The sequence below is a fragment of the uncultured Chitinibacter sp. genome, from assembly GCF_945957625.1.
GTDB lineage: Bacteria > Pseudomonadota > Gammaproteobacteria > Burkholderiales > Chitinibacteraceae > Chitinibacter > Chitinibacter tainanensis.
The window spans coordinates 280383-322087 of the sequence record NZ_CAMFLP010000002.1; the positions used below are offsets into that span (position 1 = coordinate 280383).

The 41705-nt window shown below is 56.2% G+C and carries 44 protein-coding genes, 1 other RNA gene and 1 pseudogene (1 of these 46 only partly in view); 32 read left to right on the forward strand and 14 right to left on the reverse strand.

Annotated elements, in window-relative coordinates; genetic code table 11:
* The 4 genes from QV747_RS05185 to QV747_RS05200 form a co-directional block, all read right to left on the reverse strand.
* A protein-coding gene (locus tag QV747_RS05185; RefSeq protein ID WP_273429268.1) for a hypothetical protein crosses the window boundary here: on the reverse strand, positions 1 to 275 show its 5' portion. The gene continues 160 nt to the left of window position 1, outside the view; the window shows 275 of its 435 coding nt (coding positions 1-275); it begins with the start codon at positions 273 to 275; its stop codon lies beyond the left edge, outside the window.
* A gap of 195 nt (positions 276 to 470) precedes the next feature.
* Positions 471 to 950 (reverse strand): DUF3291 domain-containing protein, encoded by a 480-nt coding sequence (locus tag QV747_RS05190; protein ID WP_273429266.1) that lies wholly within the window; start codon positions 948 to 950, stop codon positions 471 to 473.
* Complete coding sequence (locus QV747_RS05195) at positions 950 to 1627, reverse strand: glutathione S-transferase family protein (protein ID WP_273429265.1); 678 nt, start codon at positions 1625 to 1627, stop codon at positions 950 to 952. Before QV747_RS05195 ends, QV747_RS05190 begins: the two co-directional genes overlap by 1 nt.
* A 10-nt stretch (positions 1628 to 1637) precedes the next feature.
* The gene (locus QV747_RS05200) at positions 1638 to 1892 is read right to left on the reverse strand and encodes a DUF2917 domain-containing protein (protein WP_273429263.1); all 255 of its coding nucleotides are present in this window, start codon (positions 1890 to 1892) and stop codon (positions 1638 to 1640) included.
* A gap of 95 nt (positions 1893 to 1987) precedes the next feature.
* On the opposite strand from QV747_RS05200, the gene QV747_RS05205 reads away from it, so the two are divergent.
* The 4 genes from QV747_RS05205 to QV747_RS05220 all read left to right on the forward strand — a co-directional run bounded on the left by QV747_RS05205 (position 1988) and on the right by QV747_RS05220 (position 5465).
* Entirely contained in the window at positions 1988 to 2902 is a 915-nt protein-coding gene (locus QV747_RS05205; protein ID WP_273429262.1) for a LysR substrate-binding domain-containing protein, read from the forward strand.
* A 139-nt stretch (positions 2903 to 3041) separates the two neighbouring features.
* Positions 3042 to 3962 (forward strand): HDOD domain-containing protein, encoded by a 921-nt coding sequence (locus tag QV747_RS05210; RefSeq protein ID WP_273429260.1) that lies wholly within the window; start codon positions 3042 to 3044, stop codon positions 3960 to 3962.
* 75 nt (positions 3963 to 4037) lie between these two features.
* On the forward strand, positions 4038 to 4454 hold the full coding sequence (locus QV747_RS05215) for an NfeD family protein (RefSeq protein ID WP_047396944.1): 417 nt from the start codon (positions 4038 to 4040) through the stop codon (positions 4452 to 4454).
* Positions 4455 to 4526: 72 nt separating this feature from the next.
* Positions 4527 to 5465: an SPFH domain-containing protein gene (locus QV747_RS05220; protein WP_047396945.1), complete on the forward strand. Its 939-nt coding sequence runs from the start codon at positions 4527 to 4529 to the stop codon at positions 5463 to 5465.
* 62 nt (positions 5466 to 5527) lie between these two features.
* Here QV747_RS05220 and QV747_RS16600 read toward each other — a convergent pair whose 3' ends face one another.
* Both QV747_RS16600 and QV747_RS16605 read right to left on the reverse strand, forming a co-directional pair.
* Positions 5528 to 5950, reverse strand: coding sequence for a CZB domain-containing protein (locus QV747_RS16600; RefSeq protein WP_373277575.1), 423 nt, complete (start codon positions 5948 to 5950; stop codon positions 5528 to 5530).
* Positions 5942 to 6217: pseudogene (locus QV747_RS16605) on the reverse strand (methyl-accepting chemotaxis protein); the annotation flags it as partial. The pseudogene QV747_RS16605 and the gene QV747_RS16600, both read right to left, overlap by 9 nt.
* A gap of 478 nt (positions 6218 to 6695) precedes the next feature.
* Here QV747_RS16605 and QV747_RS05230 point away from each other — a divergent pair.
* The 9 genes from QV747_RS05230 (at position 6696) to pncB (ending at position 17020) form a co-directional block, all read left to right on the forward strand.
* The gene (locus tag QV747_RS05230; protein ID WP_273429258.1) at positions 6696 to 7199 is read left to right on the forward strand and encodes a nucleoside 2-deoxyribosyltransferase; all 504 of its coding nucleotides are present in this window, start codon (positions 6696 to 6698) and stop codon (positions 7197 to 7199) included.
* A gap of 58 nt (positions 7200 to 7257) precedes the next feature.
* Positions 7258 to 8109 (forward strand): transporter substrate-binding domain-containing protein, encoded by an 852-nt coding sequence (locus QV747_RS05235; protein ID WP_273429256.1) that lies wholly within the window; start codon positions 7258 to 7260, stop codon positions 8107 to 8109.
* A gap of 121 nt (positions 8110 to 8230) precedes the next feature.
* Positions 8231 to 10606, forward strand: coding sequence for a DNA topoisomerase IV subunit A (gene parC / locus QV747_RS05240; protein ID WP_273429254.1), 2376 nt, complete (start codon positions 8231 to 8233; stop codon positions 10604 to 10606).
* A gap of 3 nt (positions 10607 to 10609) precedes the next feature.
* Positions 10610 to 11119: a hypothetical protein gene (locus QV747_RS05245; RefSeq protein ID WP_273429253.1), complete on the forward strand. Its 510-nt coding sequence runs from the start codon at positions 10610 to 10612 to the stop codon at positions 11117 to 11119.
* Positions 11120 to 11133: 14 nt separating this feature from the next.
* The gene (locus tag QV747_RS05250; RefSeq protein WP_273429251.1) at positions 11134 to 11673 is read left to right on the forward strand and encodes a D-alanyl-D-alanine carboxypeptidase family protein; all 540 of its coding nucleotides are present in this window, start codon (positions 11134 to 11136) and stop codon (positions 11671 to 11673) included.
* A gap of 75 nt (positions 11674 to 11748) precedes the next feature.
* Complete coding sequence (locus QV747_RS05255; protein ID WP_156905414.1) at positions 11749 to 11919, forward strand: hypothetical protein; 171 nt, start codon at positions 11749 to 11751, stop codon at positions 11917 to 11919.
* A gap of 385 nt (positions 11920 to 12304) precedes the next feature.
* Positions 12305 to 14839 carry a carbohydrate-binding protein gene (locus QV747_RS05260; RefSeq protein WP_273429248.1) on the forward strand — a complete coding sequence of 845 codons (2535 nt, stop codon included), beginning with the start codon at positions 12305 to 12307 and terminating at the stop codon, positions 14837 to 14839.
* A gap of 140 nt (positions 14840 to 14979) precedes the next feature.
* Positions 14980 to 15783, forward strand: a complete 804-nt coding sequence (locus tag QV747_RS05265; protein ID WP_273429246.1) for a hypothetical protein — start codon at positions 14980 to 14982, stop codon at positions 15781 to 15783.
* A gap of 37 nt (positions 15784 to 15820) precedes the next feature.
* The gene (gene pncB, locus QV747_RS05270; RefSeq protein ID WP_273429244.1) at positions 15821 to 17020 is read left to right on the forward strand and encodes a nicotinate phosphoribosyltransferase; all 1200 of its coding nucleotides are present in this window, start codon (positions 15821 to 15823) and stop codon (positions 17018 to 17020) included.
* A 6-nt stretch (positions 17021 to 17026) separates the two neighbouring features.
* Here the strand turns inward: pncB and QV747_RS05275 are convergent, their stop codons facing one another.
* From QV747_RS05275 to QV747_RS05285, 3 genes are read right to left on the reverse strand one after another with little or no spacing between them, the layout of a single operon-like run.
* On the reverse strand, positions 17027 to 18169 hold the full coding sequence (locus QV747_RS05275) for an HD-GYP domain-containing protein (protein WP_273429243.1): 1143 nt from the start codon (positions 18167 to 18169) through the stop codon (positions 17027 to 17029).
* Entirely contained in the window at positions 18166 to 21147 is a 2982-nt protein-coding gene (locus tag QV747_RS05280; RefSeq protein ID WP_273429241.1) for an ATP-binding protein, read from the reverse strand. The genes QV747_RS05275 and QV747_RS05280 overlap by 4 nt, the downstream gene beginning before the upstream one ends.
* Positions 21134 to 22273, reverse strand: coding sequence for an FIST signal transduction protein (locus QV747_RS05285; protein ID WP_273429239.1), 1140 nt, complete (start codon positions 22271 to 22273; stop codon positions 21134 to 21136). Before QV747_RS05285 ends, QV747_RS05280 begins: the two co-directional genes overlap by 14 nt.
* A 181-nt stretch (positions 22274 to 22454) precedes the next feature.
* On the opposite strand from QV747_RS05285, the gene QV747_RS05290 reads away from it, so the two are divergent.
* Entirely contained in the window at positions 22455 to 23024 is a 570-nt protein-coding gene (locus tag QV747_RS05290) for an MliC family protein (protein WP_273429237.1), read from the forward strand.
* Positions 23025 to 23135: 111 nt separating this feature from the next.
* Here QV747_RS05290 and QV747_RS05295 read toward each other — a convergent pair whose 3' ends face one another.
* The 3 genes from QV747_RS05295 to QV747_RS05305 form a co-directional block, all read right to left on the reverse strand.
* Entirely contained in the window at positions 23136 to 23633 is a 498-nt protein-coding gene (locus tag QV747_RS05295) for a DUF1993 family protein (RefSeq protein ID WP_034619840.1), read from the reverse strand.
* 63 nt (positions 23634 to 23696) lie between these two features.
* Positions 23697 to 24275: a chloramphenicol phosphotransferase CPT family protein gene (locus tag QV747_RS05300; RefSeq protein ID WP_273429234.1), complete on the reverse strand. Its 579-nt coding sequence runs from the start codon at positions 24273 to 24275 to the stop codon at positions 23697 to 23699.
* 78 nt (positions 24276 to 24353) lie between these two features.
* Positions 24354 to 25220, reverse strand: coding sequence for a hydroxymethylpyrimidine/phosphomethylpyrimidine kinase (locus tag QV747_RS05305; RefSeq protein WP_231550520.1), 867 nt, complete (start codon positions 25218 to 25220; stop codon positions 24354 to 24356).
* Between the two features lie 160 nt (positions 25221 to 25380).
* Here QV747_RS05305 and QV747_RS05310 point away from each other — a divergent pair, with 160 nt between their 5' ends.
* The 6 genes from QV747_RS05310 to hemL all read left to right on the forward strand — a co-directional run bounded on the left by QV747_RS05310 (position 25381) and on the right by hemL (position 29240).
* Positions 25381 to 25545 (forward strand): rubredoxin, encoded by a 165-nt coding sequence (locus QV747_RS05310; protein WP_028450661.1) that lies wholly within the window; start codon positions 25381 to 25383, stop codon positions 25543 to 25545.
* A gap of 8 nt (positions 25546 to 25553) precedes the next feature.
* The gene (locus tag QV747_RS05315) at positions 25554 to 26420 is read left to right on the forward strand and encodes a M48 family metallopeptidase (RefSeq protein ID WP_028450662.1); all 867 of its coding nucleotides are present in this window, start codon (positions 25554 to 25556) and stop codon (positions 26418 to 26420) included.
* Positions 26421 to 26516: 96 nt separating this feature from the next.
* Entirely contained in the window at positions 26517 to 26939 is a 423-nt protein-coding gene (gene hemJ, locus QV747_RS05320; protein ID WP_028450663.1) for a protoporphyrinogen oxidase HemJ, read from the forward strand.
* Between the two features lie 40 nt (positions 26940 to 26979).
* Positions 26980 to 27366 carry a DVU_2496 family lipoprotein gene (locus QV747_RS05325; RefSeq protein WP_273429230.1) on the forward strand — a complete coding sequence of 129 codons (387 nt, stop codon included), beginning with the start codon at positions 26980 to 26982 and terminating at the stop codon, positions 27364 to 27366.
* The gene (locus tag QV747_RS05330) at positions 27366 to 27827 is read left to right on the forward strand and encodes a CYTH domain-containing protein (protein ID WP_273429228.1); all 462 of its coding nucleotides are present in this window, start codon (positions 27366 to 27368) and stop codon (positions 27825 to 27827) included. Before QV747_RS05325 ends, QV747_RS05330 begins: the two co-directional genes overlap by 1 nt.
* Before the next feature lie 126 nt (positions 27828 to 27953).
* On the forward strand, positions 27954 to 29240 hold the full coding sequence (gene hemL, locus QV747_RS05335; protein ID WP_273429226.1) for a glutamate-1-semialdehyde 2,1-aminomutase: 1287 nt from the start codon (positions 27954 to 27956) through the stop codon (positions 29238 to 29240).
* Positions 29241 to 29429: 189 nt separating this feature from the next.
* On the opposite strand, the gene QV747_RS05340 is transcribed toward hemL, so the two are convergent.
* A complete protein-coding gene (locus QV747_RS05340) occupies positions 29430 to 29915 on the reverse strand; it encodes a TlpA disulfide reductase family protein (RefSeq protein WP_273429224.1) in 486 nt (161 codons plus the stop codon).
* A gap of 368 nt (positions 29916 to 30283) precedes the next feature.
* Here QV747_RS05340 and ylqF point away from each other — a divergent pair, with 368 nt between their 5' ends.
* The 6 genes from ylqF to QV747_RS05370 all read left to right on the forward strand — a co-directional run bounded on the left by ylqF (position 30284) and on the right by QV747_RS05370 (position 33014).
* Complete coding sequence (gene ylqF, locus QV747_RS05345; RefSeq protein WP_084414730.1) at positions 30284 to 31189, forward strand: ribosome biogenesis GTPase YlqF; 906 nt, start codon at positions 30284 to 30286, stop codon at positions 31187 to 31189.
* A gap of 83 nt (positions 31190 to 31272) precedes the next feature.
* Positions 31273 to 31473 (forward strand): hypothetical protein, encoded by a 201-nt coding sequence (locus QV747_RS05350; protein WP_028450668.1) that lies wholly within the window; start codon positions 31273 to 31275, stop codon positions 31471 to 31473.
* Positions 31470 to 31781, forward strand: a complete 312-nt coding sequence (locus QV747_RS05355; RefSeq protein WP_273429220.1) for a cell division protein ZapA — start codon at positions 31470 to 31472, stop codon at positions 31779 to 31781. Before QV747_RS05350 ends, QV747_RS05355 begins: the two co-directional genes overlap by 4 nt.
* A gap of 26 nt (positions 31782 to 31807) precedes the next feature.
* Positions 31808 to 32010, forward strand: a non-coding RNA gene (gene ssrS / locus QV747_RS05360) — 6S RNA.
* 8 nt (positions 32011 to 32018) lie between these two features.
* The gene (locus QV747_RS05365) at positions 32019 to 32618 is read left to right on the forward strand and encodes a 5-formyltetrahydrofolate cyclo-ligase (protein WP_273429218.1); all 600 of its coding nucleotides are present in this window, start codon (positions 32019 to 32021) and stop codon (positions 32616 to 32618) included.
* A gap of 120 nt (positions 32619 to 32738) precedes the next feature.
* A complete protein-coding gene (locus QV747_RS05370) occupies positions 32739 to 33014 on the forward strand; it encodes an HPr family phosphocarrier protein (RefSeq protein ID WP_081986604.1) in 276 nt (91 codons plus the stop codon).
* Positions 33015 to 33021: 7 nt separating this feature from the next.
* Here QV747_RS05370 and QV747_RS05375 read toward each other — a convergent pair whose 3' ends face one another.
* The gene (locus QV747_RS05375; RefSeq protein WP_273429217.1) at positions 33022 to 33222 is read right to left on the reverse strand and encodes a hypothetical protein; all 201 of its coding nucleotides are present in this window, start codon (positions 33220 to 33222) and stop codon (positions 33022 to 33024) included.
* Between the two features lie 85 nt (positions 33223 to 33307).
* On the opposite strand from QV747_RS05375, the gene ptsP reads away from it, so the two are divergent.
* The 6 genes from ptsP to nadC all read left to right on the forward strand — a co-directional run bounded on the left by ptsP (position 33308) and on the right by nadC (position 41455).
* Positions 33308 to 35842: a phosphoenolpyruvate--protein phosphotransferase gene (gene ptsP, locus QV747_RS05380; protein WP_273429215.1), complete on the forward strand. Its 2535-nt coding sequence runs from the start codon at positions 33308 to 33310 to the stop codon at positions 35840 to 35842.
* Positions 35843 to 35853: 11 nt separating this feature from the next.
* The gene (locus tag QV747_RS05385; protein ID WP_273429214.1) at positions 35854 to 36213 is read left to right on the forward strand and encodes a PTS transporter subunit EIIB; all 360 of its coding nucleotides are present in this window, start codon (positions 35854 to 35856) and stop codon (positions 36211 to 36213) included.
* Positions 36214 to 36400: 187 nt separating this feature from the next.
* On the forward strand, positions 36401 to 38128 hold the full coding sequence (ptsG, locus tag QV747_RS05390) for a PTS glucose transporter subunit IIBC (protein WP_273429212.1): 1728 nt from the start codon (positions 36401 to 36403) through the stop codon (positions 38126 to 38128).
* Positions 38129 to 38228: 100 nt separating this feature from the next.
* A complete protein-coding gene (locus tag QV747_RS05395; protein ID WP_308445251.1) occupies positions 38229 to 39245 on the forward strand; it encodes an alpha/beta fold hydrolase in 1017 nt (338 codons plus the stop codon).
* Entirely contained in the window at positions 39246 to 40613 is a 1368-nt protein-coding gene (locus tag QV747_RS05400) for a phosphomannomutase/phosphoglucomutase (protein ID WP_273429210.1), read from the forward strand.
* A complete protein-coding gene (gene nadC / locus QV747_RS05405) occupies positions 40610 to 41455 on the forward strand; it encodes a carboxylating nicotinate-nucleotide diphosphorylase (RefSeq protein ID WP_273429209.1) in 846 nt (281 codons plus the stop codon). The genes QV747_RS05400 and nadC overlap by 4 nt, the downstream gene beginning before the upstream one ends.
* Positions 41456 to 41705 lie beyond the last annotated feature (250 nt).

Consider the following 41705-nt stretch of genomic DNA (forward strand, 5'->3'; position numbering starts at 1 on the left):
TGCGCAGCTGAAGCTTTAGAAGCGTGCGATGCTTTCTTAGCTTGAGCTTGTTGAGCTACTGAAGCTTTAGAAGCGTGATGTGCTTTTTTAGCTTGAGCTTTTTGTGCTGCTGAAGCTTTAGAAGCGTGTGATGCTTTCTTAGCTTGTGCTTGCTGCACTACTGATGCTTTAGAAGCATGATGCGCTTTGTGTTTTGCTGGGGCAGATGCAGCAAATGCAGCCGTGCCAAAGCCCGCCAGGGCCACAGCCAGAACCAGATGTTTCAGTGCTTTCATGATGAGCTCCAATTTAATTCAGTAAAGTGTGTTGCATGTCCAGGTTAGCTACCCGAGCGTTATCGAGTAGATGGCTGCATTATGCGCACCCTAAGATTGCAAGGAGCTGAAGCAGGCATTAAGGAATATTTAGGTTTATTGGCTAAGTAACGCCGAAATCAACGCCACTTATAGCAAAGGCGGGTGAGTAGATACTCAATCCACACTCACCTGAACCAACTGATTTGCTTGCGGGGGAGCCTCAAACGCTTGGGCAAAAGTAAACGCATGCGCTGTTGGGCCATTGAGCGCCAAGAGTGCGAGTGCCGCTTTGGCCTCAGTCAAGCTCGGCCGATGGCCCGCCGGCACCCACCATAACACCTGATTGGGGCCGGGCCGGTGGCTGAACCATTGTTTGCGCTGGCGCAGCATCTGCAAATGTTCGCCGGCATACACATAGGCCCGCAAATCTTCGACCGAACGCCAGACGGATAAATTGGCGATCAGCAAAGGATCATCATCAAACGGCACATCGGTGGCATTACCACTCTCACTTTGCAAGCGCCAAACAAAGCCCGGGCTTTGCTCGGCCAACTGGTTAATGTGATCCAGCATGCTGGTAAAGCCGTGCAGGGCAGGGCTATCGAGCGGGGCAACCACGCGGCCGATATTCAGTTGTGCTAATTCCCACGCCATTAGCGGGTCCCGCCGAACTGAGCGATTAACGCATCATACGCCGGCAGTTGAATACTTTCGGCGGCAGCGGCGGCAGCCCATTCTTGCATGGCAGGGTGCTGCAGCATGGCGGTGAAGTAGGGCTGTAGATCATCTGGAATGGCGATATTGTAGCCATGCAGCCGCCAGATCACCGGGGCATACATCGCATCGGCAATCGAGAAAGCGCCAAACAAAAATTCACCGCCACAGCCATGCTCCGCCGCCAGCTGCCGGGCATCACGCCAGATCGCAAACACCCGCACCAGATCTGCGCTCACCTCTGGGCTGGGCGGTACACCTTGGGCGCGTAGCCGCACATTCATCGGTAATTGGCTCCGCAAAGCGCCAAAGCCGCTGTGCATTTCGGCGCTGATACTGCGTGCGCGGGCGCGCAGCTGGCGCTCTGCCGGCCACATCTGGGGGTATAGCTCTGCAAGGTATTCACAGATTGCCATAGAGTCCCATACCCTGAAGTCACCATCGTGCAAGCAGGGCACCAGGCCATTATCCGAATAGCCGCGATGGCTGGCATTGGCGCCTTTGCCACTGACATGCACCACGGTTTGGGTAAAAGGCACCTGAAAATGCTTGAGCAAAACCCACGGCCGCAGCGACCAGGAAGAATAATTCTGATGTCCGATATACAGCTGATACATCGCGCGCTCCTTAATTATTGGGGCCGGCCGGCCGGCAATAGGGCTGAACATGCAAAGGCGATCCGCTGAGGCGCAATTGCCCTGAGCCTTCCAGCAAGCATTGCCCGGCGGGCAACTGCAAACGCTCGCCGGCCTGCACAATCCGATCTTGCCCGTTTTGGCTAAGCCAAAGTGAACCTGATTCACACAACAAATCGGCTTGGGCACCCAGCCGGGCCACCAGCAATTCGTTCGCTTGGACGGTAAGTCGCAGATAGGTCAGCATCTTTAGCCTCGCCACATGTCATTTGCATTCACTATATCGAAAATCTACACTGCGATAACTGACGATTTCTAACCCGATTTGTGAGTTTTATTCACATGGATTCACTTCCCCCCCTAGCCGCGCTGCGCGCATTCGAGGCGGTCAGCCGCTTGGGTAGCGTAGTCAAAGCCGCCGATGCACTGTCGGTGACGCACAGCGCGATTAGCCACCAACTGCGCACCCTGGAAGATTATCTGGGCCTGCCCCTCTTTGAGCGGCAAGGGCGGAAACTGAACTTGACTGAGGATGGCCGCCACTATGCGCTGCAGATTCGCGTGGCGCTCAATGACGTGGCCGAAGCCACCCGCGCCACCCGCGCGCGCCCCAAGCCAAATGAGCTCACGATCGCGACTTTGCCGTCCTTCAGTTTGTCCTGGTTAATGCCGCGTTTGCCGGGTTTTCAACAAATCTATCCACAGTATCGGGTGAACCTGCGCGCCAGCCTGCAATTCGAAGATTTACAGACCGCGCCGGTGGATTTGGCGATCCGCATGGGCAGTGGCGAATGGGATGGCGTGAAGGCTCGCGCCCTGCTGAGCGACTATCTGGTTGTGGTGGCGGCTAGCGATGATCCGCAACAGCCACGCTCGATTGCCGAGGTGCCACAAGCCCGCATTATCGGCTCGATGGAGAAGTGGAGCAGCTGGTCGCTGGCCGCAGGGCTTGGTGACTGGACACCGTCTTTTTCCTTGTTTTGTAACGATAATAATATCGTTCTCGATGCTATCCGCCGTCATCAGGGCGTTGGCCTGATGCGGCTAACGATGGTACTGGATGAGCTACGCAGCGGGCGGCTGAATCTAGTGGGCAATGTGGTGGTTCCCCACCCCAGCCGCTTCTGGCTGGCCTGGATGCCACGGATGGATGGCAGCGCCAAATTGCACCATTTCAGTGAATGGATTTTGGCCGCAGCGGCACAGAGCGAACAAGCCATGAGCGAGTACTGCCAGCAGGTATTAGCCGCCCGCTAGCCGCTACTTATCCACAGCGAGGCATACCCCGTGCGGCGTGGTGTTTTAGCCCCATTTTGGGGCAAGGCCGCGCCCACAAACTTGCTGCTGACCGCACAAAGGGCTAGGGTGAAATCTCCGGCCCAACCCTACTCGCATCATGGATTTTTTGCTGCTTACCCCACTGTGGAATTCCGAGCAAAGCTGGCGCGGTGTTTTGGCGCTGGGCCCCACGCATCAGCTGCAAAGCCTAGCGGCGGCGCTCAGCCAACAGCCATTGCCAGCCCATTTGCCCTGCTTTCTGCCGCCACAGCAACCGCTATTGGCAGCCGGGGGAATGCTTGCCGCGCCCAGTGCGCTACAGGGCGGCCTGATCCGTGCCAGCCAGCTGCCAACATTGCCACCGGGTACTTTGGCGCACGGCCCCTGGTATAGCCACGGGCAGGGCGCGAGCGGCCAGCCAGCTAAACCTGCGTTATTGGAATTAATCGGCCTGATTAGCGCCGATGCGGATACCCCCAAGCTGGAAAAAGTATTTGCCCATGCGCCGGAGCTGACTTTCCGGCTATTACGCTTAGTCAATTCCGTGGGGCTACGGGCGCGGGTCGAGATCCAGAGTATTCGCCATGCCATCACCGTATTGGGGCGCACGCAGCTTGAGCGCTGGGTGCAAACCTTGCTCTACGCCGAGCACAGCGCCGATGGGCAAGGGATGTCGCCTTTGCTGATCGCCGCTTTGCTGCGCGCCAGGCGCTTGGCCAACTGGGCCGAACATCGCTGGCTCGATTGCCCCCCCGATAGCGCGTTTTTACTGGGGATGCTGTCGCTGCTGGATCAATTGTTAGCGCAGCCGATGGCCGAATTACTCGAGCCACTGCCACTGAGCCCCAAATTGCGCGCCGCGCTGCTCGACGGGCAAGGCGAACTCGGGCTCGCGCTGCAACAAGTGCGGGTGATGGAAAACGCCCAGGCCGAGCAGCTCTGGGCGATTCATCCACACGATCAGGCCGAACTGTGGGTGCGCGCCGAGCTGGATGCGCTGCGCGGCGTTGCCGATCTGGCCGCACAGTGGCAAGCCTAAGCAGCACCGCGCCGCTAGCTTGCCGCGCTACCGGCTTTGCCATATCCTGAATTTTTCCTTGCAAGGGCTGTTGTAATGTCTGCCTTTACCTTATGGATCGTGGCCACGATCGCGCTGGCGATTGGCGAGCTATTCACCACCACCTTTTACTTGCTGGCGATCGCTGCCGGCACCGCCGTAGGCGCCTTATTGGCTCACTTCGGGCTGGCGCTGGAATGGCAATTATTCGCCGCCGCCGGCAGCGCCTTGCTCAGTGTCTGGCTGCTACAACGCTGGAAAAGCCGGCAACCCGTTATTCCCGCCAGCGAGCAGGATGATGATGTTGGCCAAACCGTCACCATCGCCGAGTGGCAGGGCGAGCAGCGCGCCCGCGTGCAATACCGCGGCACACAATGGGATGCCGAGCTCGCGCCAGGGCAAAGCCGCCACGACGATGCGCTGTGGATTATCGTGGCCAAACAAGGCAGCCGGCTGATCATCAGTCAGGTGTAATACCCCAGCAGGTATCTAGCTGTAGATGATCATTGATATTGCATTCAAACCTATACCCCAGGAGGGTTTACGATGGAATTTGCATTTGGTTTTCTGATCTTGGCGATTGTCTTTATCGCCAAAACATTCAAAATCGTACCGCAGCAGCATGCGTGGATTATCGAGCGCCTAGGCAAATTTCACGCGGTGCTCAGCCCCGGGCTGAATTTTGTGATTCCCTTTATCGATCGCGTGGCCTACAAGCACAGCCTGAAGGAAATCCCGCTCGATGTCCCAAGCCAAGTGTGTATTACCCGCGATAACACCCAGCTGCAGGTGGATGGCATTTTGTATTTCCAGGTGCTTGATCCACGGCTGGCCTCCTATGGCACGTCAGATTATTTGCTGGCCATTAGCCAGCTGGCGCAAACCACACTGCGCTCGGTAATCGGTAAGCTGGAGCTGGATAAAACCTTTGAAGAGCGCGATGAAATCAACCGCGCCGTAGTCAATGCGCTGGACGAAGCCGCCACCAACTGGGGGGTAAAAGTGCTGCGCTATGAAATCAAAGACCTGACTCCACCGCAATCGATTCTGCATTCGATGCAGCAGCAAATCACCGCCGAGCGCGAAAAACGCGCGCTGATCGCCAAATCGGAAGGGGTGAAACAAGAGCAGATCAATCTCGCCACCGGTCAGCGCGAAGCCGATATTCAGCGCTCACAAGGTGAAATGCAGGCGGCGATTAATGAATCAGAGGGTGAGCGCCAGGCACAGATCAATCGCGCCGAAGGTGAGGCCGAGGCCATCCGGCTGGTAGCCCGTGCCAATGCCGAAGCGATTGCCATTATTGCGCAAGCCATCGAGCGGCAGGGCGGACCAGAGGCTGTGAACCTGAAAGTGGCCGAGCAATACATTGGCGCCTTTGCCAATCTCGCCAAAACCGGCAATACCATGCTGCTGCCGGCCAATGCGGCCGATGTCGCTGGCATGGTGGCCACGGCGATGAATGTGGTACAAAAAACCAAGTAAGCCAAACCTTTGCCACAATAAAAAACCCGCCAGCGGCGGGTTTTTTATTGCGTGCAGCGCGCTTAGCCACGTACGCGATCCAGTACCGAAAACAATTTACTGCTGCTGTTTTCCATGCGCTTGAGGGCTTCGAGCACCTGGTTTTTCTGCCCGGCTTGCCAGGCTTGCCACGCCGCATTGCCAGCCTGATGCACTTCATTGTGTGGGGTTTCAATTTCGCGATAGGCCGCATTTTTGCCGGCTTGTTTTTGCCCTTCACCATCGTAGTACCAGCGGCCAAAGCGGCAATCGCGCGCATCGCTATGAATGCCGTGATGGCCAGTTTGCTCACCCGTCACCGACATATACACATTGAATTTAAACACCAGATGATCCAGCTTGCTGCTTTCGATCTGGCTAAACAGCATATTGCCGCCCACCAGTTCTTCCATTTCGCCCGACACCGTCATCAGCAATTCCATATCGCCCACCGCATCACGGCCCATTTCGCTAAAGCGGGCAGTTTGCTCGGCCATGGTGCTCATGGTGTTTTTGACTTGTTTGGTTTCTTCACGAATCTCGCCCACCAGCTGGGTAATTTCCTTGGTGGCCGAGGCGGTCCGTTCGGCCAACTTGCGCACTTCATCGGCCACCACGGCAAAACCACGGCCTTGCTCGCCGGCGCGGGCGGCTTCAATCGCCGCATTCAGAGCCAAGAGGTTTGTTTGATCGGCAATCTCTTTAATCAGCTGCACAATGCCGCTAATTTGGTCAGATTGATGATCCAGCTTGTCGACTTCCGACACCGACTGCGCCGCCGTATTCGATAGCGTGGTCAGATTGTCGGAAATACTGGTAATGGCCTGACAGTTATCCGAAGACACCCGGGAGAGGGCGCTGGCGCAGCGCAGCTCTTCTTTCATGCGCTCGCTCATCGCCACCAGGCTCTCTGCCGAATTATTCAGGCTATCGCCGAAAGGCTGCAGTGCTTGCAGCAGCGAAGTGAGATAGCCCCCATCGCCACTATCCTGTTTTTGCAGCACCCCGATAAAATCGTAATCGCGGTGGAGCTTTTCGTTTTCTTTTTTTAAGCTCTGGTTTTCTTGTTCCAGCTGGTGGATGCGGTCATTCAGACTGGCAATCACCTGTTTTTGGCCAAAAAACATCGGAGCCTCCTGCGCTTTCTTTTGATTGGGAAAGTATAGTTGACTCAGAACAGCCCCGCCTTGACGGAAAGACAATAGGTGCAAAATGCAGACGATTTACCTAGCCGGGCCCGGTGTATTTCGCCCCGATGCCACCGCGTGGGGACAAGCCTTGCAGGCAGCCTGCGCAGAGCAGGGCTTGTGTGGGCTGTATCCGCTGGATCAGGCTTGCCCAGCCGATTTACACGGCCCAGCGGCAGCGGCATGGATCTTTCAGCAAAACTGCGCGCTGATTCAGCAGGCAGATGCGGTGCTCGCTGATGTGCGGGCGTTTCGTAGCCTGAGCGAGCCCGACAGCGGCACCGCGTTTGAGATTGGCTATGCGCATGCGCTGGGCAAGCCGATTTATCTGTGGCTACCTGATTTACCGGCCGGAGTAGATATGCAAACCCGCCTCGCGGGCGTCACCGATGCACAAGGCTGGCACATCGAAGACTTTGCCGCACCGCTGAATCTAATGCTCTGGCAAGCCGCCACGGCTGTGATTTACGCCACAGACCCCCAATCAGCGGTCGAAATCCTCGCTGAACGGTGCGCATATCAGAGATAACCCCAATATGGGTACTTACAAATTCACGTAGCATCTTTTTTATTTGTAAGTACGCATCATGAAGAAATTGTTTGGCGCCTTGGTGCTCCTGGCCGCAGGCTCAGCGGGCACTTGGTTTTATCTCGCGGGCAAAAATCCGGCCGCGGTGAGTGCCGCCTCAGCACCTGCCGCCAGTGCGGTGGCGCAAGCTCAATCTGGCCCACTGGTGCGCATCGCCCTCGAAGGCAAATACCCACCGTTTGAATATCTGGATCAAAGCAATCAGCTCACCGGCTTTAACGTAGATCTGGCCAATGCCCTGTGCAAAGAAATGCAAGTGCGCTGCGAAATCTCGCGCTTTGATTTCGACCAACTGATCCCGGCGCTGAACGACAATAAAGCCGATGCGATTGTGGCCTCGTTGTCGATCACCGAAGAGCGCGAAAAGCTGGTGAACTTCAGTGAAGTGTATTCCCGCGTACCCGGCATCTACGTTGCCACCAAAAAAGCCAAGCTGATTTGGCCGGTGATTACCGCCGAACGCATCAAGGGCAGCACCGTGGGCGTAGTGGCGAAAACCACTTTTGATGATTATCTAACCCATGAACTGGATAGCAGCAAAGTCACCATCAAACGCTTCGGCAGTGCCGATGAAATGATGGCCGCGCTGGCGAATAACCAGATTCAACTGGTGTTTGATGACAGCGCGGTACTGGGTTATTTCCTGAAAGACCCAAAAAATGCCGAGCAGTTTGAGATGGTGGGCAACCGCATCGACTCAGCACAATGGCTGGGCCGTGGCGAAGCCATCGCCCTGCGCAAAGGCGACGATGCGCTGCGTGAAAAATTCAACGTCGCCTTGCGCAAGCTGATTGATAGCGGTGAACACCAGCAGCTAGGCTATAAGTACTTCACGCTGCGTATTCTGTAATCTGGCAGCGTTTTCTCCTCAGGCCTGTTTCACGTGAAACAGGCCTTTTGTTTTGTATTTGCCGGCAACAAGGGTTTACCCGCTAAAATAGCCGCAATCCTGAATCTAGAAGCGCTACAACATGTCGGATACGATTGATCTCGTCGAAGCAGAAACGCCACCGCCTACCCCGGAAACCGCTAGCGGCGGCCAAAGTGGCCGCTATATTGCCGCCCAAGTCTCTACCCAGCTGGATGATGCCGAAGCCGTTCAGCTAGGTCTGTATGCGGAAAAAAGCTATCTCGAATACGCGATGAGTGTGGTGAAAAGCCGGGCACTGCCGCAAGTGGAAGATGGCCAAAAGCCGGTGCAGCGCCGCATTTTGTACGCCATGCATGAGCTAGGCCTCACGGCCACCGCCAAGCCGATGAAGTCAGCGCGGATTGTCGGTGACGTGTTGGGTAAGTATCACCCTCACGGCGATCAATCTGCCTATGACGCCTTGGTACGGATTGCGCAGGATTTTTCGGTGCGCTACCCATTGATCGACGGGCATGGCAATTTTGGCTCGCGCGATGGCGATGGTGCAGCGGCTTATCGATATACCGAGGCGCGCCTCACGCCCGTGGCCGAGCTGCTGCTCGGTGAGCTTGATCAGGGCACGACCGATTTTATCCCCAACTATGATGGCGCTTTCAAAGAGCCTGTGCTGCTGCCAGCACGGCTGCCAATGCTGCTATTGAATGGTGCCTCAGGCATTGCAGTGGGTATGGCCACCGAAATGCCATCGCATAATCTGGGCGAAGTGGCCGATGCCAGTGTGGCCTTGATCCGCAACCCAAAACTCAGCGCAGCCGAGCTGATGGCCTATATTCAGGGCCCAGATTTGCCCGGTGGCGGCCAGATTATTTCTTCCAGCCGCGATATCGCCACCGCCTATGAAAATGGCCGTGGCAGCCTGAAAGTCCGTGCGCGCTGGGAAAAAGAAGAGCTCGCCCGTGGCCAGTGGCAATTGGTGATCACCGAGCTGCCGCATGGCGCGTCGAGCCAGAAAGTGTTGGAAGAGATTGAAGATCTCACTAATCCGAAAGTGAAAAAGGGCAAAAAAGCCCTAACGCAAGAGCAAATCCAGACCAAACAGCTGATTCTTAGCATGCTGGATCGGGTGCGCGATGAATCAGGCCGCGATTGCGATGTTCGTTTGGTGTTCGAGCCCAAATCCTCGCGGCAAAATCCCGATGAGCTGATGAATGTGCTGATGGCCCACACTAGCCTGGAAACCAGCTTATCGATCAATATGGTAACCATCGGCCGTGATGGCCGGCCCGCGCAGAAAAACCTGCGCGACATCATCGCCGAGTGGATCGATTTCCGCTTTGTGACTGTCACGCGCCGCTGCGAACACCGCCTAGGCCAAGTGAACGATCGCATCCATATTCTGGAAGGCCGCCTGCTGGTCTTGCTGAATATTGATGAAGTCATCCGCATTATCCGCAATGCCGAAGAGCCTAAAACCGAGCTGATGGCGGCGTTTAATCTGAGCGAACGGCAAGCGGAAGACATCTTGGAAATCCGACTGCGCCAATTGGCACGGCTGGAAGGCATCAAGATCGAGCAAGAGCTGGCCAATCTGCGCAATGAAAAGGCCGAGCTGGAAAACCTGCTGTCCAACCCGCAGGCCATGCAGCGCCAAATTATCAAAGAAATCGAGCAGGATAAGAAAAAATACGCCGATCCGCGCCGCACGCTAATCGAAGAGGCCGAACGCGCATCGCTGGAAGTGGCCGTGGTGGATGAGCCATGCACGATTATCCTGTCGGAAAAAGGCTGGCTGCGCGCTCGCCAAGGCCATGGGCTGGATATCCAAAATCTCAGCTTTAAAGACGGCGATAGCCTACTGGCCGCGATCGAATGCCGGACAGTTGATCAGCTGGCGCTGTTTGGCAGTGATGGCCGCGTGTATACCGTGCAAGCCTCCGTCATTCCGGGCGGCCGCGGTGATGGGGTGCCGGTAACGACTCTGGTTGAGCTGGTGGCCAAAACCAAAATTACCCAATTGATTGTTGCCCGGCCAGGTGAATGGCTGGTGATTGCCAATTCGGCCGGTTATGGCTTTGCCTGCCAAGGCGAAAATCTGCTCAGCCGACAAAAAGCCGGCAAGAGCTTTATCACGCTCGAAGGCAGCGAAACCTTGCTGCGCGTAATGCCATTTACCCCAAGTGCGAACGCCATCGTGGCGTGTTTGTCCAAAGCCGGCAAACTGCATTTGTTTGCCTACAGCGAATTCAAACAGCTGGCGGGTGGCGGCCGCGGGGTGATTACCATGGCACTGGATGATAAAGACGAGCTGGCCGCGATAACGGTTTGCGATGGTGAAACATTGAAACTATCCGGCACCGGACGGGGTGGGGCGCTGAAAGAAATCGTACTCGATGCCAATGAAATGGCACCGTATATCGGCAAGCGTGCCCGCAAAGGTAAACCGATCAATTCAGGTCTGAAATTTCCGGGCTTTTAAACCATGCTGCTGCGCGTCCTACTACTGATTGCGATTGTCTTGGCTATTTACCGCTACTGGCAATCTGTGGGGCGCCGCCGCCAGCAATATTTTTTGTATGACTATCGCTTTCCGGAAGCCGTCGCACGTAGCCTCAGCGCCCGTTATCCACAGCTGAGCGGCGAAGATTGGGCGCAGGTAGCGCAAGGCTTGCGGCAATACTTCCGGATGCAACAGCGCAGTGCAGGGCAGGCATTACTGCTGCCTTCGCGCGTGGTGGCCGATTACTGGCAAGTCTTGGCCGAGCATCCGCAGGCCTATCACGAATATTGCCAACACACGCTTGGGGCCTACCGCCCGCCACAAACCGCAGAGCTAGCCCAGCCGGCCAGTGCTTATCTGGCCACCTGGCAAGCGGCGTGTGCCGACGAAGGCCTGCGCGCAGCGCAGCAGCAGCCCTTGCTGTTTACGCTGGATCAGCGCTTGGGCCTGCCGGGTGCGCGCGTCTTTCAGCCGCAAGATTTTCCGGCCTAATTCGAGGTGTATCGATGTCATCCAGCCTCACTCCCGCTTTAGCGCAACTGTGGCAACAACTGGGCATCGCCCCAGCGGTATTGCAAGAAAAATCCCTCTGCATTTTTGCGGAAGCCAGCGAGCTGGTGGACGTGGAAACCGCCGCCGATGGGCGCGTGTGGCAGCTAACACCAGCCGCAGCAGCGGCCTGGCTGGCCATGCAGGCGGCAGCGGCGAATGCTGGTATTGAGTTGCGGATCGCCTCGGCCTATCGCGCAAGTAGCCGGCAAGTCGAGCTGATTGAGCGCAAATTAGCGCTTGGGCAAAGCATCGAAGACATCCTGCAGGTGTTGGCGCCTCCCGGCTGCAGCGAACACCACACCGGGCGGGCCATCGATATCTACAGCCCCGGCGGGCCGGTAGTGGAAGAAGCCTTTGAAGACACGCCCGCATTTGCCTGGCTGCAAGCGCATGCTGGCGAATTTGGCTTTACGCTCTCATTCCCGCGTGCCAATCCCTACGGCTATGTGTATGAGCCTTGGCACTGGTGCTATCAACCAGCCGCCGCAGGCTAGGGGATAAACGGTACTTCAGTTCGGCCGTCGCACCACGATATTGCAGATATACACCACGTTTTTAGGGTGAATATCATGCGCTACGCCATCCATCCCATCTGGACCACCACCCAGCGGCCACAAACCTTGCGCTATGGCTTATACCAACTGAGCCCGCAGGGTGAAATCGAAATTGCCCGCGCGATTCGGCTAGAAAGTATCGAAACCTTACGACAGCAGCTGATCAGCCATTGTAAAAATAAGTGATTTTTTGTAATTCAAACCTCACCCCCTACACCAGCTGACCGTTGCACCAATAGGATGGCTATCACCATCCCACTGATTATTCAGTGTTATTTCGGCCACAGTGCGGACAGGCCTTTTCCTCACCCGGCGGTATGGCTGCACAGCTCATCTTGGCCTTGGCATGAATCACAGTCAGCACGTTCGCGACGAGATCAGGGTTTTTACTTATAAAACAGCTCATTTCGAGCTTATTTTTACAGAAAATACACATTAATTTAACCAAAGCTTTCTAAATAAACCTATAGTAGTAAGTTAAATTTGAGTACACTCGCCTTCCATTAGAAAATGCTGAGACAAAAAATGACAAAAAAAGTCAGCTCCAGTCAATCTAATCAGGAAGGTATGTATGAACGCTCTCACAGTCCGGGCGCTGCTTGTGCTTGGTGGCTCGCTGTTTTCCAGCTGGGCCACCGCGGCACCTTGCGCTGCCGCGTGGCAAGCCAGCAGCACTTATCTGGCCGGCCAGAATGTTAGTTATCAGGGTAAAAACTATCAGGCCAAATGGTGGACGCTGGGCGAGATCCCTGCCAGCAACAGCAACACCGGCCAAGTCTGGCAAGCCTTAGGGAGCTGCGACAGTACCATACCTACCCCAAGTACTACGCCACAAAGCACACCAAACAATACCCCTAGCCCAATACCTGCAACACCAACGCCAGTAGCTACGGCAACGCCGACTCCGAAACCGACCACCCCAACCCCCTCGGCCAGCCCAAAGCCGAGCGTGACCCCAAGCCCAAGCCCAAGCCCAAGCCCAAGCCCAAGCCCAAGCCCAAGCCCAAGCACCACGCCAACGCCAACGCCAACGCCAACGCCAACGCCAACGCCAAGCAGCGTACCGCCAGCCACCAATGACTGCCAGCCGGCCTGGAATAGCAGCAGCGCCTATTTTGCTGGCAGTAAAGTCAGCGAGCAGGGCGTGAATTACCAGGCTAAATGGTGGTCGCAGGGCAATAAGCCGAGCAGCAATAATGGCGATGGCCAGCCTTGGACTAAACTGGGCACCTGCGGCAATAGCAGCCCAAGCCCAGCGCCGACCGCGAGCGTGACGCCAACTGCGACACCGACGCCGGCTCCAACAGCAACCCCAACTGTCAGCCCGACGACCACACCATCAAGCAGCCCTACCCCGAGCAGCACGCCAGTGGTGACCGCGAGCCCAAGCCCAACACCGAATAACGGCACCCCGAATGATCTGTTGATTAGCGAAGTGGCAAGCGATCCGTACAGCAGCGGTAGCTGGCTGGAAATCTACAACCCAACCAACCGCGACATCACCCTGAACGACATCAGCCTGCGCACGATGAGCAAACCGGGTGGCTGGGTGAAAACCTGGCCGCTTAGTGGCGTCTTGGCAGCGAAATCGCATATGGTGATCGTGGGCAACAACGATAACTTCACGCCCAAGAAAACCAGCCAGTCGCAATACATCGGCACTTATCAGGATTTCCCGGTGTGGAGTAATAGCGATGGCGCGCTGGAATTAGTGCGCAATAACCAAACCGTCGATTTTGTGCGCTTTGGCAGCAATACGCTGGCGCCACTCACCGCCGGCCAGTGGCAGGGTGCCAATGCCCCAGTCATCAATAGTACCGGGGGGTATACGCTGGTACGCTATTACACACAAACCACTGACAGCAATACCTCTGCAGACTGGCGCCTGGTGCCGTTTGGTACCCCGGGTGGCCGTAATGATGTCGATAGCAATGCCAGCGACGATGACCATGATGGCATCCCTAGCAGCGCCAAACGCCCGGGCGGCACTTATGCCGGGCTGGATTTGTATGCCATGGGCGCGCGCGCTGGCCGACCGACGATTCTGCTGCATATCGACTGGATGACCCCGGGCACCGATGAAGGCATCAAACCGCGCAAAGAAGCCCTGCAAATGGTGCAGGCAGCCTTTGCCCGCCGCGGGATAGATCTGCTGATGGATGTAGGCCAGCTGTATAGCGTGGGCTTTAATCCGGCCGATTTTAATCTGGGCAATGGTAAGGAAGTACCATTTGCCCGCTGCGTCACGCTGTATCGCAATAATGATTGCGCTGATGTAATGGCCTATAAAAACGACAGCATGGATGTACGCCGCCGGCTGATTTTCCATTACCTGCTGATGGGTAGCACCCAAAACACCAATGGTTACGGTGGCTCATCGGGCTTGGCCGAAATCGGCGGCAATGATTTGCTCGTGACCTTGGGTTATTGGGGCCTCACCAGCAGCAGCGCGCAAAATCTGTACCGGTTGATCAATTATCAGGCTGGCACCATCATGCACGAGCTGGGGCACAATCTGGGCCTGACCCACGGCGGGAATGAAGACCTGAACAACAAGCCCAACTACCTCAGCGTGATGAATTACGCCTTCCAGCTGGATGGGGTGCCGAGTGATCCAAGCGGCAACAGCACCAGCGAACGCGTGTATTTCCGCCTGAATAATCAGGGCAAAGCCACACCGGGCAAAGCGCCCTATAGCTACAATGTGTGCGATCTGGTCGATGGCCCTTGCGGTAACCGCTTTGTGATCGATTATTCCGACGGCAGCAGCAAGCCGCTGAATGAAACCGCGCTGGACGAAGGCCAGATGATCGGCCGGGGCAGTACCGGGGGCGCGTATGCCGACTGGAATGCCAATTTCAGCCGCGATGCCGCCACGGTTAGTTTTGATAGCAATGGCGACGGCACTCTGCAAACTGCGTTGAATGACTATGACGACTGGGGCCATATCCAGCTGGCGTTTGGCAATGTTGGTTATGGTTTATTCCGCAGCGCCAATAGTGCCAGCACCAGCACGCCAGCGCCGGTGGCCGAGCGTCAGCTGATCGATCGGCAGCTGCCTGTGGCGCAAGAAAGCCCACCACCAGCCTACCTGCTGCCGCGTTAAGCGGGCTGCAACACGCTGCAGTCATCCCACAACCGCATGGCTTAGCCCATGCGGTTTTTCTTTGCCGGTGGGAAAGACCGCAGTTGTTGCGGCTGGCGAAGCTGCGCATAATCAGTGCACCTTGTGGCGCAGGAGCGCATATGGCAGCCCCCCGAATTCACCTGCTGATCATCGATCCCCAGCACGACTTTTGCGATCTGCCGGGCGCCAGCCTGCCTGTCACCGGCGCCAGTGCCGATCTGGAGCGCCTCAGTACCCTGATCGCCCAGCGCGGCGCCGATCTGGCCGCGATCCATGTCACGCTGGATAGCCATCAGGTCATCGACATCGCCCATCCCGGCTGGTGGCAAGATGCGGCCGGCCAAGCGCCAGCCCCATTCACTGTGATTAGCAGTGCCGAGGTGTCCGAGGGCCGTTGGCGGGCGCGTGATCCGGCCCAACAAGCGCACAGCAGCGCCTATGTGCAAGCGCTGGAACAGCGTCAGCGCTATCAGCTAGTGATCTGGCCCGAGCATTGCCTGCTGGGTAGCTGGGGGCACAGTGTGTATCAACCTTTGCAAACTACGCTGCAAGACTGGGCCCGCCAATATCAGCAGCCCGTGCATTACCAACTCAAAGGCCTGAATCCCGGCACCGAGCATTATTCGGCGCTACAGGCCGAAGTGCCCGATCCGCGCGACCCGCATACTCAGGCGCCCAGCGCCTGGCTGGCCCAGCTCACCAGCGCCGATGAAATCTGGATCGCCGGTGAGGCGCTCTCGCATTGCGTGGCCAGCACCGTGCGCGATCTAGTGGCCCTATGCGGCCCGGCCATCGCCAGCAAACTGGTACTGCTACGCGATTGCACCAGCCCCGTTGCCGGCTTTGCCGCGCTGGGTGATGAATTTATCACCACGCTCACCCAACAGGGTATGCGTCTAAAATCAAGCACTGATCTTATCTAAACTAGCATACCCAGCTAGGTATATTTGAAGGAATGGCATGCCGCCTGTGATTGAATCGCTACTCGATACCGATCTGTATAAATTCACCATGATGCAGGAGATCTTGCATCATCAGCCGCAAGCGCAGGCCGAATACGCCTTTAAATGCCGCAATCAGCCCGCCTTGCCCCTGGCGGCGTGTCAGGCCGAGATCGAGGCGCAGCTGGATCACCTATGCACACTGCGCTTTCAGGAAGACGAGCTGGCCTACTTAAGCGGGCTGCGTTTTATCAAATCGGATTTTGTCGATTTTCTGCGGCTCTTTCAGTTACAGCGGCGCTTTATCACGGTGAGCGCCACGGCCAGCGGCGAGCTGGAGATCCGCGTGGCGGGCCCGATGCTGCACTGCATGTTGTTCGAGATTTATGTGCTGGCGATTGTGAATGAAGTGTATTTCCGCCAGTTTCCTGCCGCACCAGCGCTAGCGCTTGGCCGGGAAAAACTCGCCGCCAAAATCAGCGCCCTGCAGACCTTTAGCGCCGCACCGGCCTTGCAGCATCCGTTTGTGTTTTTCGATTTTGGCACCCGGCGGCGCTTTTCGCGCCAATGGCATCGCGAAGTGGTGCAAACCCTGGCCAGCCAAGCCGGCAGCGCCTTTCGCGGGACCAGCAATGTACTGCTCGCCAAAGAATTCGGCCTGACCCCAATCGGCACCATGGCGCACGAATACCTGCAGGCCTTCCAGAGCTTTGGTTCGCGGCTGCGCGATTTCCAGAAAAATGCACTGGAGCATTGGGTGCGCGAATACCGCGGCGATCTGGGCATTGCGCTCACCGATGTAGTGGGCACCGATGCGTTTTTGCGCGATTTTGATCTGTATTTCTGCAAGCTCTTTGATGGTGTGCGCCATGATTCGGGCGATCCATTTGTCTGGGGCGAGAAAATCCTCGCCCACTACCAGCAGATGAAGATCAACCCGCATACCAAACAGCTGGTGTTTAGCGATGGCCTGAATCTGGCCAAAGCCTTTGCTCTATATGCGCATTTTGCTGGCCGCGCCAAAGTGGGCTTTGGCATTGGCACCGATTTATCCAATGATTGCGGCCATGAGCCGCTGCAGATTGTGATGAAGCTGGTGTTTTGTAATGGCCAGCCGGTCGCCAAAGTGAGCGACACCCCCGGCAAGGGCATGTGTGAGGATGTGAATTTCCTGAACTATCTGCGCGATGTATTTGCGATCGACCCACAGGCCCGCTAAGCCTCGCTAACGCACACCCGCCAGCGCAATATCGGCAAGCGGCGGGTCTTCCGGATCGCAATATTGCTCGGCAATGGCCTGAAACTCGGTCGCCACCCGCAAAAAGCCATCGACCAGATCCGGGTCGAAATGGGTGCCACGGCCGTCGTGGATGATCTTCACCGCCATCTCGTGGCTAAACGGCGGCTTATACACGCGGCGGCTGATCAGGGCATCATACACATCGGCCAGCGCCATCAGCCGGGCCGAGAGCGGTATCGCTTCGCCCGCTAGCCCCTGTGGATAACCGGTGCCATCCCATTTTTCCTGATGCCCGTAGGCAATTTCACGCGCATAGCGCAGAAAATCGCTTTCTTCGCCAACAATGCGTTCTACTTCCAGAATAATGTCGCGCCCCAGGGTCGGATGGCGCTGCATCACGGCGAATTCTTCCACGGTCAGGCGGGCGGGTTTATGTAAGATGGCGTCCGGAATCCCCACCTTGCCAATATCGTGCAGCGGTGCCGATTTGGCCATCCATTCTATCTGCCGCGGCCCCAGCTCGGCAGCAAAGCGCGGATGGCTCGCCACCTGTTGCGCCAGCAAGCGCACATACTCTTGCGTGCGCTTAAGGTGCATACCGGTTTCTTCATCGCGTAGCTCGGCCATCACCCCCATCGCCATAATGGTGGCATCCTGCATTTTCACGAGCTCTTGAGTGCGCTGCTGTACCCGCTCTTCCAGCAGCTGATTATGCATTTTCAGCGCCCGCCGCATGGCCTGTAGCTCAAGCTGGCTACGCACCCGTGCTTCCACAATCGCCGGGCTTAAAGGCTTGTGAATATAATCCACCGCCCCGGCCGCCAGGCCGTTAATCTCATCGGCTTCCTGTGTTTTACCGCTCAGAAATATCACCGGTATCTCGGCCGTCAGCGCCATTTGTTTCAGCTGGCGACATACGCTGAGGCCATCGATTTCCGGCATCATCACATCAAGCAAAATCAGGTCGGGCAGTGGCTGCTGTTGCGCCAGCTGCAAGGCAAACTGGCCACCATTGGCAATGCGCAGCCGGTAATCATGCTTGAGCATGCCATGCAGCAAGGCCAGATTGGCCGGGGTATCGTCGACCAGCAATAACAGTGGGCGACTCTCTGGTGCCGGGGTACTCATACATTTTCTCCGGCAAATTGGGCATTCAGTAGCGCCAGCTGCTGGCTGGCTGCAGGTAAATCAAAATCGCCAAATGCGCGCTCCAGCCGCTGGCAACTGGCGGGATCAAGCCAGCGCGGCAGCACCGCCTGCAGCTGGCGAAATTGATCAATCGCTTCGCCATCGCAGGCTTCGGTTAAGAGCTGCAAATGCGCAAACTGAGCGGCAAAATCCACCGGCAAATCGGTCACCGGTCCGGGTGCGGGGGCCGCGGCCGGATAAGCCGCCCGCACGGCTTGCAAGATGGTGGCAAGCTCGGTGGCCAAAGGCTCTGACCATTCGCCAGGGTTGCCCGGTTGTGCCCGTAGCTGTTTTTCCATTTTGGCCGCCACGTCGGCCAGCTCCGTCATTCCCAAGGTGCCGGCCACCCCTTTCAGCGAATGACTTAAACGCTCGGCCGCCACCGGATCACTGCGCAGCAGGGCGCAAAACTGGCTGTAGGCATCCTGATAATCATCGAGAAATTGCCGAAATAGGCTGTCGAATAAATCCGGGTCGCCCATCACCCGGGTGAGCACTCCCTGGGTATCAACCCCAGCGATATGCGGCACAATGCTGCTATCGTAATACTGGGCATGGGTATCTAGGTCTTCAACGGCGTTGATTTTGTCGCCCGCCCAGCGGGCAATGGTGCTAAACAGCACATCAGGCTGAATTGGCTTGGTCAGGTAATCGTTCATGCCGGCATCCAGACAGCGCTGGCGTTCATCCGACATAGCATGTGCCGTCATGGCAATGACCGGGATTTGCTGCAAGCGGGGCTCGGTGCGCAAGAGGCGGGTGGTGTCATGACCATCTAGCACCGGCATTTGCAGATCCATCAAGATCAGATCACAAGGCAGCGGCGTAATCGACAACCAGCCCAGCGCTTCGCCGCCATGCTGGGCCACAATCACACTGGCGCCCACCCCGCGTAATAGCTCGGAAGCCACCTGCTGATTGAGTGGATTATCTTCCACCAACAGCACCCGCACCCCAGACAGATATTGCCCCCGCGTGGCCACCGTTTGCGGCGTGGGTAGGGCGCTGGTGCTGCTTTTTTCCAGCATGAGGGTGAAATGGAACAAGCTGCCGCGTTGCTCAGGGCTGCTTTCGACCCAGATATCGCCGCCCATCAGCTCGACCAGCCGTTTACAAATCGACAACCCTAGCCCGGTACCGCCGTATTGCCGGGTGGTGGAACTATCGGCCTGCACAAAGGGCTTAAACAGCCGCGCAATCTGCTCGGGCCGCAAGCCAATCCCACTGTCTTGCACCTGCACATGCAGCCGCACCTGACTGCCAATTTCGGCCACCCGCTCGATCCGTACGGTCACACCGCCGTGGCGGGTAAATTTGATCGCATTGCTAACCAAATTACCCAGAATCTGCCCAATGCGCAGCGCATCGCCTTCCAGCACCGCCGGGCAATCGGGGGCCAACACCACTTGCAGCTGCAAACCTTTTTCTTCGGCCCGCACCTGATACAGCGAAATCACTTGCTCGGCCAATGCGCTAAGCCGGAAAGGGCTGCTTTCGATATGCAGCTTATTGGCTTCGATTTTGGAAAAATCGAGAATGTCATTGAGGATATGCAGCAGCGATTCGGCAGCCACGCTGGTTTTTTGCAGATAATCGCGCTGCTGGGCATTGAGCTCGGTTTTCAGCGTGAGGTGGGTCATGCCCAGAATGGCATTCATTGGCGTGCGGATTTCATGGCTCATATTGGCCAGAAAATCGCTTTTGAGCCGATTGGCCTGATCGGCCGCCTCTTTGGCCGCCAGCAGCTGGGCTTCGGCGTTTTTGCGCAGATCAATGTCTTCGAACACCACCACAAAATGCTGACCACCTTGCAGCTGATCGCTAATCGGCGAAATCGACACCGACATCCACACGGTATGGCCATCTTGATGCTGATACAGCAAATCGTGATGCCATTGCGCCTGTGGGCCACCGTTATCCCACAACGCGGTAAAGCTCAGCCGATCGGTGGGCAGCGCCACGAATTGCGCCAGCGGCTGGCCGGCAATCTCGGCCAGCGGATAGCCCAAGAGCGATTCAAATTTGGGGTTCACATAATCCAGACAGCCTTTGGCATCGGTCAGCGCCATCGGGCTGGGGCTGGCTTCGATGGCGGCAGAGAGCTGCGAAAGGCGTTCGCTGGCTTTTTTCTGCGCGGTTACATCAAAAATAATGCCATCCAGATATTGCACCACGCCCTGCGCATCGCGCACCACCTGGCCTTGCTCAAACACCCAGCGGCGCTGACCATCACCATTGCGCAAGCGATATTCGATGCTGTAGCGGCCATCCCCGGCCTGCGCCTCGGCGATGGCGGCTTCTACCAGCAGTAAATCGGTAGGCTCAATCAGCGAGCCATAACTGATCACCGGCTCATCACCCAGAAACACCTCGGGGGTATAGCCGGTGAGGTCTTGTACTTGCTGGTTGATAAACAGCATACCCCAGGGGTAATTTAATTCGCAGCGAAACACCACCCCGGGTACATTGGCCACCAGCGTACTGAATTGCGCCTCCTGATGGCGCATCCGCGCCTCGGCCTGCAGCTTATCCTGCACCAGCTCATGCATCAGATCACTGAGTAACTCGAGATTAGTCTGGCTGCGCTCCAGCAAGGGCCGCTGCAGCCCTTCAAGCAAAACATTGGCGGTATCCCACAGCGAATCAATCACCCGCTGGCGGGCGGCGGCTTCCAGGCGTAATTCATTATTAGCCTGAGTGAGCTCGGCCGAGCTTAATTCCAGACTGCGCGCGCGCAGCGCCAGATCGCGCTCATCTTGCGCATAGGCCTCGCTGATGTGCTGCAGCAAAGTGGGTAATTTGGCCAGCAGTGGGTCTTGGCTCTGTGCCAACTCAGCCAGCGCCGCATCCACCGCCGCCGCATCGCTCCAGCCCAGCTGGCGCTTGAGCTGGCGTAGCAGTAATTTATGCCAGGTCATCGGCCAGCACCGATAAGGTCATGGTTTGATTATGCAATTTACAGGTCAGCACTTCGCCCAGCGGGCTGATCTCACCATAGGAATAAAACCCGCTTAGCACTGCTTGCGAGCCCAGTACTTCGCCCACGGCTTCGACTTCTTCATCCACCCGGCCACCCAGCACCAGCTTGCGCCCCACGCAGCTGACCAAAATAGCCAGTACCGGTTCATCCCCCAAGCGCTGCAAAGCCACGCCGGCTGCCTGCTCGGCGCCTTCGATCAAGGCATCGTGGCTAGCATGCATCAATCGCAAATAGCCATCCGGCACCAGATCGCCAGCCAGAATCAACGAGCCAGCGGCTTCATCCACCCCCAAAATCGTGCGCACCAAGCCGCTTTGGCTGTGATCCGGCCCGAGTTTTTCCAGCGGAAACAGCAAACCCGAGGCCGGTAATTGCTCGGCGTATTCACCCAGGTAGCGCTTGTACATACTCAGTGCGGGCTCGCCATCGAGCTCATACAAAATATTGCCCGCGCAGCGGGTGACTTTGCGCGCCGGGCCAAAAGGCTGCCAGCCGCCAAATGAGCCATGCCCGAGCCGGATTCCGGCCGGTATGGCCATTGCCACCACTTGTTGTGCACTACAGCCATGCTGGCTGAGCACGCTGGTGCTGGCAAACGCGCCATTATCGCCCGCCAAGCCACCAATAATCGGCACCGGCTGTGGCAGCGCTTCGGCCACGCCTTGCACCAAAGCACTGCCATTCACTTGCACCCCGGGGCTCAGCACCAGCACGCCGGCCAATGCTACGCCGGCCAATTGCTGCCCCAGCCGCACCCCAGCTGCATGGCTATCTTCCATATCGGCCAACTGCGTGGTGGCCAATTGGGGTCGGCCCGCCGCCCACTGCACCGCGGTAATCACGAGGCTATGCTCATGCACCCCAGCCTGATTGATTTCACCCGCGGTAGAACACCCCACCAATGTGGCCTCGGCACAGCCCGCCTGCAGGGCGGCCAGACAGTACGGATCGGCAATCAGCTCGGGGCTGCCCAAAATCAGTACCCAATCAGGTGCAAAGGTGATCGTTTGCAGCGCGGCGGGGAGTTGGGCGAGGTCGGTGACGGTCAGTTGTTTAATCTGCATGGGGTGCATCCTGCCTAGAAGCCTGTTTGCAGTGTAGACAAGGCTGGCGCTTTCTACCGTGCAGATCGCAGCTGATCTCGCACACGAGGTGGCACCGGGCTGGTAGTAATCACGCCGCGTAGGCCTGCGGCGGGGCGGCGAAATCTGCTAGATTGCCCACCAGTCAACACAGGAGTTCGCGATGTCACGCGTGGTGGTTTTCCTTGCCGGCTGTTTGGCCAGCACCAGCTTATGGGCAGCCCAGCCCAGTTTTTCTTGCAGCCAGACGCAACATGCGATGGAAAAACTGATCTGCCAAGATGCCGAATTGGCCCAGCTCGATACTGAATTGGCGCAGGCCTATCTGATCGCCCGCCAGAAACTCAGCCCGCAAGCGGCCAAAGCCTTGCCCGCGGCTCAGCGCCGTTGGTTGCAAACGCGCAATCGTTGTGGACAGGCAAGCGAACCGAAAGCCTGTGCCACTCGCCTATATCAGCGCCGTATTACCGAGCTAAAACTGCACAGCCAGCAGCTGCCCGAGCCGGCGACCGTGACTTATGATTGCGGCCAGGCGCCGACTATTTACGCGCGTTTTTACAATGATCTGGATAGCGCGGTGGCGCTAGAGCGAGGGCAGGAAAAAGTACTGCTGTGGAGCCAGCCCGCCGCCAGCGGGGCACGCTATGGCAATGCCTCGATCGAATTTTGGGAACATCATGGCGAGGCCTTGGTGAATTGGCATCGGCAAAGCTTTACCTGTAAACCGCGCTAGGGGTATCTGGTTGTAGCCAATATTTCGCATAGCCTACATAGCCATACCAAGGCAGGTATATCGACTGCTGACGTAAAAAAGCCGCTCGTGATCGAGCGGCTTGTGCGGGATTTAAACCGGGCCGAGGAAATCGGCCTTGCCCACATTCACGCCATTACTGCGCAACAAAGCGTAGGCCGTGGTGAGGTGGAAATACAGATTCGGCGCCACAAATTGCTGCACATACACCGGGGCACTCATCGGGTTGGGCAAAAAGGAAAGCTGAATGGTTTTTTCCGCCGCAGCCGCGAACGCGCTTTCTGGCACGCTGGCGATAAATTCTCGCGTGGCGGCAATGCGCTGCTTGAGCTCGGCAAAGGTTTTTTCCTGATCTTCATGCTTGGGCGCAGTGGTACCGGATAGGCGCGCTACCGCAAATTTGGTGGTGTCACACACGATCTGGATTTGCTTCACAAAGGGCAGCATATCGGGCGCCAGACGCAAGCCCAGCATGGTTTCGTCACTCACTTGCTTGAGTGCAGCATATTCCACCGCTTTATCCAGCAAATGATCCAGCTGCTGCAACGCACGTTCATACACGGGTACGGTGATCTGATAGTAACTAAACATCCAAGCCTCCCAGCCAATCAAGCCACCCGCACCATGCGGGCGTACAGCCAACAGCATTGTGGCTTAAACGCACAGATTCAAGTTTTCTAGCGTATTGATTGCGCCATGCCACATACCCCCAGCTTGTATTGCCTGCAGGAGTATTTCAGCAGAGGCCTGCGGGCTAATACCCGTGGTATCAATCGTAAGGTCATAGTGCATCTGCTGATGCACGCGCGGATATTCCCACGCCGCTTGGCCCACCGCCCGATCGCCGCGCGCCGTTTCGCGCCGCACCAGCTCATCCAGCGCACAATCCACGCCCACCAACAGCACCGGATAACCCGCCAGCTCGGTCAAGAGCTCGGCTTTTTCATCGCTGTCGCACCAGGCATTGTCCAGCAACAAACGGCAGCCCGCTTGCAAGAGGCCCGGTAGTGCATAGTGATAAGCGCGCACCAGCTGGGCAAAATCATAACCGCTACGGGTAATCACCCGGCCGCTTTGTAGTGCGGCCAGATCGCTCTTCGGCAAGCCATCGAGCAGGCTATCAATGCTGAAATTCAGGTATTGCACCGGCAATAGCTCTTGCAGCGCGCGGGCCAGCGCCGTTTTACCGCTGCTGCTACAGCCATTTAAAACAATCACTTGTGGGTAATTCATTGTCGCTACTCAAGCAAAACCCGCCAGCGGCGGGTTAGGGGAAGACAAAGGCGATGGAAATCGTGCTGAGAAACTCGATTACTGCAGGCTTTTAGGCGCCTGCTCATCAAATTCAATCACCGTGGTGGGGTTTTCCTCAGCCGGCGGGCGCGCCCAGAACAGGCGATCCGGAATCAAAAACCCCATCCCGGGGCGGAAGGCCTGGCTGAGCGCCTGAAAGGTGTATTCCTGCGCTTCCTGCACCGCCACCAGCATTTCAGCGCCATTGGCCATCGCACCGGCAATGGCCGACGCCAGCGTCGCACCCGCGCCATGAAAACTGCCTGGCAAACGCTCGCGGCTATCCGAATGCACGCGCCCCAGTCGGCTAAACAGGGTATTGATCACTTTGGCGGTTTTTTCGTGCGAACCGGTGATCAGCACATATTCGCCACCGTATTGCAGCATGCGCTGGGCCGCGGCATCCAGCGGCAGATCTTCTTGCTCTTCCGGGTCTTCCGAGCCGAGCTTGCGCGCATCATCGCTATTGCACACGACCAAATAAGTGTGCGGCAGCATCAGCTCGCGCATCGCGCTGGCCAGGTCTTCCGGCGCCAGCTCTTCGCCGCGGCCCATACTGAATACGGGCTCTAAAATCAGCGGAATATCCGGGTAATCGGAGGCAATTTCGGCGATCACCGCCAAATTTTCGATACTGCCCACCATGCCCACTTTGATGGCATCAATTTTGATATCTTCGAGGATAAAGCGGGCTTGTTCATCCACCAGCTCGCTATCCACCGCCTGAAACGATTGCACGCCGGCAGTATCTTGGACAGTCATGGCGGTAATGACCGGCAAACTGTGGCAGCCCAGCGAAGCCAGCGCGAGCAAATCGGCCATCAGGCCAGCGCCTCCGGAAGGATCATTGGCAGCAAAGACCAGCACGGTCGGTGGGGTAGGCATCATAAGCGCTCAAAAAGCCAGCAAAAAGAGTTTAAAATCGAACGACACTGCGCCAGATTGGCCAGCAATAAAGTGGCCTGTTGCCCCGGTTAGAAGGCTTGAAAAAGCAGCCGGCAGCAGGAATCTGGAATTCTAAACTACTTAAGCCCGGTTGACGCTGATGAAAAAATATATGTGCCTGATTTGTGCCTTTATCTACGACGAGGCCGCTGGCCGTCCGGAAGACAATATTGCTCCGGGCACCAAATGGGAAGACGTGCCGATGAACTGGACCTGTCCGGATTGCGGCGCACGTAAAGATGATTTCGAGATGGTGGAAATTTGAGGTTCCCCATGCGTAAAACCGTCGTAGCCCTGCTCACCGCGGCCTTGTTGGCCGGCTGCCAGCAGGTCAACACCACCCAAGGTGGCGCCGTGGGCGCCACACGCACGCAAAAAATGAGCAAATTGCTCTCTAGCGAGCAGGTTGATCAAATGGCAGCCGCTGCGTATAGCGAAACCCTGGGCAAAGCGCGGCAAAAAGGTGTGTTGCTGCCCGCCAGCGACCCCACTGTGCAGCGGGTGAAAGCTATTGCCAACCGGCTGATTCCGCAAACCGCGGTATTTCGCCCCGATGCGCCGCAATGGCGCTGGGAAGTGAATGTCGAGCGCAATCCGCAGCTCAATGCCTATTGCATGGCCGGTGGCAAAATCATGTTTTTCACCGGCATTATCGAGCGTTTGCAGCTCAGCGACGATGAAATCGCCCAGATCATGGGCCATGAAATCAGCCATGCGCTGCGCGAACATAGCCGCGAGCGGATGAGCGAGGAATACAACAAACAGCTCGGCCTGCGCGGAATTTCGATTGCGGCCTCTTTGCTCGGTGGCGGTAAATACGATGACGTAACCAATGCGGCTTTAGGCATTGGTAGCCAGGCTTATGATGTGGCGCTGGCTTTGCCCAATAGCCGCACGCATGAATCCGAAGCCGATATGATGGGACTGGAACTCGCAGCCCGCGCCGGCTATAACCCGCAAGCCGCAGTCACCCTCTGGCAAAAGATGGCCGCGGCTAGCCGAGGCGCTCCGCCCGAGTTCCTGTCTACCCACCCATCGAGCCAAACGCGGATCGCCGAGCTACAAGCCAAAATCCCCGCTGTGCAGGGCCTTTACGAAGCGGCGCGGCGTAATGCCCCCGCCAAAAAAAGCAAAGGCTGATCTAGCCCAAGGCAGAACCTCAACACGGTCAATACAGTCCCAGCACTGATTGACCGTTTTTTCTTTGTTTGCTGTGCCTAATTCAGGAGTCTTCCCATGTTGTGGGTTAAAGCCTTTCACCTTATTTTTGTGATCAGCTGGTTTGCCGGGTTGTTTTATCTGCCGCGCATTTTTGTGAATCACGCCATGGCCACTGAGCCGGCCGAAATCGAACGACTCAAGCTGATGGAGCGCAAGCTGTATCGGTTTATGACCCCGATTGCCGTGCTGGCTCTGGGTTTGGGCATCTGGACTTGGGGCTACTACGGCTTTTACGCGGGCCCAGGCTGGTATTGGATGCACGCCAAACTCACACTGGTGGCGGGGCTGATTGGCTACCACCTGTGGTGTGGCAAGATTTACCGCGATTTCGCCGCCGATAAAAACACCCGCAGCCATGTCTGGTATCGTGTGTTTAATGAAGTGCCGGTTCTGGTGTTGATTGCGGTGGTGATTCTGGTCATCGTGAAACCATTCTGAGCCACGCACGCCCACTCTTGGTGACAACGGTAAAGTTCGAATGAAAACCTTATTGCTGGCGGCGAGTTTAGCCGCTGTACTGACCGGCTGTGGCGAGCCGGTCGCCCAATGCGGGGTGTATGCCATTGGCCCGAGCCAAATTAAACAGCTCTTGCAGGAAAACAAAGCCGATCCGGCGCCGGGCCGGCTGGAAAAATCACAGCTACCGGCTGATTTTCCCGGTCATTTGCTGGATAAAGACGGCTATTACCGTGGCATGCAGGTGTATTGCAAAATCGATGAAGCCAAAGCGGCGCTCAGCGCACAAAGCAAAACCGACTGGCTGGTGTATGAGCTGAGTACCGATTGGCAAAATGGCGTTTACAAAGCCGACGATGACGCTTTCCACCTGAAGGCCACCACCCCAATCAAACAGGCGGTGCAGTAATGGCTGTTGAAATCGAACGCAAATTTTTGCTGGCCAACGCCGATTGGCGCGCGCAAGTACAGCAAAGTACCCGCATTGCGCAGGGCTACCTGAATGACGCGCCTGCCCGCACGGTCCGGGTCCGGGTAAAAGGCGAGGCCGCATTTTTAACCATCAAAGGCCAGACCGAGGGCATTAGCCGGCTGGAAATTGAATACCCGATCCCGCTGGCCGATGCGCTGGAATTACTCAAGCTCTGCCCGAATGTGCTGGATAAAACCCGGCATCTGGTGAATCTGGACGGGCATACATTCGAGATTGATGAATTTCATGGCCAGAATGCCGGCCTGATTGTGGCTGAGCTGGAATTGCCCAGTGCCGATGCCCGCTATCCGCAGCCGGCCTGGCTGGGAGCAGAAGTCTCGGGTGATCCGCGTTATTTCAATAGCGCTTTGTCCACTCATCCTTACTGTAACTGGTAAGACAGTGAGCTGGTAAAATTGCATTACCCTTCGGGTCGGCCACGCCGGCCCTTTATTTTATCCAGGGTATTTAGCTGAAAACCAATCAGATCAATGCTTTTGGATAGATACCATACAGAGGTATTTATGAGTCGCAATGAAGCTTTATTTGCTGCTGCCCAGCAGCACATCCCCGGCGGGGTTAATTCACCAGTGCGGGCCTTTGGCTCGGTCGGCGGCACGCCGCGCTTTTTCACCAAGGGCGAAGGCGCCTATGTGTGGGATGCCGATGGCAAAAAATACATCGATTATGTGGGCTCCTGGGGCCCGCTGATTCTGGGCCACGCGCACCCAGCAGTGATCGAAGCGGTGACGCGCACCGCGCAAAACGGCATGAGCTTTGGTGCGCCGACCGAGGGTGAAGTAGAAATCGCCGATTTACTCTGCGACATGCTGCCGTCATTAGAGCAGGTGCGGCTGGTTTCCAGCGGCACCGAAGCCACCATGAGCGCCATCCGCCTCGCTCGTGGCTATACCGGCCGCGACAAACTGATCAAATTTGAAGGTTGTTACCACGGCCACGCCGATAGCTTGCTGGTAAAAGCCGGTTCCGGGCTGCTGACCTTTGGGAATCCGTCTTCAGCTGGCGTACCCGCCGCAGTGGCGGCCGACACTATTGTGTTGCCGTATAACGATGTGGCCGCCTTGGAAGCGGTATTTGCCGAGCAGGGCAGCCAGATTGCAGCGCTGATCGTCGAGCCGATCGCCGGCAATATGAATCTGGTACAGCCAAGTAAAGAATTCGTCGCGGCAATGCGCAAACTGACGCAGGAGCATGGTGCGGTATTGATTTACGACGAAGTGATGACTGGTTTTCGCGTGGGTTTGCAGTGCGCGCAAGGCCTGCACGGTATTACGCCGGATCTGACGTGCTTGGGGAAAGTGGTGGGCGGTGGCCTGCCATTGGCGGCCTTCGGTGGCAAACGCGAAATTATGAGCAAATTGGCGCCACTAGGGCCGGTTTATCAGGCAGGTACGCTGTCAGGTAACCCATTGGCTGTCGCAGCAGGGTTGGCCACACTGCAAGCGCTGCGTGAACCGGGCTTTTTTGCCGCTTTAACCGCCCGTACGCAGGCTTTGGCCACTGGCCTGACCCAGATTGGTCAGCAATGGCCTACCGAGCTGCAAATCAGCGCCCAGAGCGTTGGTGGGATGTTTGGTGTGTATTGCAGCCCAACTGTGCCACAGAGCTATCAGGATGTGATGAACAGCAACCGTAGCCGTTTTAACGCCTTCTTCCACGCGATGTTGAACGAAGGGGTTTATCTCGCACCATCGGCATTTGAAGCTGGCTTTGTAAGCGCTGCTCACGACGACGATGACATTCAATACACGCTGTTTGCAGCGAATCGGGTCTTGCAGCAAATGGCTTAAGCCGTTGCAGATCTGGCAAAAACAAAAAGCCTCGCAACCGCGGGGCTTTTTTTATGCGCTGTAGCCTATAAGCTGTAACAACGGGTAGGCGCTACAGCGACGCTCAATCAGAATGTGGTCGGCAGACGACCACTACCACCTTGTAGACCTGTTTTTAGCGATCCTAAAAATCCTAAAACTATCAATAGTTTAGCTTTCGATAGCACGTTGAATTTCAGCGTAATCAGGTTCGCCAATATATTTCTTAATCAGCTTGCCATCACGACCAATTAAGAAATTGGTAGGCGTAAGCTGAATACTACCAAACTGTTTAGCAATTTCGCCGTTGGCGTCGTAGACCACATTGAATGGCAATTGCGTGCGTTGATAGTAATTTTCTATGTACTGCAAATTGTCGTAACTCATTGCGACGGCAATGGTTTGTAGCCGCTCATGACCATACTTGAGCTGGATCTTTTTAAGCTCCGGCATTTCTTTCATACAGCCAGTACAGCTGGTGGCCCAGAAGTTAACCAGGACAACCTTTCCTTTGTAGTCATCTAATTTAAAACTTTTACCTTCCAATGTTTGCATTGCATGTTGGTTCGGTAAGGTTTGCTGGTTACCCAAGACAAAATAGCTGCCTAAAGCAATACAACTGGCAGCAATTGCAGCGAGTAAGAGCGGTTTTTTCATGACTTTCATCCTTCAAGCTGGCGCTATTCTAGGGCAAGTTGCTCTGTCGTGGGAGACTTTTCGTGGGTCTGCAGCTGGAGAGGTTTTCTTTTACATATATATTGAAAAGAAAGAAGTAATGATAAAAATAAGGGCAGTCGCACCCTGTGGATAAGCTTTTTTCCACAATCAAATCAGTGTTTTACGTTATCCACAAGGGGGTGGGCGCTTTCCGTATTCCCTGTGGATGGTTTGGTGGTGGAATTATCCCCAAACGCAAACCACGGATTATCCACATGTGGATGATTTGTTCTCCACATGCCAAGTGGCTGATTTGTTAAGTACTTTGTGAATAAGCGTATAATCGCGGTTTTTCTTGGGGAAGCACGATGGCGATACAATGGTTTCCGGGGCATATGCATGCCGCGCGCAAGAAAGTAGCCGAAACCATGGCCAAGGTGGATGTGGTGATCGAGATTGTCGATGCGCGCATGCCACTCTCTAGCAGCAACCCGATGATCGAGAAATTACGGCTGTTTCGGCAGCGACCAGCGCTGCGGGTGCTCAATAAGGCCGATCTTGCCGATCCGGCGCTGAATAAAGTCTGGATGAACTGGTTTAAATCTCAGCCGGGTACCGAGGCCTTGTTGCTGGGCGAAGATAATAAGCAGATTGCGCTCAAGCAGATTCCCGCTTTGTGTCTGAAGCTGGCACCCTACCGTACCGGTGTGGAAAAACCACTGCGTGCCCTGATCATGGGGATTCCGAATGTGGGCAAATCCACCTTGCTCAACACACTGGCGCAACGCAAAATCGCCAAAGTGGCGGATACGCCAGGGGTGACCAAATCACAGCAGCGCATCGAAACCCTGAACGGCGTTATTTTGTATGACACGCCGGGCTTGATGTGGCCGAAAATCGAGCACGAGCCTTCGGGTTTTCGTCTGGCCCTGGGCGGCTCGATTGGTCGAAATGCCTATGATGAAGTCGAAGTGTGCTGGTTTGCGCTTGAAGAAATGCGCCGTCGCTACCCGCAGGCCTTGATGGATCGCTACAAATTGCCAGATCTGGATGGGGATGTCGAAACCTTGTTTGCGCGTATTGGTCGCAAACGCGGCGCGGTGATGAGCGGTGGCGTGATCGACGAGCAAAAAACTGCCGAATTAATCATCACCGATTACCGCACCAAGGCCTTGGGCCGGATGACGCTGGAAACACCGGATGATTTTATCGGGGTTGATCTGGGCGATGGCGAAGACGTCGCCGAGCCTGAAGCGGAGCCAGATGCCATTTAATGGGTTTGGCATTGTTTTGGTTTACCCTGCAAGGGCAGTTTGCTGTGGGCAGACTGCTGATTTCTGACTTTTGGAAGCACATTATGGAAGCTGAATTGCTCAATCTGGAAGACAAAGTGCAGCAATTGGCCGCGCTCTGCCGGCAGCTGCGCAATGAAAACCGCCAACTGCGACAAGATTTGCTGCAAACCCAGCAAGAAAATCAGCAATTGAATGGCAAACTAGCTGGCGCCAAAGACCGCTTGGCCAGCTTGCTAGCGAAATTGCCGGAGGAATTGGCATGAGCGATGAGATCAAACAACTCGATATCTCCATCATGGGCCGCGAATTTCGGGTGGCCTGCCCAGTCAGCGAAGAAGAGACGCTGTTGCAGGCTGTGCAGCTGCTGGATAGCCGCATGCACGACATCCGCACCAATGGCAAAGTCATCGGTTTGGAAAAAATCGCCATCATGGCCGCGCTGAATATTACGCACGAGTTTTTGCAAACCAAGGCGCCGGGCGGAATTGACATTGGGGCCCATCAGCGTAGAATCGATCGCATGAATTCCACCATTGATGCGGTGTTGCAGGAACAGACCGAATTATTCTGACCTGCCCATCCCAACAATGACCGCTTGCTTTCCTGCGGTGCTCGTAACGGTTCAGATTCTTTGAACCGATAAGCTGTATAGCAAGTTTGCCTGGTCTATTGAGGCCTGTTGTGCGCGTTCACCCTGCCTTGTGCAGCGCGTTTGAATGCACCTGATGGTTTCGACTGGGCGACAACCTTGAACCTCTGGGTTCAAGATGCGAACCGTTATCGGCATTCGCGGGAAGCCCCTTCTGTTATGTCCCAGTCTTCTACTCTGGATAAAGCCGCCGTCCGGCGGCACTTACGGCAAGCCCGTAAGGGTATATCTCTCCAAGACCGACAAGCCGCTGCCTGGAAGGTAATACATACCCCGGGTATTCAGCGTATTTTGCGTCCCGGCCGCAAAATTGCGCTGTATGTCCCCATGGGGAGTGAATTTCCGACCTGGCCATTGCTTTTGCTGGCACTACAGCGCCGCTGTCAGGTGTATCTGCCACATACGCCCACGCGGGGGCGACAGCTGGGTTTTGTGCGCTTGAATGAAGACAGCCAGTGGACTTTCGGCCCTTACCAGATTCCTGTGCCGGTACATCCCGAATGGTGTTCACCCAAACAGCTCGATGCTGTGTTTGTGCCCTTGGTGGGGTTTGATCGTCGCTTGGCGCGGATGGGGCAGGGCGGTGGTTTTTATGACTACACCTTTGCCTTTCGGCGCGCTCGCCGCCACTGGCGTAAACCTTTGTTGATTGGTCTAGCCTTTGCGTGTCAGGAATATCCGCAGTTACCGCTCGAACCGTGGGATTTGCAGCTGGATTGCCTCATTAGTGAACGTGAATATTTGCGCCGCGCCAACTGAAAAAGTACAGTGCCATAATGGTTAATCCGCAGGTACAGTAAGTTGAAACTTAGCTATGATGTGTGCATCGCTGCGCACATGTAAGCGCACTAATGATTACTTTTCACTTTGAGGTTGATTATGGCTGCAATCGTCTCTAATCCCATCAGTATCGTGAATTCAACTGGCCTGCATGCTCGGCCAGCCGCGAATGTGGTGAATGTTGCCAAGCAGTATCAGTCGGACATCAAACTGGTGTTCAAATCGATTGAAGCCAATGCCAAATCCGTGGTTTCGGTGATGGGCCTGGATGTCAGCCTCGGCGATAAAATCCAGATCAAAGCCGACGGGCCCGATGCTCAGGCGGCCATCTCTGCACTCACCCAGGTCATTTCCTCGGGTTGTGGGGAAAAATAAAACCGCATCAAAGGGTAGCTTGCTGCCCTTTTTTGTTTCTGGGCCGCGTAATCCAAGCTGAGGAATTGTAATTTTTCGTAAATTCCCAGCCTTTGGGCGCTAAAAAACTGATTACACGCAATTTTTTCTGCTGCGCAATGGTTAAAATCCGGCCCATCTTATTCGTGGTGAATTCACGCGCGTCATTGAGCAGGGATTGTTGAGTCATCGATTCGCAATCCGCCGATGGAATAAAAAATCACGCGTAGAACACCGCCACGAATTGTCGTACAAGCGCTACTAAGAGGTATGTTATGTCGAGCAACCTGATTGAACTCAAGGCCCCGCTCTCCGGAGTGATGGTGTCGCTGGACAAGGTGCCAGATCCGGTATTTGCCCAGAAAATGGTAGGGGATGGGATTTCGATTGATCCAACCAGCTCTGTTTTGCTGGCCCCTGTTACCGGTAAAGTGACACAACTACACTCATCCAAACACGCGGTGACCCTGACCACGGCCAACGGGATCGAAGTGCTGATGCATATCGGTCTGGATACCGTGATGCTGAAAGGCAATGGTTTCACGGCCAAGGTGAAAGAAGGCGACATCGTGGATGTCGGCCAGCCGCTGATTGAATTCGATATGGATCTGGTGGCCCGCAAAGCGGTGTCTTTGCTGACCCAGATCGTGATTACCAATAGCGATCAGGTAAGCCAATTTGTACCCGCCACCGGCTTGGTGAAAGCCGGCCAGAATGTGGCACTGACGCTGCATCTGGCGGCAGGCGCCGGCGCGGCTACCCAGCAAACGGGTGCGACTGCCGAAGCGTATTCTGATCCGCTGAAAGTACCAAACCCAACGGGCCTGCATGCACGTCCTTCGGCGGTCTTGGCCAATGCGGCTAAAACTTATCAGTCCGATATCAAATTGGTACGCGCGGGCGAAGAAGCCAATGCCAAATCCGTGGTCGCCATCATGGGGCTGGAAGTGCAGCATGGCGATGAAATTCGCGTGCGAGCAGCCGGCGCGGACGCGGCTGCGGCAGTAGCGGCGATTGCCGAATTGATCAAAACTGGCTGTGGCGAAGATGTAGGTGGCCCGGTCGCCAAAACCAAACCGGCGCCGCTGAATGTTAAAACGGCTAAACCTAAACCGAAATCAAGCGATCCAAACATTCTGACCGGTGTCTCAGCATCGCCAGGTCTGGCAGTTGGGAATGTGTTTCATGTGAAACAGGAAGAGATTTCGGTGGCCGAGCAGGGCGAAGGCCAACAAGTCGAAAAACGCCGGCTGGATAAAGCGCTGAAAGACGCGCACCAGCAGCTGGAAAACCTGAAAGCCGAAATCACCGATGCCAGCAAAGCTGAGATTTTTGCGGCACACCAGGAATTGCTGGAAGACCCAGATTTGCTGGTGATTGCCATTGCCGGTATTAGCGCGGGCAAGAGCGCAGGCTTTGCGTGGAAACAAGCGTTCACCACCTACGCCGATAAATTGGCAGGCTTGAAAAACGAAGTACTGGCCGGCCGCGCGAATGACATCCGTGATGTGGGCCGTCGCGTACTGCGCCTGATTACAGGGGTGGAAGAAGCGGCCATGGTGGTGCCAAATAACGCCATCCTGATCGCCGAAGAGCTAACGCCATCTGATACCGCCAGCATGGATCGCACCAAAGTACTGGGTTTCTGCACCACCGGTGGTGGCGCCACCAGCCACGTGGCGATTCTGGCGCGCTCGCTGAATATCCCTGCGATTTGCGGCATTGATGAAGACGTGATGCAACTGGCGAACGGCACCCCCGTAATTCTGGATGGTACTCGCGGCACGCTGCGCAAAAATCCATCGGAAGCCGAAATCACCGATATTCGTGAAAAACAAGCCAAGCAAGCCGCGAAGCGTGAAGCCGAATTGGCCGCGGCATTCCAGCCGGCCGTGACCAAAGATGGTGTCCACGTTGAAGTCGTGGCCAATATTGGTGGTCTGGATGATGCCGAGCAAGGCGTGAAGCTGGGTAGTGAAGGCGTAGGTCTGCTGCGCAGCGAGTTCCTCTATCTGGAGCGCACCGATGCACCGACTGAAGACGAACAAAGCCAGATCTATATCGACATCGCCAAAGCTTTGGGTACGGACAAAACCTTCGTGGTGCGCACGCTGGATGTCGGTGGCGATAAACCATTGCCATATCTGCCAATGCCCGCCGAAGAAAATCCATTCCTCGGCGTGCGCGGGGTGCGTCTGTGTCTGGCCGAGCCAGAGCTCTTGCATACCCAAGTACGCGCGGTACTGCGTTCAGCGCCATTCTCGAAACTGGCGATCATGTTCCCAATGATCACCAGCCTGGAAGAAGTGCGCGAAGTAAAACGCATCGTGGCCGAAGAAAAAGCGGCGCTGGGTATTACGCAGGAAGTGCAAGTCGGCATTATGGTTGAGGTGCCTGCCACCGCCGTGATGGCCGAGCAATTTGCTCGCGAAGTGGATTTCTTCTCGATCGGTACCAACGATCTCACCCAGTACACACTGGCGATGGATCGCGGTCATCCGAAGCTGGCCAAGCAAGCTGATGCGATGCACCCAGGTGTATTGAATCTGATCAATATGACCGTGCAAGGCGCGCACAAACACGGCAAGTGGGTGGGTGTGTGTGGCGGTATCGCGTCTGATCCGATGGCGATTCCCTTGTTGCTGGGGATCGGGGTGGATGAATTGTCGGCCAGCGTGCCAAGCATTCCAGCCATTAAAGCGCTGGTGCGCTCATTGAACAAAGCCGAGTGCGAAAAACTGGCGGCAGAAGTATTGCAGCTAGGTACCGCAGTCGAAGTGCGCGCGCGTTTGTCGCAATTGGTTGAATAAGGAATCGAACCATGACGTTATTGCTTGTTTTTATTGTGGGCCTGGTGATCGGCGTGGGCGTGGGTATGTCCCTGCGCAAAACGCCTGCCGCAGCCCCTGCACCGGTGGCAACGCCGGCTGCAAAAGCGGTGGCACCCGCTGCGTCAGCGGCGGCAAGTAAAGCAGCCCTCAATAGCAAATGGCTGCCGGGCTTGGGCGGTGCGGACAATGTCCAGCAAGCCGAAGTGATTGCCGCTACCCGTGTGCGGGTGGCCTTGAAAGATGGCCACCGGCTCGATGAGCGAGCGCTGGTGGCGGCCGGTGTGCAAGCCGTGGCCGCGATTGATGAAAAGGTGTTTCACCTGATTGTCGGTCAGCAAGTCGCTGCTTAAGTCCCTACGAAAACCCACCGCAAGGTGGGTTTTTTGATTTAAATCAACAAATACATCCCGGCAGTATTCACAGATAAACCTTTTACCGTATTGCTTGCAAAGCTATACCCGTTAAAAATCGATTCATACCAAAACTAAAAAAAGACATGTGGCATTAGCAAGTCCGCAAGCTTTTAGGAGAAAGTCGATGTTTAAAAACGCGTTTGCCGTACTGCAAAAAATCGGGAAAGCCTTAATGCTGCCCGTGGCCGTTTTACCGGTTGCGGGTTTGTTATTGGGGATTGGTGCTTCACATTTTTCCTTCCTACCTACCGTTGTCTCACAGCTAATGGAAGCCGGTGGCGGGGCCATTTTTGGTCATCTGCCGCTAATCTTCGCCATTGGGGTGGCGCTGGGTCTGACTGAAAATGATGGCGTGGCGGCGATTGCCGCTTCGGTAGGTTTCGTGGTGCTGCTCGCCACCATGGGCGTGATGGCCCCGGTGATGGGCGTGGAGCCTGCCACCGTCATGGGCATGAAATCGATGGAAACCGGCGTATTCGGCGGGATCATCATCGGTGGTGTGGCCGCGACTTTATTCAACAAGTACTACCGCATCGAGCTGCCACCGTATCTGGGCTTCTTTGCCGGTAAACGCTTTGTGCCGATCGTGACCGGGATTGCCGCGATTTTCGTGGGTGTGATCATGTCGGTGATCTGGCCTTCGATCCAAGGCGCGATCAACAGCTTCTCGCAATGGGCGGCGCATTCTGATCCGCGCATGGCGGCCACCGTGTATGGTTTCATCGAGCGTCTCTTGATTCCATTCGGTCTGCACCATATCTGGAACGTTCCATTCTTCTTTGAAATCGGCAGCTTTACCGACGCGGCAGGCAAAGTGGTACACGGTGATATCGCGCGCTTCTTCGCCGGTGACCCAACCGCAGGGATTTTGTCCGGCGCCTTCTTCTTCAAAATGTTTGGTTTGCCCGCCGCTGCGTTTGCGATTTGGCATACCGCCAAACCTGAGAAAAAAGTGATGGTGGGCGGGATCATGATCTCCGCTGCGCTGACCTCTTTCCTCACCGGGATTACCGAGCCGATCGAATTTGCTTTTATGTTCGTCGCGCCGGTGCTGTATGTGATCCACGCCTTCCTGGCGGCCAGCGGTCAGTTCATCGCCAATACACTGAACATGCACATGGGCTTTACTTTCTCGCAAGGCGGGATCGACTTCCTGATGTTCAATGCCTTGGGTAAATACGCGCAAAACTGGTGGTATGTGCTGATCATCGGCCCAATCTATGCGGCGATTTACTACAGCGTATTCCGCTTTGTGATTGTGAAATGGAATCTGAAAACCCCAGGCCGCGAAGATGAAGTGACAGAAACCGTGGTGAGCCAAAGCGCTGGCAGTATGGCTGCAGATCTGGTGGCGGCGTTTGGTGGGGCTGGCAATATCCAATCGCTGGATGCATGTATCACCCGTCTGCGGATTTCGGTGCAGGATGTCGCCAAAGTAGATCAAGCCCGCCTAAAAGCCCTTGGTGCTGCTGGCGTGATGCAAGTGGGCAACAATATGCAGGCCATTTTTGGTACTCGCTCCGAAAATCTGAAAACTGATATGGAGATGTATATCAAGCAAGGTGGCGCTAAGCTTGCCGCTGCGAGCAATACCCCTGCTGCAGCGCCTGTTGCTGCAAGCCCGAAAGCGGCGGCTAATGCGGCATTACAGGCGGCATTGGGTGGGGCGAGCAATATCCGCAGTGCCGTGCCAATGGCCGTAACCCGCGTGCGGGTCGAGCTGGCGGATGTGGCGCTACTGAATGCCGATGCACTGAAAGCACAAGGCATCGTGGATGTGGCCGTGCTCGAAAACGGCATTGTGCATCTGATTGTGGGTGAGCAAGCGAGCCAGCTGGCGGCGACTTTATAAGCCAGCCAAGTCCGCGAGTACCATCGATCACCCCGCTGCGGCGGGGTGATTTTTTATCGGCCGCTGGCCTGTGCATAAAACACTGGCATCCGTAGGCGCATTGCGCCACACTTTCGCCATGGCGCGTGAAAAAGAACTGCTTTTGCCCTCCTACCAGCCCGCACGCTGGTTACCCGGTGGGCATGCCCAAACGATTTATCCAGCGGTGCTGCTGTGGCAGCGTGCGCTGAGCTACCGCCGTGAACACTGGATTACCCCAGACCTCGATGCGATCGGTGTAGATTGGACCGCAGGCCGGGCGGGTACGCCGCTGATTGTGTTATTTCATGGCCTAGAAGGCGGTTCGCGCTCGCACTATGCGATTTCGCTGTTTCAACAGGCATACCAGCAAGGCTGGCGCGGCGTGGTGCCGCATTTTCGTACCTGCGGCAATGTGCCTAATCGATTGCCACGCAGCTATCACGCGGGGGATTCCGCCGAGATTGATTGGGTATTGCGCCGGCTAAAAAAAGAACACCCCGGTACGCCGATTTTTGCGGTGGGGTATTCATTGGGTGGCAATGCTCTGCTGAAATGGCTGGGCGAACAAGGGGCGCGCGCGGGTGAATTTATCCACGCGGCGGCGGCCGTATCGGCGCCGATGGATTTAACCGCCGCCGGTGTGGCGCTGGACGACGGGCTAAACCGGCATATCTATACCCGCAATTTTTTGCGCACCATGCGCAAAAAAGCCCAATACAAACTCAAGCTCACCGAAAACCCGTTTATTGATTGGCGGCAGGTTAAAGGGGTGAAAACCCTGCGCGAATTTGATGATCTGGTCACTGCGCCGCTGCATGGTTTTTTTGGGGTGGATGAATACTGGGCGCAAGCCAGTAGCAAACCGCTATTGCCCAATATCGCTATCCCCACTTTGATTATTAATGCGCTGAATGATCCGTTTATTCCGGCGCAGAGTTTGCCAACTGCCCAGCAAGTGAGCGAACACGTACAATTGCTGCAGCCGCGCGACGGCGGCCATGTGGGCTTTTTATCCGGCCCGCCGCCTGGCCGTTTGCAGTGGTTACCCAGCACATTACTCAAATTTTTTACTTTTCATTTACCTCTGGTGCGTTAAATGTCCCGCCTGCCTGCTGCGATCTTCAAAGCCTATGATGTGCGAGGTCCGGTGAGTTTGTTGACTCCCGAAGTGGCCTACTGGGTAGGGCGGGCCATTGGCGCTCAGGCGCGGCGACGCCAGATTCAGCGCATTGCGCTGGCCGGCGATGGACGTTTATCCACCCCCGATTTGCTGGCCGCGATGCAGCAAGGGCTGCAGGAAGCCGGGGTCGCGGTGCAATGTCTGGGCATGGCCTGCACGCCATTATTGTATTTCGCCGCTCGCACGGTGGCCGATGCCTCGGGCATTATGATTACCGGCAGCCACAATCCGCCCGAATACAATGGCATCAAAATCATGCTGGGCAACGACACCGTGGATGGTCCGGCCTTGCAGGCGCTGCGTGAACAAGTTGAAGCCGATGATTTGCCCATCGCCAGTGGGGGCAGCAGCCATGCCGTGGATGTTTTGCCTGCCTATTTGCAGGCACTGCAAGGGCAGATCCAATTAGCCAAACCATTAAAGCTGGTGATTGATTGCGGCAATGGCGCGCCCGGTGCGGTGGCGGCGGATGTATTTCGCAGTTTGGGTTGCGAGCTGAGCGAGCTGTATTGCGAGGTGGATGGGCATTTCCCTCATCATCACCCCGATCCGCAAGTGGTCGCCAATCTGCGCGATTTACGTACCCAAGTGCAGCAGCAAGGTGCCGATGTGGGCTTGGCCTTCGATGGCGACGGCGATCGGCTAGGGGTAGTGACTGCCAGTGGGCAGGTGATTCCGGGTGATCGTTTATTAATGCTATTTGCTGGTCAGGCGCTGGCGCAGCGAGCCGGGCATGTGTTATTCGATGTGAAATCCAGTCGGGCAGTGGCCAAATGGGTAGCGCAGCTAGGCGGTACGGCCGAAGCGATCCCGACGGGCCATTCGCATATGAAGCGCAAATTGAAACAAAGCAAAGCGCTGGTGGCGGGCGAGTTATCCGGGCATTTTGCCTTTGCGGGCTGGGATGTGGATGATGCGCTCTTCGCGGGGGCCAAACTCTTGCAACTGGTGGCCTCTGGGCTGGATCTGGATGCCGAGTTAGCCCGCCTGCCGCAGTGTTTAGCCACGCATGAGTTGCAAATTCCATTGAGTGGGGCCGGGCATTTGCTGGTACAAGATATTGCCCAGCGCGCCGCTTTCCCCAGCGCAAGTTATATCAGCCAGGTGGATGGTTTGCGGGTGGAATACGCAGATGGCTTTGGCCTTATCCGCGCCTCGAACACCACACCGGTACTTACGCTGCGCATCGAAGCGGATGATGCCGCTGCGCTGAAGCGCATTGAACACGAACTGGCGGCCGCCATCGCGCCGCTTCCTTTCCCTTCTTATAGTCTTGAATCATGATTGTGACTCCTCCCCAGCATCTGATTGCCGCCAACGTTGCCGCCGCTTTAGCCGAAGACCTTGGCGAACGAGATTGGACCGCCGAGCTTATCCCCGCCCAAGCGCAAGCCAGTGCCACGATTGTGCTGCGCGAGCCGGCCGTTTTGTGCGGTTTGCCGTGGGCTGACGAGGTCATCCGGCAGGTGGATGCCAGCATTCAGGTCAGCTGGTTATTTACCGAGGGGGAGTATGTTGCTGCAGATAGCGTTATTGCTCGCTTGCAGGGCAATGCCCGTAGTCTGCTTACAGCCGAGCGCAGTATGCTTAATTTTATCCAGACGCTATCCGCGGTGGCGACCGAAACTCACCGCTATGCCGAGCTGGTGCAAGGCACGCGCGCGGTGATTCACGATACCCGCAAAACTTTGCCCGGTTTGCGCCGCGCCCAGAAATACGCGGTGACCGTCGGTGGCGGTGCGAATCAGCGGATTGGTTTATTTGATGGCATCTTGATCAAAGAAAATCACATCATGGCCGCCGGCAGTATTACTGCAGCGCTGCGCCAAGCTCAGGCGCTGGCACCAAAGCATGTCACCATTCAGGTGGAAGTGGAAAACCTCACCGAGCTCGCCGAGGCATTACAGGCAGGCGCCACCTCAGTGCTGCTGGATAATATGAGCTTGGCCGATATGCGCTCCGCCGTTGAGATGGCGCAGGGCCAAGCCGTACTGGAAGCCTCCGGTGGTGTGGATTTCAGCACGGTGCAAGCGATTGCCGCGACCGGTGTCGAGCGTATTTCGATTGGCAAGCTCACGAAAGATGTTCGCGCTATTGATCTATCGATGCGCTTTACGGCGGCCTAAGCCAAGCAAACCGGCTTCGATCACGCAAAATATAAAACCAAGGCCCGCGCAAGCGGGCCTTGGTTTTATTGGGCCTACAGCGCTTACCGCCAATCCGTTGCCGGTAGCCAAAAATAAATTTCAAACTAAATTAATAGGTTATCGCTTTTGTTGCACTTTTCTTGCAGGAAGTGGTTGACCGAGTCTGGGGGCGTCGGTATAGTTCGGCCTCTCTGCTGATGACGCAGCGAAACAAAACAAGTTTCTCTGG

Coding starts and splice junctions, on each gene's coding strand:
- QV747_RS05200 (WP_273429263.1), bottom strand. CDS start 1,892: ATGCTGACCTATCTGCGACTTACCGTCCAAGCGAACGAATTGCTGGTG.
- QV747_RS05215 (WP_047396944.1), top strand. CDS start 4,038: ATGTCTGCCTTTACCTTATGGATCGTGGCCACGATCGCGCTGGCGATT.
- QV747_RS05285 (WP_273429239.1), bottom strand. CDS start 22,273: ATGCAGATTAAACAACTGACCGTCACCGACCTCGCCCAACTCCCCGCC.
- QV747_RS05280 (WP_273429241.1), bottom strand. CDS start 21,147: ATGACCTGGCATAAATTACTGCTACGCCAGCTCAAGCGCCAGCTGGGC.
- QV747_RS05375 (WP_273429217.1), bottom strand. CDS start 33,222: ATGACTCAACAATCCCTGCTCAATGACGCGCGTGAATTCACCACGAAT.
- QV747_RS05220 (WP_047396945.1), top strand. CDS start 4,527: ATGGAATTTGCATTTGGTTTTCTGATCTTGGCGATTGTCTTTATCGCC.
- QV747_RS05230 (WP_273429258.1), top strand. CDS start 6,696: ATGCAGACGATTTACCTAGCCGGGCCCGGTGTATTTCGCCCCGATGCC.
- QV747_RS05260 (WP_273429248.1), top strand. CDS start 12,305: ATGAACGCTCTCACAGTCCGGGCGCTGCTTGTGCTTGGTGGCTCGCTG.
- QV747_RS05340 (WP_273429224.1), bottom strand. CDS start 29,915: ATGAAAAAACCGCTCTTACTCGCTGCAATTGCTGCCAGTTGTATTGCT.
- QV747_RS05300 (WP_273429234.1), bottom strand. CDS start 24,275: ATGAATTACCCACAAGTGATTGTTTTAAATGGCTGTAGCAGCAGCGGT.
- QV747_RS05370 (WP_081986604.1), top strand. CDS start 32,739: ATGGCTGCAATCGTCTCTAATCCCATCAGTATCGTGAATTCAACTGGC.
- pncB (WP_273429244.1), top strand. CDS start 15,821: ATGCCGCCTGTGATTGAATCGCTACTCGATACCGATCTGTATAAATTC.
- QV747_RS05330 (WP_273429228.1), top strand. CDS start 27,366: ATGGCTGTTGAAATCGAACGCAAATTTTTGCTGGCCAACGCCGATTGG.
- hemJ (WP_028450663.1), top strand. CDS start 26,517: ATGTTGTGGGTTAAAGCCTTTCACCTTATTTTTGTGATCAGCTGGTTT.
- QV747_RS05195 (WP_273429265.1), bottom strand. CDS start 1,627: ATGTATCAGCTGTATATCGGACATCAGAATTATTCTTCCTGGTCGCTG.
- nadC (WP_273429209.1), top strand. CDS start 40,610: ATGATTGTGACTCCTCCCCAGCATCTGATTGCCGCCAACGTTGCCGCC.
- QV747_RS05295 (WP_034619840.1), bottom strand. CDS start 23,633: ATGTTTAGTTACTATCAGATCACCGTACCCGTGTATGAACGTGCGTTG.
- QV747_RS05205 (WP_273429262.1), top strand. CDS start 1,988: ATGGATTCACTTCCCCCCCTAGCCGCGCTGCGCGCATTCGAGGCGGTC.
- QV747_RS05255 (WP_156905414.1), top strand. CDS start 11,749: ATGCGCTACGCCATCCATCCCATCTGGACCACCACCCAGCGGCCACAA.
- QV747_RS05250 (WP_273429251.1), top strand. CDS start 11,134: ATGTCATCCAGCCTCACTCCCGCTTTAGCGCAACTGTGGCAACAACTG.
- QV747_RS05400 (WP_273429210.1), top strand. CDS start 39,246: ATGTCCCGCCTGCCTGCTGCGATCTTCAAAGCCTATGATGTGCGAGGT.
- hemL (WP_273429226.1), top strand. CDS start 27,954: ATGAGTCGCAATGAAGCTTTATTTGCTGCTGCCCAGCAGCACATCCCC.
- QV747_RS05365 (WP_273429218.1), top strand. CDS start 32,019: ATGTCCCAGTCTTCTACTCTGGATAAAGCCGCCGTCCGGCGGCACTTA.
- QV747_RS05385 (WP_273429214.1), top strand. CDS start 35,854: ATGACGTTATTGCTTGTTTTTATTGTGGGCCTGGTGATCGGCGTGGGC.
- QV747_RS05315 (WP_028450662.1), top strand. CDS start 25,554: ATGCGTAAAACCGTCGTAGCCCTGCTCACCGCGGCCTTGTTGGCCGGC.
- QV747_RS05190 (WP_273429266.1), bottom strand. CDS start 950: ATGGCGTGGGAATTAGCACAACTGAATATCGGCCGCGTGGTTGCCCCG.
- QV747_RS05350 (WP_028450668.1), top strand. CDS start 31,273: ATGGAAGCTGAATTGCTCAATCTGGAAGACAAAGTGCAGCAATTGGCC.
- QV747_RS05310 (WP_028450661.1), top strand. CDS start 25,381: ATGAAAAAATATATGTGCCTGATTTGTGCCTTTATCTACGACGAGGCC.
- QV747_RS05235 (WP_273429256.1), top strand. CDS start 7,258: ATGAAGAAATTGTTTGGCGCCTTGGTGCTCCTGGCCGCAGGCTCAGCG.
- QV747_RS16600 (WP_373277575.1), bottom strand. CDS start 5,950: ATGGGCCGTGATGCGGTGGGCGATATGGAATTGCTGATGACGGTGTCG.
- QV747_RS05275 (WP_273429243.1), bottom strand. CDS start 18,169: ATGAGTACCCCGGCACCAGAGAGTCGCCCACTGTTATTGCTGGTCGAC.
- QV747_RS05355 (WP_273429220.1), top strand. CDS start 31,470: ATGAGCGATGAGATCAAACAACTCGATATCTCCATCATGGGCCGCGAA.
- QV747_RS05305 (WP_231550520.1), bottom strand. CDS start 25,220: ATGCCTACCCCACCGACCGTGCTGGTCTTTGCTGCCAATGATCCTTCC.
- QV747_RS05245 (WP_273429253.1), top strand. CDS start 10,610: ATGCTGCTGCGCGTCCTACTACTGATTGCGATTGTCTTGGCTATTTAC.
- ptsG (WP_273429212.1), top strand. CDS start 36,401: ATGTTTAAAAACGCGTTTGCCGTACTGCAAAAAATCGGGAAAGCCTTA.
- ptsP (WP_273429215.1), top strand. CDS start 33,308: ATGTCGAGCAACCTGATTGAACTCAAGGCCCCGCTCTCCGGAGTGATG.
- QV747_RS05265 (WP_273429246.1), top strand. CDS start 14,980: ATGGCAGCCCCCCGAATTCACCTGCTGATCATCGATCCCCAGCACGAC.
- parC (WP_273429254.1), top strand. CDS start 8,231: ATGTCGGATACGATTGATCTCGTCGAAGCAGAAACGCCACCGCCTACC.
- QV747_RS05325 (WP_273429230.1), top strand. CDS start 26,980: ATGAAAACCTTATTGCTGGCGGCGAGTTTAGCCGCTGTACTGACCGGC.
- ylqF (WP_084414730.1), top strand. CDS start 30,284: ATGGCGATACAATGGTTTCCGGGGCATATGCATGCCGCGCGCAAGAAA.
- QV747_RS05210 (WP_273429260.1), top strand. CDS start 3,042: ATGGATTTTTTGCTGCTTACCCCACTGTGGAATTCCGAGCAAAGCTGG.
- QV747_RS05290 (WP_273429237.1), top strand. CDS start 22,455: ATGTCACGCGTGGTGGTTTTCCTTGCCGGCTGTTTGGCCAGCACCAGC.